At 71.7% G+C, this 56,612-nt stretch carries 55 protein-coding genes (1 of these 55 running past the window's edge); 20 read left to right on the top strand and 35 right to left on the bottom strand.

The annotated features are described in order from the left end of the window. Positions 1-268 carry the 3' end of a decaprenyl-phosphate phosphoribosyltransferase gene (locus tag IFY26_RS12955; protein WP_232549429.1) on the top strand. 626 nt of this gene lie to the left of the window's left edge, so 268 of the gene's 894 nt are visible here — the last part of the coding sequence; its start codon lies beyond the left edge, outside the window; it ends in the stop codon at positions 266-268. A 70-nt stretch (positions 269-338) separates the two neighbouring features. Beyond that, positions 339-2,114: an acetyl/propionyl/methylcrotonyl-CoA carboxylase subunit alpha gene (locus IFY26_RS12950; protein ID WP_232549428.1), complete on the top strand. Its 1,776-nt coding sequence runs from the start codon at positions 339-341 to the stop codon at positions 2,112-2,114. A 19-nt stretch (positions 2,115-2,133) separates the two neighbouring features. Here IFY26_RS12950 and IFY26_RS12945 read toward each other — a convergent pair whose 3' ends face one another. Further along, the gene (locus IFY26_RS12945) at positions 2,134-2,997 is read right to left on the bottom strand and encodes a phosphatase PAP2 family protein (RefSeq protein WP_232549427.1); all 864 of its coding nucleotides are present in this window, start codon (positions 2,995-2,997) and stop codon (positions 2,134-2,136) included. Between the two features lie 112 nt (positions 2,998-3,109). Between IFY26_RS12945 and IFY26_RS12940 the strand changes: the two genes are divergently transcribed. Continuing rightward, positions 3,110-3,910: a hypothetical protein gene (locus tag IFY26_RS12940; RefSeq protein WP_232549426.1), complete on the top strand. Its 801-nt coding sequence runs from the start codon at positions 3,110-3,112 to the stop codon at positions 3,908-3,910. 36 nt (positions 3,911-3,946) lie between these two features. Here IFY26_RS12940 and IFY26_RS12935 read toward each other — a convergent pair whose 3' ends face one another. Next, positions 3,947-4,261, bottom strand: a complete 315-nt coding sequence (locus IFY26_RS12935) for a hypothetical protein (RefSeq protein WP_232549425.1) — start codon at positions 4,259-4,261, stop codon at positions 3,947-3,949. 120 nt (positions 4,262-4,381) lie between these two features. Here IFY26_RS12935 and IFY26_RS12930 point away from each other — a divergent pair, with 120 nt between their 5' ends. Then, positions 4,382-5,452: a glycosyltransferase family 2 protein gene (locus tag IFY26_RS12930; RefSeq protein WP_232549424.1), complete on the top strand. Its 1,071-nt coding sequence runs from the start codon at positions 4,382-4,384 to the stop codon at positions 5,450-5,452. Here the strand turns inward: IFY26_RS12930 and IFY26_RS12925 are convergent. Both IFY26_RS12925 and IFY26_RS12920 read right to left on the bottom strand, forming a co-directional pair. Continuing rightward, positions 5,445-6,395, bottom strand: coding sequence for a DMT family protein (locus IFY26_RS12925; protein WP_232549423.1), 951 nt, complete (start codon positions 6,393-6,395; stop codon positions 5,445-5,447). The genes IFY26_RS12930 and IFY26_RS12925 overlap by 8 nt on opposite strands. 144 nt (positions 6,396-6,539) lie before the next feature. Then, entirely contained in the window at positions 6,540-7,955 is a 1,416-nt protein-coding gene (locus IFY26_RS12920) for an NAD(P)H-quinone dehydrogenase (RefSeq protein WP_232549422.1), read from the bottom strand. Between the two features lie 132 nt (positions 7,956-8,087). Here IFY26_RS12920 and IFY26_RS12915 point away from each other — a divergent pair, with 132 nt between their 5' ends. From IFY26_RS12915 to IFY26_RS12900, 4 genes are read left to right on the top strand one after another with little or no spacing between them, the layout of a single operon-like run. Beyond that, positions 8,088-8,894 carry a purine-nucleoside phosphorylase gene (locus tag IFY26_RS12915; RefSeq protein WP_232549421.1) on the top strand — a complete coding sequence of 269 codons (807 nt, stop codon included), beginning with the start codon at positions 8,088-8,090 and terminating at the stop codon, positions 8,892-8,894. Next, positions 8,894-10,585: a phospho-sugar mutase gene (locus tag IFY26_RS12910; protein WP_332836193.1), complete on the top strand. Its 1,692-nt coding sequence runs from the start codon at positions 8,894-8,896 to the stop codon at positions 10,583-10,585. The genes IFY26_RS12915 and IFY26_RS12910 overlap by 1 nt, the downstream gene beginning before the upstream one ends. Beyond that, the gene (locus IFY26_RS12905) at positions 10,582-11,154 is read left to right on the top strand and encodes a hypothetical protein (RefSeq protein ID WP_232549420.1); all 573 of its coding nucleotides are present in this window, start codon (positions 10,582-10,584) and stop codon (positions 11,152-11,154) included. Before IFY26_RS12910 ends, IFY26_RS12905 begins: the two co-directional genes overlap by 4 nt. Positions 11,155-11,192: 38 nt before the next feature. Beyond that, positions 11,193-12,179 carry an SDR family oxidoreductase gene (locus IFY26_RS12900; protein WP_232549419.1) on the top strand — a complete coding sequence of 329 codons (987 nt, stop codon included), beginning with the start codon at positions 11,193-11,195 and terminating at the stop codon, positions 12,177-12,179. 26 nt (positions 12,180-12,205) lie between these two features. On the opposite strand, the gene IFY26_RS12895 is transcribed toward IFY26_RS12900, so the two are convergent. The 5 genes from IFY26_RS12895 to fabG form a co-directional block, all read right to left on the bottom strand. Further along, a complete protein-coding gene (locus IFY26_RS12895) occupies positions 12,206-13,429 on the bottom strand; it encodes an SPFH domain-containing protein (protein ID WP_416046577.1) in 1,224 nt (407 codons plus the stop codon). An 805-nt stretch (positions 13,430-14,234) separates the two neighbouring features. Next, the gene (locus IFY26_RS12890; RefSeq protein WP_232549418.1) at positions 14,235-14,699 is read right to left on the bottom strand and encodes an NfeD family protein; all 465 of its coding nucleotides are present in this window, start codon (positions 14,697-14,699) and stop codon (positions 14,235-14,237) included. Positions 14,700-14,717: 18 nt separating this feature from the next. Beyond that, the gene (locus tag IFY26_RS12885) at positions 14,718-15,503 is read right to left on the bottom strand and encodes an ABC transporter ATP-binding protein (RefSeq protein WP_232549417.1); all 786 of its coding nucleotides are present in this window, start codon (positions 15,501-15,503) and stop codon (positions 14,718-14,720) included. A 23-nt stretch (positions 15,504-15,526) separates the two neighbouring features. Further along, a complete protein-coding gene (gene fabI / locus IFY26_RS12880) occupies positions 15,527-16,300 on the bottom strand; it encodes an enoyl-ACP reductase FabI (RefSeq protein WP_232549416.1) in 774 nt (257 codons plus the stop codon). 99 nt (positions 16,301-16,399) lie between these two features. Beyond that, entirely contained in the window at positions 16,400-17,116 is a 717-nt protein-coding gene (fabG, locus tag IFY26_RS12875; protein ID WP_232549415.1) for a 3-oxoacyl-ACP reductase FabG, read from the bottom strand. Positions 17,117-17,165: 49 nt separating this feature from the next. Between fabG and IFY26_RS12870 the strand changes: the two genes are divergently transcribed. From IFY26_RS12870 to IFY26_RS12860, 3 genes are read left to right on the top strand one after another with little or no spacing between them, the layout of a single operon-like run. Next, complete coding sequence (locus tag IFY26_RS12870; protein ID WP_232549414.1) at positions 17,166-17,582, top strand: DUF3099 domain-containing protein; 417 nt, start codon at positions 17,166-17,168, stop codon at positions 17,580-17,582. Next, positions 17,582-18,361, top strand: a complete 780-nt coding sequence (locus IFY26_RS12865) for an SURF1 family cytochrome oxidase biogenesis protein (protein ID WP_232549413.1) — start codon at positions 17,582-17,584, stop codon at positions 18,359-18,361. The genes IFY26_RS12870 and IFY26_RS12865 overlap by 1 nt, the downstream gene beginning before the upstream one ends. Before the next feature lie 4 nt (positions 18,362-18,365). Next, complete coding sequence (locus IFY26_RS12860; RefSeq protein WP_232549412.1) at positions 18,366-19,163, top strand: putative RNA methyltransferase; 798 nt, start codon at positions 18,366-18,368, stop codon at positions 19,161-19,163. Between the two features lie 7 nt (positions 19,164-19,170). On the opposite strand, the gene IFY26_RS12855 is transcribed toward IFY26_RS12860, so the two are convergent. The 6 genes from IFY26_RS12855 to IFY26_RS12830 form a co-directional block, all read right to left on the bottom strand. Next, positions 19,171-20,016 carry a PRD domain-containing protein gene (locus IFY26_RS12855; protein WP_232549411.1) on the bottom strand — a complete coding sequence of 282 codons (846 nt, stop codon included), beginning with the start codon at positions 20,014-20,016 and terminating at the stop codon, positions 19,171-19,173. Positions 20,017-20,045: 29 nt separating this feature from the next. Beyond that, a complete protein-coding gene (locus tag IFY26_RS12850) occupies positions 20,046-22,214 on the bottom strand; it encodes a glucose PTS transporter subunit IIA (RefSeq protein ID WP_232549410.1) in 2,169 nt (722 codons plus the stop codon). 199 nt (positions 22,215-22,413) lie between these two features. Beyond that, positions 22,414-23,094: an NAD(P)H-binding protein gene (locus IFY26_RS12845; protein WP_232549409.1), complete on the bottom strand. Its 681-nt coding sequence runs from the start codon at positions 23,092-23,094 to the stop codon at positions 22,414-22,416. Positions 23,095-23,122: 28 nt separating this feature from the next. After that, entirely contained in the window at positions 23,123-23,674 is a 552-nt protein-coding gene (locus IFY26_RS12840; RefSeq protein WP_232549408.1) for a cysteine hydrolase family protein, read from the bottom strand. Next, on the bottom strand, positions 23,671-25,176 hold the full coding sequence (locus tag IFY26_RS12835) for a purine-cytosine permease family protein (RefSeq protein ID WP_232549407.1): 1,506 nt from the start codon (positions 25,174-25,176) through the stop codon (positions 23,671-23,673). Before IFY26_RS12835 ends, IFY26_RS12840 begins: the two co-directional genes overlap by 4 nt. A gap of 34 nt (positions 25,177-25,210) precedes the next feature. Next, positions 25,211-26,173, bottom strand: a complete 963-nt coding sequence (locus tag IFY26_RS12830; protein ID WP_232549406.1) for a PfkB family carbohydrate kinase — start codon at positions 26,171-26,173, stop codon at positions 25,211-25,213. A gap of 107 nt (positions 26,174-26,280) precedes the next feature. Here IFY26_RS12830 and IFY26_RS12825 point away from each other — a divergent pair, with 107 nt between their 5' ends. Then, positions 26,281-26,895 carry a hypothetical protein gene (locus IFY26_RS12825; RefSeq protein ID WP_232549405.1) on the top strand — a complete coding sequence of 205 codons (615 nt, stop codon included), beginning with the start codon at positions 26,281-26,283 and terminating at the stop codon, positions 26,893-26,895. Next, complete coding sequence (locus IFY26_RS12820; RefSeq protein WP_232549404.1) at positions 26,895-27,116, top strand: helix-turn-helix domain-containing protein; 222 nt, start codon at positions 26,895-26,897, stop codon at positions 27,114-27,116. The genes IFY26_RS12825 and IFY26_RS12820 overlap by 1 nt, the downstream gene beginning before the upstream one ends. 146 nt (positions 27,117-27,262) lie before the next feature. On the opposite strand, the gene IFY26_RS12815 is transcribed toward IFY26_RS12820, so the two are convergent. From IFY26_RS12815 to IFY26_RS12805, 3 genes are read right to left on the bottom strand one after another with little or no spacing between them, the layout of a single operon-like run. Beyond that, complete coding sequence (locus IFY26_RS12815; protein WP_232549403.1) at positions 27,263-28,162, bottom strand: MaoC/PaaZ C-terminal domain-containing protein; 900 nt, start codon at positions 28,160-28,162, stop codon at positions 27,263-27,265. After that, positions 28,162-29,565 (bottom strand): 3-oxoacyl-ACP reductase, encoded by a 1,404-nt coding sequence (locus IFY26_RS12810; RefSeq protein WP_232549402.1) that lies wholly within the window; start codon positions 29,563-29,565, stop codon positions 28,162-28,164. Before IFY26_RS12810 ends, IFY26_RS12815 begins: the two co-directional genes overlap by 1 nt. After that, positions 29,565-30,809 carry an acetyl-CoA C-acetyltransferase gene (locus IFY26_RS12805; protein WP_232549401.1) on the bottom strand — a complete coding sequence of 415 codons (1,245 nt, stop codon included), beginning with the start codon at positions 30,807-30,809 and terminating at the stop codon, positions 29,565-29,567. Before IFY26_RS12805 ends, IFY26_RS12810 begins: the two co-directional genes overlap by 1 nt. A 98-nt stretch (positions 30,810-30,907) precedes the next feature. Between IFY26_RS12805 and IFY26_RS12800 the strand changes: the two genes are divergently transcribed. Genes IFY26_RS12800 through IFY26_RS12780 form a run of 5 tightly spaced genes read left to right on the top strand, consistent with a single transcriptional unit; the run spans position 30,908 to position 36,893 of the window. Then, positions 30,908-31,597, top strand: a complete 690-nt coding sequence (locus IFY26_RS12800; protein WP_232549400.1) for a TetR/AcrR family transcriptional regulator — start codon at positions 30,908-30,910, stop codon at positions 31,595-31,597. A gap of 10 nt (positions 31,598-31,607) precedes the next feature. Further along, positions 31,608-33,584, top strand: coding sequence for an acyl-CoA dehydrogenase family protein (locus tag IFY26_RS12795; RefSeq protein WP_232549399.1), 1,977 nt, complete (start codon positions 31,608-31,610; stop codon positions 33,582-33,584). Between the two features lie 38 nt (positions 33,585-33,622). Then, entirely contained in the window at positions 33,623-35,119 is a 1,497-nt protein-coding gene (locus IFY26_RS12790) for a bifunctional ADP-dependent NAD(P)H-hydrate dehydratase/NAD(P)H-hydrate epimerase (protein WP_232549398.1), read from the top strand. Continuing rightward, the gene (locus tag IFY26_RS12785) at positions 35,116-36,285 is read left to right on the top strand and encodes a M20 metallopeptidase family protein (protein WP_232549397.1); all 1,170 of its coding nucleotides are present in this window, start codon (positions 35,116-35,118) and stop codon (positions 36,283-36,285) included. Before IFY26_RS12790 ends, IFY26_RS12785 begins: the two co-directional genes overlap by 4 nt. Before the next feature lie 20 nt (positions 36,286-36,305). Beyond that, positions 36,306-36,893 carry a hypothetical protein gene (locus tag IFY26_RS12780; protein WP_232549396.1) on the top strand — a complete coding sequence of 196 codons (588 nt, stop codon included), beginning with the start codon at positions 36,306-36,308 and terminating at the stop codon, positions 36,891-36,893. Between the two features lie 25 nt (positions 36,894-36,918). Here IFY26_RS12780 and IFY26_RS12775 read toward each other — a convergent pair whose 3' ends face one another. From IFY26_RS12775 to IFY26_RS12735, 9 genes are all read right to left on the bottom strand, one after another. Further along, complete coding sequence (locus tag IFY26_RS12775) at positions 36,919-38,040, bottom strand: sodium ion-translocating decarboxylase subunit beta (RefSeq protein ID WP_232549395.1); 1,122 nt, start codon at positions 38,038-38,040, stop codon at positions 36,919-36,921. Then, entirely contained in the window at positions 38,040-38,594 is a 555-nt protein-coding gene (locus IFY26_RS12770) for an acyl-CoA carboxylase biotin carboxyl carrier protein subunit (RefSeq protein WP_232549394.1), read from the bottom strand. Before IFY26_RS12770 ends, IFY26_RS12775 begins: the two co-directional genes overlap by 1 nt. A gap of 3 nt (positions 38,595-38,597) precedes the next feature. Continuing rightward, positions 38,598-38,990, bottom strand: a complete 393-nt coding sequence (locus tag IFY26_RS12765; RefSeq protein ID WP_232549393.1) for an OadG family transporter subunit — start codon at positions 38,988-38,990, stop codon at positions 38,598-38,600. 10 nt (positions 38,991-39,000) lie between these two features. After that, a complete protein-coding gene (locus IFY26_RS12760; RefSeq protein WP_232549392.1) occupies positions 39,001-40,545 on the bottom strand; it encodes an acyl-CoA carboxylase subunit beta in 1,545 nt (514 codons plus the stop codon). 129 nt (positions 40,546-40,674) lie between these two features. Continuing rightward, complete coding sequence (locus IFY26_RS12755) at positions 40,675-41,172, bottom strand: DUF456 domain-containing protein (protein WP_232549391.1); 498 nt, start codon at positions 41,170-41,172, stop codon at positions 40,675-40,677. 28 nt (positions 41,173-41,200) lie between these two features. Next, a complete protein-coding gene (locus IFY26_RS12750) occupies positions 41,201-42,151 on the bottom strand; it encodes a carbohydrate ABC transporter permease (RefSeq protein ID WP_232549390.1) in 951 nt (316 codons plus the stop codon). Continuing rightward, entirely contained in the window at positions 42,148-43,068 is a 921-nt protein-coding gene (locus IFY26_RS12745) for a carbohydrate ABC transporter permease (RefSeq protein WP_232549389.1), read from the bottom strand. Before IFY26_RS12745 ends, IFY26_RS12750 begins: the two co-directional genes overlap by 4 nt. Continuing rightward, on the bottom strand, positions 43,065-44,408 hold the full coding sequence (locus IFY26_RS12740) for an extracellular solute-binding protein (protein WP_232549388.1): 1,344 nt from the start codon (positions 44,406-44,408) through the stop codon (positions 43,065-43,067). Before IFY26_RS12740 ends, IFY26_RS12745 begins: the two co-directional genes overlap by 4 nt. A 124-nt stretch (positions 44,409-44,532) precedes the next feature. After that, positions 44,533-46,134, bottom strand: a complete 1,602-nt coding sequence (locus IFY26_RS12735; protein WP_232549387.1) for an ABC-F family ATP-binding cassette domain-containing protein — start codon at positions 46,132-46,134, stop codon at positions 44,533-44,535. An 85-nt stretch (positions 46,135-46,219) separates the two neighbouring features. Here IFY26_RS12735 and IFY26_RS12730 point away from each other — a divergent pair, with 85 nt between their 5' ends. Then, positions 46,220-47,542: an AI-2E family transporter gene (locus IFY26_RS12730; protein ID WP_232549386.1), complete on the top strand. Its 1,323-nt coding sequence runs from the start codon at positions 46,220-46,222 to the stop codon at positions 47,540-47,542. Here the strand turns inward: IFY26_RS12730 and IFY26_RS12725 are convergent. From IFY26_RS12725 to IFY26_RS12690, 8 genes are read right to left on the bottom strand one after another with little or no spacing between them, the layout of a single operon-like run. Continuing rightward, positions 47,530-47,940 (bottom strand): metal-sulfur cluster assembly factor, encoded by a 411-nt coding sequence (locus IFY26_RS12725; RefSeq protein ID WP_232549385.1) that lies wholly within the window; start codon positions 47,938-47,940, stop codon positions 47,530-47,532. The genes IFY26_RS12730 and IFY26_RS12725 overlap by 13 nt on opposite strands. Next, complete coding sequence (sufU, locus tag IFY26_RS12720; protein ID WP_232549384.1) at positions 47,937-48,437, bottom strand: Fe-S cluster assembly sulfur transfer protein SufU; 501 nt, start codon at positions 48,435-48,437, stop codon at positions 47,937-47,939. The genes IFY26_RS12725 and sufU overlap by 4 nt, the downstream gene beginning before the upstream one ends. A 42-nt stretch (positions 48,438-48,479) precedes the next feature. Continuing rightward, positions 48,480-49,751 (bottom strand): cysteine desulfurase, encoded by a 1,272-nt coding sequence (locus IFY26_RS12715; RefSeq protein ID WP_232549383.1) that lies wholly within the window; start codon positions 49,749-49,751, stop codon positions 48,480-48,482. Then, positions 49,744-50,508 carry a Fe-S cluster assembly ATPase SufC gene (sufC, locus tag IFY26_RS12710; RefSeq protein WP_232549382.1) on the bottom strand — a complete coding sequence of 255 codons (765 nt, stop codon included), beginning with the start codon at positions 50,506-50,508 and terminating at the stop codon, positions 49,744-49,746. The genes IFY26_RS12715 and sufC overlap by 8 nt, the downstream gene beginning before the upstream one ends. A 27-nt stretch (positions 50,509-50,535) precedes the next feature. Continuing rightward, positions 50,536-50,856 carry a non-heme iron oxygenase ferredoxin subunit gene (locus IFY26_RS12705; RefSeq protein WP_232549381.1) on the bottom strand — a complete coding sequence of 107 codons (321 nt, stop codon included), beginning with the start codon at positions 50,854-50,856 and terminating at the stop codon, positions 50,536-50,538. After that, a complete protein-coding gene (gene sufD / locus IFY26_RS12700) occupies positions 50,853-52,019 on the bottom strand; it encodes a Fe-S cluster assembly protein SufD (protein ID WP_232549380.1) in 1,167 nt (388 codons plus the stop codon). The genes IFY26_RS12705 and sufD overlap by 4 nt, the downstream gene beginning before the upstream one ends. A 23-nt stretch (positions 52,020-52,042) precedes the next feature. After that, positions 52,043-53,479: a Fe-S cluster assembly protein SufB gene (sufB, locus tag IFY26_RS12695; RefSeq protein ID WP_232549379.1), complete on the bottom strand. Its 1,437-nt coding sequence runs from the start codon at positions 53,477-53,479 to the stop codon at positions 52,043-52,045. Then, positions 53,480-54,163, bottom strand: coding sequence for a helix-turn-helix transcriptional regulator (locus IFY26_RS12690; protein ID WP_232549378.1), 684 nt, complete (start codon positions 54,161-54,163; stop codon positions 53,480-53,482). A gap of 214 nt (positions 54,164-54,377) precedes the next feature. Between IFY26_RS12690 and IFY26_RS12685 the strand changes: the two genes are divergently transcribed. Continuing rightward, the coding region (locus IFY26_RS12685) for a sodium-translocating pyrophosphatase (RefSeq protein WP_332836192.1) at positions 54,378-56,612 on the top strand (2,235 nt) is incomplete at its 3' end.

Raw genomic sequence — 56,612 nt, 5'->3', positions numbered from 1 at the left:
GAGCTACCTGCGGTTCGTCTGGGCCCTGTCGTGCGCGGCCGTCATCATGTCCTACAGCCTGTGGGCCTTCGAGCAGGCCCCCGACGCGGGCGGCATCACCTGGCACGCCCTCTCGATCGCACCGTTCACGCTCGCTCTGCTGCGTTACGCCTACACCATCGACGCCGGCGGTGCCGGCGAGCCCGAGGACGTCGTGCTGGGTGATCGCGTCCTGCAGCTGCTCGCGGTGGTCTGGCTCATTCCGGTGGCCATCGGCGTGTTCGCCTGAGGCCTAGACTCCGGGCAGGAGTCGCGCACCCCACGGCGGACGCGGCGGACGCGCGGCGAAGGAGTCAGGCGTGGGCATCAGCAAGGTTCTCGTGGCCAACCGCGGCGAGATCGCGGTGCGGATCATCCGGGCCGCGCGCGACGCCGGACTGGCGAGCGTCGCTGTCCACGCCGACCCGGACGCCGACGCCCTGTTCGTGCGGCTCGCCGACGACGCCTTCGCGTTGGGCGGGGACACGCCCGCCGCGTCCTACCTGCGCATCGATGCGATCCTGGACGCCGCGCGCCGCAGCGGCTCCGACGCCGTCCACCCCGGCTACGGCTTCCTCGCCGAGAACGCCGACTTCGCGCGCGCCGTCACCGCCGCCGGCCTGACGTGGATCGGCCCACCCGCCGAGGCCATCGAGGCGCTCGGCGACAAGGTGCGCGCCCGCCACATCGCCCAGCGGGTGGGTGCGCCGCTCGTCGCGGGCACCGCCGAGCCGGTGCCGGACGCCGACGCGGCGGTCACCTTCGCCCGGGAGCACGGCCTGCCCATCGCGATCAAGGCGGCCCACGGCGGCGGTGGCCGGGGCCTGAAGGTGGCGCGGCGCCTCGACGAGGTTGCCGCGATGTTCGACGCGGCGACGCGCGAGTCCACGGTCGCGTTCGGCCGCGGGGAGTGTTTCGTCGAGCAGTACCTGGATCGCCCCCGTCACGTGGAGACGCAGTGCCTCGCCGACGCCCACGGCCACGTCGTCGTGGTCTCGACCCGGGACTGCTCGCTGCAGCGCCGCCACCAGAAGCTGGTCGAGGAGGCCCCCGCGCCGTTCCTCAGCGACGCCCAGGTGGCCACCCTCCACGACGCCTCGAAGGCGATCCTGCGGGAGGCCGGTTACGTCGGGGCGGGCACCTGCGAGTTCCTCGTCGCCACCGACGGCCGCATCTCCTTCCTCGAGGTCAACACACGGCTCCAGGTGGAGCACCCCGTCTCGGAGGAGGTCACCGGTCTCGACCTGGTCCGCGAGATGTTCCGCATCGCCGACGGCGAGGAGCTGGGCTACGACGACCCGGAGGTGCGCGGGCACGCGATCGAGTTCCGGATCAACGCCGAGGACCCGGCGCGGTCCTTCGTGCCCATGCCGGGCACGCTGACGCTGTGGAACCCACCGACCGGCCCCGGGGTCCGCGTGGACGAGGGCTACCACGCCGGGATGACGGTGCCCGGCGCCTTCGACTCGCTGGTGGCCAAGATCATCGTGACCGGCGCCGACCGCCCGCACGCGCTGGCCCGGGCGCGACGGGCCTTGGCGGAGACGTCGCTGGCGGGCATGCCGACGGTGCTGCCGTTCCACCGGGCCGTGGTCGACGACCCGGCCTTCACCGGTGTCGACGGCACCCTGGGCGTCCACACCCGCTGGATCGAGACCGAGTTCGCCACCCCGCTCGAGCCCCAGGACGCCCCCGCGGAGGTTCCCCCGCCCCCCGAGAAGGTGACCATCGCCGTCGAGGTGGACGGCCGCCGCGTCGAGGTGCGCGTGCCGGCGAGCCTGACGCGTGCCGCCACCGCGGGGTCGCTCGCCCGTCCGCCCCGGCCGGAGCGGGCCGGCGCGCGGGCGGCCGCCCCCGCCGCCACGGTGTCGACCGGCCCGGTGCTGGTTGCCCCCATGCAGGGCACGATCGTGACGGTGGCCGTCACCGAGGGCGACACGGTGGCCGAGGGCGACACGGTCGTGGTGCTGGAGGCCATGAAGATGGAACAGCCCGTGGGCGCCCACCGCGCCGGCGTGGTGCGGTCGCTCACCGCCGAGCCGGGCCGGATCGTCGCCGGCGGCGCATCGCTGTGCGAGATCGTCGACCCCGCCTGAGCGTGCTCCGGGGGCGGGTTCAGGCGGACCGCAGCCGCGCCAGCACCCCCAGCCCGGAGCAGGTCACCCCCGCCAGCGCCGCTGAGCCACCGACGTGGGCCACCAGCCGCTGGAGCCGGGTGGCGTCGTCCAGCCCGACGCCCCACATGAGCGCGACGGCCACCACCGCCACGCCGAGCGCGAGCCCTCCCGCGGCCACCAACCCCCACCCCGCCGAAGGCCCCGCCCCCGCGGGCCGTCGTGCCGGACGCCGCCGGGAGGTGGGCTGGGGGGGACGCGGCCCGGCCCGGAGCGCTGCCTCGCCCACGTAGCCCCACGCGCACGCCACGAGCACGGCGGCAACGACGTCGGAGGGGCGGTGCCACTGGTTGACCAGCGTGGCGTAGCCGAACGCGGTGACCACGGCCGCCCCCACGCCCGTCACCAGCGGCACCGCCCGGCGTCCGGCCACGAGCGCCAGCCCGACCACGATCGACGCCGCCACCGTCGTGTGGCCCGACGGCAGCGAGTTGGCTGTGTGGTCACCGGCGATCAGGTCGGGCCGGGTCACCAGGACGTTCTTCACAACCTGCGTGGTGACGTTGGCCGCGCCGATCACGGCGGCTCCCACGAGCGCCGCGCGGGGCCGGCCCGCAGCGAGCCCCACCACCACGACGACGGCGAGGGCCACCGCGACCGCGCCGACCGACACGGTCTGCAGCAGCGCTTCCGCCTGGGTGCTCCATCGCCACGTGCCGATCGTGGCGCCGCGGAGGGCGATTTCGTCCCCCACCTGGCCGCGGCGCGTGCCCACGAAGAACCACGCGCAGGCCGCCAGCAGCGCCACGGCCGCGAGGGCTGCGACGAGCGGGGCCGCGGGGGTGGGACGAGCCGGCGCGTTCACGGGTCCATCATGCGTGGGCGCTCCGCCAGACCGGCCGGGCACCGAAAGATCACAGGAGATTCACAGCGGCGGCCGGGCCCTGCTCCCGGGGCGCCCCTGCACACTGGACGACATGGAATACCTGCTCCTGTTGGCCGTCGTGGCGGTTGTCGTGGTGTTCGCCGTCCGCCTCGGACGGGGCACGAAGGAGGTCGAGCGGCAACGCGTCGCCGAGGTCGCGTCGCGGCTGGACGCCTCCCGCCGCGCCGCCGACGAGGACGTCACCCGTTTCGGCGAGGAGCTGCAGCGGTTGGACGCCGACGTGGCCGGGCACCCGCTGGACGAGGCCATGCGGCAGGACTACGAACGCGCCCTCGACGCCTACGAGCACGCCAAGGGCTCGCTGGCGGCCGTCACGGCGTCCCAGGAGATCCGCTACGTCACCGAGATCCTCGAGGAGGGCCGCTACGCCGTCGCCTGCGTGAAGGCCCGCGTCGCGGGCGCCCCGCTGCCCGCCAAGCGCCCGCCGTGTTTCTTCAACCCGGCCCACGGGCCGAGCAGCCAGAACGTCGACTGGGCGCCCGCCGGCGGCTCGGTCCGCTCCGTGCCGGCCTGCCCGGCGGACGCCGAACGCGTCCTCGCCGGCGCAGATCCCTACATCCGCACCGTGCAGGTCGGCCCGCGCCGCGTGCCGTACTGGCAGGGGGGCGAGGAGTACGCGCCGTGGGCGGAGGGGTACTACACGCACTGGCGTGGCAGCAGTCTCATCCGCGACATCGCCGTGGGCGCCCTGGTGTTCCAGGGCATCGCCGCCCTCCCCCATCTGGCCCACGGGCTGGGCGACGGCCTGGCCGGGCTGGGCGAAGGGATGGGCGAGGGCTTCGGCGACATCGGTGAGGGGCTGGGTGACCTGTTCGGAGACCTCTTCGACTGACACCCCGCCGGGAAGCCGGCGGGGGTCAGGCGGACGTCAGGCCCGGTCGGGCCGCGGCGGGACGATCGCCGACGCCGGGTCCGGCTCCTCCTGCTGGAGCCGGTCCTCGATGGTCTCGTCGGTCTCGGGGTCGAGGTCGCGGTGTTGATCGACCGGGACCACCCCCTCGAGCTCACCGTGGTCGGGGCCGACGTCGGCGGCGTCCGCGCCATCGGCCACCAGGTCGAGGGTCGAGAGGTCCTCGGCGGTCACCTCGCCGTAGGGGCGGTTGGCGTCCGCCTGGTCCTGGGGGTCGACGTCATCCAGACCGTCGTTGCTGCCGTCCTCGGCGTCCATGGAATCAATGCTCATGGCCCCAGCTTGGCCGGTTCGCGGCGTCCGGACAACACCCCGTCGGATGCCCGGGCCCCGGGCCGCCCGTTCGGCTAGTCTCGGAGCAAGCAAGCCCCGCAGTCGAACGGAAGAGTCAACGTGCCCGAGCCCACCGCGTCCGCCGCCACGCCCGAGAAGGCCGCGACGAAGGACATCACCTTCTGCGTCCCCTGCTACAACAGCAGCGACTACATGGACCACTGCATCGACTCGATCCTGCGGGGCAAGGGCAACATCGAGATCATCATCGTCAACGACGGCTCCACCAAGGACGACACGGCGGCGAAGGCGGACGCCTGGGCCGAGCGGCACCCCGACATCATCAAGGTCATCCACCAGGAGAACAAGGGCCACGGTGGCGCCGTCATGGCCGGCCTGCGGGCGGCGTCCGGGGTGTACTTCAAGGTGGTCGACTCCGACGACTGGCTCGACCCGGTCGCGCTGAACCTGCTGCTCAGCAAGGTGCGTCGCTTCATCACCTCCGGCAGCCCGGTGGATCTCATCGTGGCCAACTACGTCTACGAGCACACCAACTCCGGCACGCAGAAGGTCATCCGCTACCGCGGCTTCCTGCCGCAGAACCGCGTGTTCACGTGGAACGAGATCGGACCGTTCGGGCCGGGCCAGAACCTGCTGATGCACGCGACCGTCTACCGCACCCAGGTGCTCCGCGACTCCGGCGTCGAGTTGCCCGAGCACACCTTCTACGTGGACAACATCTTCGTCTACGTGCCCCTGCCGCACGTGCAGACCCTCTACTACCTGCCCGTGAACCTGTACCGGTACTTCATCGGACGCGAGGACCAGTCGGTCAACGAGAACGTCCAGATCAGCCGGCTCGACCAGCAGATGCGCATCACCCGCGTCATGGTGGAGGCCCACAAGCTGCCCGACGGCGTCGGCAACTGGAAGCTCGCGCACTACATGGCGTCGTTCCTGGGGTTGATCGTCACCGCATCGTCCATCTTCTGCCTGCTCGAAGGCACGGAGAAGGGCCTGCGGATGCGCCGGGAGATGTGGGAGCACATCGACTCGGTCGACCGCGACCTCAAGACGACGCTGGGCCTGCGCCAGTGGCTCGTGCTCGGCTCCAACCTGCCAGGGCCCCTCGGACGCCGCACCTCCGTTAGCCTCTACCGGCTGGCGCAGCGCCTCTACCGGTTCAGCTGAGCCGGCCCGTGGCGCCGGCGCCACTGCCGCTGCCGCGGGCGTCCACGGCGTCGCCGCGGGCGCCCCGCCCGCCGTCGGGGTGATAGCGCGCCAGCACGCCGACGCCGGTGACGGCCAACAGGCCGAGCAGCACCATCCACACCGCCGCCGAGGGGGTGATGTTGGCACCCTCACCGAGCACGGCGATGCCGAAGACCACCGCGACGATCGGGCTCGTCACCGTCATCGAACCCACGACCACCTCCGCGGGGCCGGTGGCGTACCCCTGCTGGATGAACCATCCCGCCGCGACCGCGCCGGCGACCAGAGCGGCGACGATGCCCCAGAACTCCGGTGAGCGCACCCAGTCGTTCGCCCGGGCGAACTCGATGAGCGCCTTCATCAGCGCCGCCTCGAGCCCGTAGAACAGGGCGCCGCCGGAACCCCAGAACATACAGCGCCAGCGGTAGGGGCCGCCGGAGCCCAGCAGCGCGAACGTGACGGCCACGGCGTAGACCACGCCGGCGCCCATCGCGACCCGGCTGACGACGAGGTCGGAGTGATCCACCGCGTGCAGGGCCGTCACGACGGTGAAGGCGAGGGTGACGCCCACGGTCCCCACGACCGCGGTGATCACACGCTTGGGCAGCCGGTGGTGCGTGGCCCGGGCGGCCAGGATGATGGACCACGGGAAGGCGAGCAGCCCGACCGGTTGCACGAGGGAGACGGGCGCCATCGTGAGCGCGACGGTCTGCAGCGCGAACGAGACGCCCATGAACGTGAGCCCCAGCATCCACCGCGGCGAGCGGATGGTCGACAGCAGGTCCTGCCACCGCATGCGCGTCTTGTGGAGATTGCCCTCCAGGTGCGAGTCGACCGCCCGGTGCTGCAGGTGGGCCGACATCGCGAAACAGAAGGAGCCAACCACCACGAGGGCGATCGCGAGGGGTAGGTTCTGCGTCACGGTCACCACGGTAGCCAAGAGGGCCCCCTTCGCGGCGCAACGCGCCCCGGTCGGCAGCGGCCGGCCCGGCCAGATTCAGCCCGGGGGTGGAGCCTCCGTCGACCCAGGTCGCAAGAACCTGAGCCGTTCGGCGACGCGTCCGGGCTAGTGGACGACCTGTTCGTTGCCCCCCTGGCCGTGGAGTCGGCGCGCCGCCTCACCGATCGACCCCGACAGGGAGGGATAGATGGTGAACGCCTGGGCGAGCTGGTCGACCGTCAGCTTCGCCTGCACGGCCACCGCCAGCACGTGGATCAGCTCGCTGGCGTGGGGAGCGACCACCACGCCGCCGATGACGATGCCGGTGGTCGGCAGGCAGAACACCTTGATGAAGCCCGCGCTGAGATCCTGCATCTTCGCCCGGGCGTTGGACCGCAGGGGCAGCATCACCGCCCGCGCCGGCGTCAGGCCGGCATCGATCTCGGCCTGACCCGCGCCGACGGTCGCGATCTGCGGCGCGGTGAACACGTTGGCCGAGACGCTCTTGAGGTCGAGCGGCCCGACGGCGTCACCCAGGGAGTGCCACATCGCGATGCGGCCCTGCATGGCCGCCACGGAGGCCAGCGCGAAGACGCCCGTGCAGTCGCCGGCGGCGTACACGCCGCGCGCCGTGGTGCGCGACACCTTGTCGACGCTGATGTGCCCGGACGCCGTCAGCTCCACCCCCGCCTCCACGAGCCCGATGCCGTCGGTGTTGGGCAGCGCACCCACGGCCATGAGGACGTGGCTGCCCTCGACGGTGCGGCCGTCGGCCAGCGTGACGACGACGCCATCCCCCTCGCGCCGCGCCGAGACGGCGCGGCTGCGGGAGAGGATCGTCATGCCGGAGTTCTCGAACACGGCCTGCAGCACGCGGGCGGCGTCGTCGTCCTCGCCCGGCAGCACTTGGTGCCGCGACGACACGAGCACCACGTCCACACCGAGCGCGTGGTAGGCGGACGCGAACTCCGCCCCGGTGACGCCGGAGCCGACGACGATGAGGCGCCGCGGCAGTTCGCGCAACGTGTACATCTGCGTCCAGTTGAGGATGCGCTCACCGTCCGGCAGCGCGTCCGGCAGCTCGCGCGGGCGGGCACCGGCGGCCACGAGGATGATGTCGGCGTGCAGCCGCTCCTCGCCCGCCTCCGTGGTGGCGATCACGCACTCCGTGCCGTCGAGGCGTCCGCTGCCGCGGATGATGCGAATGCCCTCGGAGCGCAGCCGGGTCGCGATGTCGACCGACTGCCGCCGCGCCAGCTCGACCACGCGGTCGTTGACGCGGCCCAGGTCCACCGTCACGGTCTGGGCCAGGGGGCGGCCGTCGCCGACGTCCGCGTGCAGGCCGAGGGCGTCCGCGCCACGGATCTCGGTCATCACCTCGGCCGTCGCGATCAACGTCTTGGACGGCACCACGTCCGTCAGCACCGCCGAGCCACCCAACCCGCGCCGCTCCACCAGCGTCACCGTGCCGCCGAGCTGTCGGGCGACGAGCGCCCCCTCGTACCCGCCCGGCCCGCCGCCGATGATCACCACGTCCGCCATGGGTCCGATTGTTCCATTCACGGGCCGCGGGGCGCACACCGGGCGGCTGCCCCGACAGGCGGCGGCGTCCGCGTCCCCTCGACGCGGCAACCGGGTCGCAGCCAGGAGGGGCCCGCCCACTATGCTCGTCCGGTGACTGTCACGACCGCACCGCACGACCTGGCCGCCGAGGCGGCATCCGCCCTGCTCACCCGCGCCGGCATCCCGGCCCTGGACACGGCCTTCGTCCTCGGCTCCGGGTGGGCGAGCGCCGCCGCCGGGCTGGGTGAGCTCATCGACGAGATCACGCTGGCCGAGCTGCCGGGCTTCAGCAAGCCGGTCGTCGAGGGCCACGGCGGGGCGATCCGCCTGCTGCGCACGCCGTCCGGCCGTGTCGCGGGTCTGTTCACCGGCCGCACCCACTACTACGAGGGCCGCGGCGTCGCACCCGTCGTGCACGGCGTCCGCACGGCTGCCGCAGCCGGGGCACGCACGCTGGTGCTGACCAACGGCTGCGGCGGGCTGAACCCGGAGTGGGGGCCGGGCACGCCGGTGCTGATCAGCGACCACATCAACCTCACCGGCACGACGCCGCTGGTGGGGGCCCGTTTCGTGGACATGACGGACGCCTACTCCCCCGACCTCCGCGCGCTGGCGCGCACGATCGACCCCGGCCTGCCGGAGGGCATCTACGTGCAGTTCCACGGGCCGGCCTACGAGACGCCGGCGGAGGTGCGCATGGCGGGGGTTCTGGGGGGCGACCTCGTGGGCATGTCGACCGCGCTGGAGACCATCGCTGCCCGCGAGGCAGGGCTGGGCGTGCTCGGCATCTCGCTGGTGACCAACGCCGCCGCAGGCATGACCGGCGAGGCGCTCAACCACGAGGAGGTCATCGAGGCCGGCCGCGACGCGCAGGACCGGCTGCGCACCCTGTTGTCCGGATTGTTGGAGGTGTTGTGATGCCGCTCGACCTGGCCGCCATGCAGGCGTGGCGCGACGCCGACCGCGACCCGGCCACCGCGACCGCCCTCGGCAACCTGCTCGAGAAGGCGGCCGCGGGGGACGCGGAGGCGTCCGCCGAGCTGGCCGACGCGTTCTCCGGACGCCTCGCGTTCGGCACCGCGGGGTTGCGCGCGCCGCTCGGGCCCGGCCCGAACCGCATGAATCGCGTGGTCGTGTCGCAGGCGGCCGCCGGCCTCGGTCGCTGGTTGCTGGACGCGGGGCACGCCGGCGAGCAGGTGCTCATCGGCTACGACGCCCGCTACAACTCCGACGTGTTCGCCCGCGACACCGCGGAGATCCTCGCCGGGCTCGGGCTGCGGCCCCTGCTCACCGAGACGGCCGTGCCGACGCCGGTGGTCGCGTTCGGCATCGGGCACCTCGGGTGCGTGGCCGGGGTGGTGGTCACCGCCTCCCACAACCCGCCGGCCGACAACGGCTACAAGGTGTACGTGGGCGGCTCGCAGATCGTGCCGCCGACCGACGTGGAGATCGCCGAGCGGATCGCGGCGGCGGCGTCCGTGCCGCTGGAGGCACACCCGCGCAGCGCGGCCTACGCCTTCGTGGGCGAAGAGTTGCTCGCCGCCTACGCCGAGCGCCTCGCCTCGCTGGTGCCCGCCGATGCGCCGCGCGACCTGGGGTGGGCCTACACCCCGCTGCACGGCGTGGGCGCCGAGGTGGTGGCCCGCGTGCTCGACCGCGCGGGTTTCCCCGCGCCCGCACTCGTGAGCGAGCAGGCGCTGCCCGACCCGGCGTTCCCGACCGTGGCCTTCCCCAACCCCGAGGAGCCCGGTGCGATGGATCTCGCCCTGGAGCTCGCTCGCGCGACGGACGCCGACGTGGCGATCGCGAACGACCCGGACGCCGACCGCTGCGCCGTGGCGGCGGTCGTCGACGGGCAGTGGCGCATGCTGACCGGCGACGAGCTCGGCTGGCTGCTCGCCGACGACGCCCTGCGTCGCGGGACGCCCGGCACCTACGCCTGCTCGGTGGTGAGCTCGACCCTGCTGGGTGACCTGGCCGCCGCGGCCGGCCAGCCGTTCGCGATGACGCTGACCGGTTTCAAGTGGATCGGCCGCGTGCCCGGCCTCGCCTTCGGGTACGAGGAGGCAATCGGCTACTGCACCGACCCGGCCGCGGTGGCCGACAAGGACGGCATCTCGACGCTGCTGCGCGTGCTCGCGCTGGTGGCGCGTCTGCGCGCCGACGGGCTGACCTTGGCCGACCGGCTGGACGAGATCGCCCGCACCCACGGCGTCCACCTCACCGCGCAGCTGTCGTTCCGGGTCGAGGACCTGGCGCTCATCGCCGACGCGATGGCCCGGCTCCGGGCCCGGACGCCGGACGCCCTGGTGGGCGAGCCCGTCACGGCCACCGACCTGCTGACCGGTTGGAACGGGCTGCCCGCCACCGACGGCGTCCTGCTCGAAACCGCCCGGTTCCGCGTGGTCGTGCGCCCCTCGGGCACCGAGCCGAAACTGAAGTGCTACCTGCAGGTGCGGCTGCCCAGGACGGCCGGGGAGGGCGAGGCGGAGGCTGTGGGCCAAGCGGCTGCGGTGGGCGAGGCGGCTGCGGTGGCGGTGGCCCGCGCGGAGGCCGCCGGGCTGATGGAGCAGCTGCGCGCCGAGATGGCCGGCGCGCTCGGGCTGTGACGCGGATCGTCCTGCTGGCCGGCCCGTCGGGCAGCGGGAAGTCGCGCCTGGCGCGGCTGCTCGGCGCCCACCCCTTCCGGTTGGACGACTTCTACCGCGACGCCGGGGGTGACCTGCCGCGCGCCCACGGCATCGTGGACTGGGACGACCCACGCACCTGGGACGGGGCCGGCGCGGTCGCTGCCTTGGCTGCCCTGGTGCGGGACGGCGTGGCCGAGGTGCCGGTGTACTCCATCGCCGAGAGCCGCCGCACCGGGATGCGTCGCGAGACGCTGGGTGAGTGCCGGATGGTCGTCGCCGAGGGCATCTTCGCGATCGAACTGCTCGGCCTGGCGCGCGCGGCCGGGCTGGTGGTGGATCCGGTGTACCTGGACCGGAACCGCACCCTGGTCGGCGTCCTGCGCCTGCGGCGCGACCTCGCCCGCAAGCGCAAGCCCCCGCTGGTGCTCCTGCGCCGCGGGTACGCGTTGTGGCGCGGCCAGCCGGCGTTGCGGCGACGCGCGCTGGCCGCCGGCTTTCGGCCGCTGCCGACGATGCGGGCGGCGATCCGGGAGCTGTCCGGAGACTGAGGTGCCGGGCGGGGCCGACCCGGTGCAAGACTGGGGCCATGCGCGTCCTCATCACCGGTGGCACCGGAACCATCAGCCGGGCGGTCGTCGCCCGCGTCCTCGCCGACGGCCACGACGTGGCGGTGCTCAACCGCGGCAACCGGGAGCCGTTGCCGGAGGGGGTCGACCACCTGGTGGGTGACGTGTCCGACGAGGCGGCGTACCGCGCGGCGCTCGGCTCGCGGGAGTTCGACGCGGTCGTGCAGTTCGTGGCGTTCGCCCCCGATCAGGTGGAGCGCGACCTGCGCGTGCTGGACGGCCGCGCGGGCCAGTACGTGCTCATCAGCTCGGCATCGACGTACACCAAGCCGTTGCCCCACCACGTCATCACCGAGGACACCCCGCAGGCCAACCCGTACAGCCAGTACGCCCGCGACAAGATCGCGTGCGAGGACGTGCTGCGGGGCCAGGATGGTGGGGTGCGCTGGACGATCGTGCGGCCCAGCCACACCTACGGCGAGCGGTCCCTCCCGGTCAACCTGCACTTCGGCAGCCCCTGGGCGGTCGTGCAGCGCATGCTCGACCACAAGCCCGTGATCGTGCACGGCGACGGCGAATCGCTGTGGACGCTGACGTGGAACGCCGACTTCGCCGTGGGCCTCGCGGGGCTCCTCGGCCATCCGGACGCCCTCGGCCGCGCCGTGCACATCACCTCGGACGAATCACTGACCTGGAACGCCGTGCTGCGCACCATCGGCGAGGTCGCCGGCGCCGAACCGGAGTTCACGCACGTCTCGACGCCCATGCTCACCGCGCTGCGGCCCGAGCTGGAGGCGGGGTTGACCGGCGACAAGGCGAGCACCGTGGTGTTCGACAACACGCTCGTGAAGTCGCTGGTGCCTGCGTTCCGCGCGGACACGTCCTGGCGGCAGGGCGTCGAGCGTGCCTGGGCCTGGCTGGCCGAGCACCCAGACGCGCGACGTCCCGATCCGGAGTTCGACGCGTTCTGCGACGACGTGGTGCGCCGCGTCCGCGCCTGGGCCTGACGGGGCCCAGGCGCCGGACCGTGCGCTCAGGCGTCCTCGGCCTGCTGCTGGGACGCGTCCTGGGACGCGGCCTCGGGCTGGGTGGCCACACTGGCGCCGCCCGCGTCCGGGAGGAGATCGGCGACGGGGTCGACCACCTCATCGGTGCCGGTGGTGAGCGCCGGGCTCGCCAGCCGAGCGGCCTTGCCCTGCTCGATCTTCTGCGCCTCGGCGATCGCCTGGTTGACGCTCTTGGCCGACTCGGCCTCCTCGGCCCGCTTGGACGCCTCGATCTCGGCGAACACGTCGACCTTCTCGGGGGCGGAGTACTTGGCCGGGTCCGCCTTCTGGCCGGCGAACCGGCTGACGGCCTCGCCGGCGGTCGAGCCGAGGCCCTTGAGGGCGTCGTTCAGCTCGGACGGGATGACCCAGACCTTGTTCGAGTCGCCCTTCGCGAGCTGCGGCAGCATCTGCAGGTACTGGTAGGCGAGCAGACCCTCGTCCGGCTCGGACGCGTGGATCGCACCGAACACGGTCGTGATGGCCTGCGCCTCGCCCTCGGCGCGCAGCATGGACGCCTGCCGATCGGCCTGCGCGCGGAGGACAGCGGACTCCCGCTCGCCCTGGGCGCGGAGAATGCTCGACTCGCGGTCACCGGACGCGCTGAGGATCTGGGACTGACGCTGGCCCTCGGCGAGCAAGATCTGGGCGCGCTTCTCGCGCTCGGCGCGGGCGCCCTTCTCCATGGCGTCGCGGATCGTGGCCGGCGGCTCGATCGAGCGCAGCTCGACACGGTTCACCTTGATGCCCCACTTGCCGGTCGCCTCGTCGAGCACCGAGCGGAGCTTCTGGTTGATCTCCTCGCGGCTGGTGAGGGTCTGCTCGAGGTCCATGCCGCCGATGATGTTGCGCAGCGTGGTCATGGTCAGCTGCTCGATGGCCTGGATGTAGTTCTGGGCCTCGTACGCGGCGCGGACCGGATCGACGATCTGGTAGTAGATGACCGAGTCGATGCCCACCATCAGGTTGTCCTCGGTGATGACGCCCTGCGGCGGGAACGGCACGACCGCCTCGCGCATGTCCATGGTGTAGCGGACCCGGTCGATGAACGGCACGATCAGGTGCAGCCCGGGCTCGATCGTCCGATGGAACTTGCCGAGCCGCTGCACGATGCCCACCTGCATCTGCTGCACGACCCGAATCGAGAGGGCCATCGCGACCACCGCCACCACGGCGAGAATCGCGAGGAGCGCGAACGTCACTTCTGGCATGGGGTGCCTCATCTCCTTTGGTGCTTTTCCCCCACCCTATCCACCGACGCCAGCACCCAGGGCGACGGCGCTCGGGCGGTCCGGGTTCGCGTCCCATCCACGTCGGCGGCGCTGCCCAGTCACCTGCCTCGGGGCGATCCCGCCGTGGCCAAGGTGTCGCCTGCCTGGCCTTGCGCGCCGCGTCCCTGGCTCAAGCGCCACCGCCCTGCCCGTGACATCACCACCCTGCCCGTCGCGGCACCGCCACCCTGCCCTTGGCATCACCACCCTGCCCGTCGCGCCGCCACCCTGCCCGTCGCGGCACCGCCACCCTGCCCTTGGCATCACCACCCTGCCCGTCGCGCCGCCACCCTGCCCGTCGCGGCACCGCCACCCTGCCCTTGGCATCACCACCCTGCCCGTCGCGCCGCCACCCTGCCCGTCGCGGCACCGCCACCCTGCCCTTGGCGTCACCACCCTGCCCGTCGCGCCGCCACCCTGCCCTTGGCATCACCACCCCATCGACAACCCACCACCCTGCCGTTGCAACGGCAGGGTGGTGGACGTCGGGCAGGGGGGCGATCGGATCGGCAGGGTGGCGGGCGTCGGGCAGGGAAGCGATCGGATCGGCAGGGTGGCGGGTCGTGCGGCAGGGAAGGCGATCACATCGATCGGGGCACGGCTTCTGAGTGCCGCCGCGGCGTCCGTGCCAGCTCAACCCACCCACACCCCACTCGGACGCCGACACGCTGCCATGTGCCCCAAACTCCGCCTCCGAACCTGGAGTTTGAGACACAAGCGAGCGTGTCGCGCCCCCTGACGGCAGTCAGCTGCCCAGGGGCTTGTGGCGGGGGTAGACGACGACCGTGACGCCGTCGATCTCGAACACCTCGACCTCGACCCCCGCCGCGATGGGGTCTCCGTCGTAGCTGCGCGCCGACCACGATTCACCCGCGATCTTCACCTCACCGCCGGCAGCCGTGATCTCGCGGGTGGCGAAGCCGGTGCTCCCCAACAGGTTGTCCACGGAGCTGCGGTACCCCGGCCCCCGGTGCAGGCGCTTGACCAGCTCGGGCCGCAGCACCCCCAACAGCGCCACGGCCACCACCAGCGCCACGATCACCTGCACCCAGATCAACCCCGGCAGCACCAGGGCCGTCGCGGCCCCGGCGAGGGCGCCGCCGGCCAGCATCAGCAGGGTCAGGTCAAGGGTCAGCATCTCCGAGACGGCCAAGCCGCCCGCCGCGATCAGCCAGATGGCCCACAGGTTCTGCTGGATCCACTCCGCCACGGCGTCCCCCTTCGTGCCCTAGCCCGCAGCCCGCGCGCTCCACCGGCCGTCGGTGCGCGTCACGTGCAGCGGCACCCCGAACGTAGCACTCAGGTGGTCGTCGGTCAGGGTCTCCTCGATGGGCCCAGCCGTCACGACGCGGCCGCCGCGCAGGAGCAGCGCATGCGTCATTCCCGGCGGAATCTCCTCGAGGTGGTGTGTCACCAGCACGGTTGCCGGAGCGGTCTCGTCCGCCACGATGTCGGTCAGCGTCGCGACCAACGACTCCCGGCCGGCCAGGTCGAGGCCGGCAGCCGGCTCGTCCAGCAGCAGCAACTCGGGGTCGGTCATCAGCGCGCGCGCGATCTGGACGCGCTTGCGCTCGCCCTCGCTCAGCGTGCCGAACGTGCGCCGCGACAGGTGGCTCACGCGCAGCTGGGCCATCAGCGCCGCCGCGCGACGCAGGTCGCTCACGTCGTAGTTCTCGCGCCAGCGGCCCATCATGGCGTACGACGCCGAGACCACCACGTTGCCCACCGACTCCCCGCGCGGAATCCGCTCCGCGAGCGCCGCCGACGTCACGCCGATGCGCGGCCTCAACTCGAACACATCGACGGCGCCCAGCACCTCGTCGAGGATCGACACCATGCCCGAGCTCGGGTGCAGCTGCGCCCCCACTACCTGCAGCAGGGTCGTCTTGCCCGCCCCGTTCGGCCCGATGACCACCCAGCGGTCGGACTCCGCCACGACCCACGACACCCCGTCCAGCAGCTTCGCACCGCCGCGCACGACCGAGACGTCGTCGAGCTCCACCACACCAGGCATGCGGCCCAACCTACCCCGACGCCTCAGGCGCCCGTGGAGTGCAACCCGCCGTCGACGTGGATCATCTCCCCCGACGTCATGGCGAACCAGTCCGACAGCAGCGCAACGACCACCTTCGCGGTGGCGGTGGCGTCCGAGGAGTCCCAGCCGAGCGGGGCGCGTCCGCCCCAGATGTCGTCGAACGACGTGGACCCGGGGATCGCCTTCTTCGCGATGGTGTCGATCGGCCCCGCGGCCACGATGTTGCAGCGGACGCCTTCCGGCCCGAGATAGCGCGCCACGTAGCGGGACGCCGACTCCAGCGCCGCCTTGGCCACGCCCATCCAGTCGTAGGTGGGCCACGAGATCCGCGCGTCGAACGTGAGGCCGACCACCGAGGCCGTCTCGGCGAACAGCGGCTTGCACGCCATCGTGAGGCTGACCAGGGAGTACGCCGACACGTGCATGGCCTGCGACACGTCCTCGAACGGCGTGGTGAGGAACTTGCCGCCCAGCGCCGTCTCGGGGTTCGCGTACGCCACCGAGTGGACGACCCCGTCGAGACGTTCGACACCGGCCTCGGCCAGCGCCTGGGGCAGCCGCGCGAGGTGGTCGGCGTCCGTCACGTCCAGTTCGAGGACGGCCGGGGCGGGGTCGAGGCGCTTCACGATCCGCTGCGTGAGCGACAGCGCCCGCCCGAAGTTAGACACGACCACGGTGGCGCCCTCCGCCGCGGCGATCTCGGCGACCTTGTACGCGATCGAGGTGTTCATCGTGACCCCGGTGACGAGGATCGTCTTGCCCTCGAGGATGCCCATGCGTTCTCCTAGATGTCTCGTTGCGGTGTCTCGCTGCGGTGTCTCGTTGCGGTGGGACGCCGCCGCGCGGCGCTGTGCCCAGCAGAAGTGGTGGGGCTCTCAGTGGCCCATGCCGAGCCCACCGTCCACGGGCAGCACCGCGCCCGAGATGTACCCGGCCTCCGGCGAGGCGAGAAACGCGACAGCGGACGCGACCTCGGCCGGCAGGCCGAGGCGTCCGGACGGAATGGCCGCCCGGTAGCCCGCCACCTGCTCCTCGCCCAGCACGGCGGTCATGTCGGTCTCGATGAATCCGGGCGCCACGACGTTGGCGGTGATGCCGCGGCCACCGAGCTCACGGGTGAGGGAGCGTGCCATGCCCACGAGGCCCGACTTGGTGGCGGCGTAGTTGACCTGCCCGGGCGAACCGTAGAGGCCGACCACCGAGCCGATGAAGATGAGGCGCCCGCGCCGCAGCCGCAGCATGCCCTTGCTGGCCCGCTTGGCGACGTGGAAGGCGCCCTTCAAGTTGACGTCCACCACCGCGTCGAAGTCGGCCTCGCTCATGCGCAGCACGAGGGTGTCCTTCGTGATGCCGGCGTTGGCGACGACGACCTCCACCGGGCCGTGCGCCTCCTCGGCGGCGGCGAACGCGGCGTCGACGCTGGCGGCGTCCGTCACGTCGCAGGCGATGCCCAGCGCGTCGCCCGGCGCCCGGCCGGACGTGCTGGCGCTGGCGACCTTGTCGCCCCGTGCCAGGAACTCCTCGACGATCGCGGCGCCGATGCCGCGCGCGCCTCCCGTGACCAGGACGCTGCGGGGGGTCTGTTCGCTCACCCGCTCACCGTAGCGTGAGCCGTCGGGAGTGGGAGCTAGGCTGGCCGACATGGTTTCGCGGATGCGGCCCACCATCATCACCGACGCGCGGTACGGCACAACGCTGTCCGCGGACGCCCGCGAGCGTCGGTACCTGTGGACCATGGCGTTCCGCGTCGTGGCGTTCCTGGCCGGGCTCTTCGCGCCCCTGCCGTACAACCTCTTGTGCTTCCTGGCCGCCGCCCTGCTCCCCGCCATCGCCGTGCTGCTCGGCAACGCCCGCGACAACCACCTCGAGCCCACCGCCCCCGACGCCCAGCAACCGCCCCCCCAACTCGCCCTGGGCGCGGGCGACGTCGTGCCCGGCGACGTGGTGCCGGGTGAGGTCGTGCCGGGTGAGGTCGTGCAGGGTGAGGTCGTGCCAGGTGAGGTCGCACAGAACGGCGTGGTGCCGGGTGAGGCCGGCCCGCACCCGGAGGCGGCGTGATGAAAGGACCCTGGCTGCGGTGGCTGCTGCTCACCGTCTTCGTCGTGGCGCTCGCCGTGACGTTCGTGAACCTCGGCCGCTGGCAGCTCGACCGGCTCGACCAGCGCCGGGACCGCAACGAGACCGTGCTCGAGCACGAGAGCGCGCCCGTCGTCGCCTTCGAGCAGGTGTTCACCGGGGAGATCGAGGAGCACGACCAGTGGCAGCGCGTCAGTGTCACGGGCACCTATGACGCGGAGCGCCAGGTGCAGGTGCGCTACCGCTCCGAGGGCGGGATGACCGGGTGGGAGCTGGTGACCCCGCTCACCACCGCCGACGGCACCACCGTGCTCATCGACCGCGGTTTCGTCGAACGCCCCCGCAACCAGGACTTCCCGAGCGCCCTGCCCGCCCCGCCGGCCGGTGAGGTCACCGTGGTGGGCTACGTGCGGCGCGACGAGCAGGGCCCCGAGAACGCCCTGACCCCGTCGCCCGACACCAACGACACGGTTCGGCTCATCAACGCGGCCGCCATCGGGAGCTGGCTCGGCCGCGACGTCGTGAGCGGCTACATCGGCCTCATCAGCTCCGATCCGCCGCAGGACGGCCCGTTCCTGGTCGTCGAGCCACCCCCGCAGGACGAGGGTCCGCACCTGTCGTACGCCCTGCAATGGTTCGCGTTCACCGCCATCGCGGGCATCGGCCTGGTGGTGCTGATCCGCAACGACCTGCGCGACCGCGCCCGGGTGAAGGCCCGCGCCGCGGGCGACACCGCAGGCGACGCCGCCGGGCACGCCTGACGTGGTGGACGCCGCCCGCGGGCTGCTCGCCTGCCCGGTGTGCGCCGCACCGCTCGACGTGGCGGCGCGGCCGGTGCGGTGCCCGGCCGGTCACAGCTTCGACGTCGCCAGGCAGCGCTACGTCAATCTCGCCGGCGCCGCTCCCCCGGCCAACGCCGACACCGCCCCGATGGTGGACGCCCGTGCCCGCGTGCTCGACTCCGGTGCGTTCGACGCGGTGGACGCCGCCCTGGCCCGGCGCCTGCGCGGCAGCCGGGTCGTGCTGGACGCCGGGGGCGGCACCGGCCACCACCTGGCCCGGCTGCTGGACGCGGCCCCCGACGCCCGTGGCGTCAATCTCGACGTGTCGGTGCCGGCGGCCCGGCGTGCCGCGAGGGCCCATGGGCGGCTGGCGTCCGTGGTGGCCGACACGTGGGGCACCCTGCCGCTGCTGTCGCGCCGCTTCGACGCCGTGCTGTGCGTGTTCGCGCCCCGCAACATGGCCGAGTTCGCCCGCGTCCTCGGCGACGGCGGGCTGCTCGTCGTGGTGACGCCCGATCCCGAGCACCTGGCCTCGGTCCGCGAGCGTTACGGCCTGCTCGGCATCGAGCCCGACAAGGACGACCGACTGCTGCGCGCCGCGTCGGCCCGGTTCACCCCCGTCGCTCGCGAGCGCGTCCGCGCGCCATTGGCCGCCTCGCCCGCGCTGGTGGCCGACCTGATCGGCATGGGCCCCAACGCCTTCCACGGGGCGCCGACAACGGTGGACGCCCTCGACACCGAGGTCGCCGTCAGCGTCTGGCTGTTCCGGCGCGCGGGGTGAACCCCGCTCAGGGCACCCGCTGCTCGCTCGCCACGCGCGCCACGTGGAGCGTCAGATAGGAGATCTCGTCCTCGGTGAGGGCCGCCCCCAGCCGCAGCTCCATGACCGCCGCCAGCCGCTCGGCGCACCGCAACGCCTCGGGATGGACGTCGCGGATCGCCTGCCCGATCGTGGAGTGGCCCTCGTCGAGCTGCTGGTGCTGGTGGATGCGCACGAAGAGGTAGCGCACGTGGGTGATGAAGCGGCCGAGCCCCACCGATCCCGGGTCGAGGGTGAAGCCGTAGGTCTGCTCGATGACGGCGACCATCTGCTGGATCACGCCGGTCATCGTGTAGGTGTGGCTGAGGTCGCCCGTGGTGAAGCCCGCGTTGACGAGGTGGAGCGTCAGGGCCACCGCCTCGCCGTCGGGCAACGGCTCGTCCATCCGGGCGTTCACCGCGGCGAGCAGGGCGGACGCCTCGCGGTACTCCTGGGCGTACAGGTGGGTCACCTCGCCGACCAGGGGGTAGTCGATCGCCAGTCCCAGCCGCTGGCGCCGGACGGCGAAACTGACGTGGTCGGCCAGCGCGATGACGAGGGTGGGGCTCTGCGCCGCCCGCCCCTCCAGCCCCGCGTCGGTCAGCGCCGCCACCACGAGCTGGACGTATTCGGGCGCGATGCCGGCGAGCAGTTCGCCGAGGTGGTCCGGGTCGCGTCCATCGTCAGGACGGAAGACCCGGACCACCTTGGCTGTGTCCACCGGTTGGCCCGGCCGGGCCTGGAACCCCAGGCCGCGGCCGGTGAGGATGACCTCGTCCCCCGCGTCGCCCCGTGCCAGGACGACGTTGTTGTTGAAGACGCGCAGGATCTCCATGGCGGGTTCGGGAGGCGAGGCCGGCTCGGTCAGTGGGTGATGTCGATCACGGGGTCGCCCGCACCGACCTCCTTGCCCACCAGCGGCGTCACCGCGCCGAGCTTCTTGGTGTTGGTGACGGCGACGATCGTGGTCGTCGGGTAGCCGGCCGCACGGACGGCGTCCAGGTCGACGTCGACCAGCGTGTCGCCGACGTGCACCCGGTCACCCTTCGCCACGTGGACGTCGAAGCCCTCGCCGTTCATCTGCACCGTGTCGATGCCGACGTGCACCAGCACCTCGACGCCGTCATCGCTCTTGATGCCGAACGCGTGGCCCGACTTCGGCACGGTGATGACCTTGCCGCTGATCGGGGCCACCACGTGGCCGGAGGTGGGCTCAATGCCCACCCCCTCGCCCAGGGCGCGGGACGAGAACACCTTGTCCTCCACGTCGTCCAGCGACACGACCCGCCCGGCCATCGGCGCGGCGATGCGATCGGTCGGCTCGGCCGGGGCCGAGGTGTCGTCGGCCGCGAACGTGGCCGGGGCGGACGATGCCGCCGTGGCGCCGGCCGAGCCGTCGGCCGCGGGGGCGTCCATGACCGCGGTCGCCGTGGCGGCGGACGCGACGGGGATGGCCCCACCGGCGACCGCGGAGCCACCGGTGCCGTCGGTGACGGCGCCCGGGGTGGCCGGACGGTCGGCGGCCAGCGGCGCACCCTGCTCGAGCTGCTCACGGGCGAGACGGGACTCCTCGCGCTGCTCGGGCGTGCGGTAGTCGGAGATGATCACCAGGATCATCGCGGTGAAGAACGCGACGGCGATGGCGATGATGTAGACGACCATCGGGGTGAACACCGGAATGGTGAGCAGCGACGTGAACGCGAAGGCGCTGGCGCGCAGGCCACCACCGATGCCCACGACGAGGCCACCCAGCAGACAGCCAACCAACATGCGCGGGTAGATGCGCTTGTACCGCAGGTGGATGCCGTAGAGCGACGGCTCCGAGATGCCGCCCAGCAGGCCGGCCGCCAGGGCGCCCGTGGCGGTCTGGCGCATCTGGATCTCCTTGTCGCGCATGGCGATGAACAGGACGCCGGCCGTCGCGCCGAAGCACGCGAAGTTCCAGGCACCCATCGGGCCTTGGATGAAGTCGTAGCCCAGGTTCTGGATGTTGAGCAGCATGATCGCGTTGATCGGCCAGTGCAGGCCGAGCGGCACCATGAAGGGGTAGGCGAGCGGGATCACGATGGCGAAGATGAACGGGTTGAAGGCGTTGATGGCCTGCAGGGCCCCGGCGAGCGCCGCGCCGGCGTAGATGCCGATCGGGCCGATCAGGAACGCGGTGAGGGGGATCATGATGACCATCGAGATGAACGGCACGAACACGAGCTGGACCTGCTCGGGGATGATCCGCTTCAGGAACTTCGTGAGCGGGCCGAGGACGCCGGCCATCAGCAGCGGCGGGAACACCTGGGAGCCGTAGTCACGCAGCGCCAGCGGGATGCCGAAGATGTCGACGACCTGGACGTCCTGCCCCGCGATCGTCATGTCCCGCGCGCTCTCGGCGAGGTTGTTGAAGCCGGGCAGCATCAGCACGGCCATGATGGCGAAGCCGACCCACGGGTCGGCCCCCACCTTCTTGCTCGCGTTGTAGGCCACCATCAGCGGCAGGAACACGAACACGCCCTGCCACATGAGGTTGACGAAGTTCCACGACGGCCCCAGGTCGACCGTCGGGTCGGACCAGTTGCCGATGACGCCGGTCGTCGCCATCAGCGACATGAACGTGATGATGAGCGACGCGCCGAGCAGGGCGCCCAGGATGGGGCGGAAGGAATCGGAGAGGAACTCGAAGAAGTTGTCCACCCACGCGTACTTGCCGCGCGCCGCGCGCGCCTGCGCCTTCACCTCGGCGTCGGTCAGGTCCCCGGTCGGGGCCGCCTTCTTGCCCGCGCCCGACATGACGGGCAGCGCCTGGATGTTCTCGTAGTAGGTCTGCACCGCACCACCGATGATGATCTGGTAGCGGTTGCCGGCCTGGGGCACCGAGCCCATGACGCCGGGGATCGCGTCGACGACGTTCGCGTCCACGACGGAGGCGTCGTTGAGTTCGAAGCGGAGCCGCGTCGCGCAATGGGTGAGGCTGGCGATGTTGCCGGGGCCGCCGACGGCCTCGACGATCTGCTCAGCCGCGCTGGTCTGAGTTGGGGACACCTGTGCACTTCCTTGTCTTGAACAGCACCCATCAGGCAACAAAAAAGACCTGAGAAAGCGCCCCACCAACAGGGCGTCTCAGGTCTTGCCCCAGACGGGTAACAATCCGAGTGAGCTGGTTGCTCGTGCAGAAAGCTAGCACACCACGATCCCCGGCGGGCGCCGCCGCCGGGGATCGGGAATCACGTGTCGCGCCGGCTCAACCTGCCGTCGCGGCCGCCACCGCCTCGTCGATGGGCGTGGCGCCATCGGTGAACGCGATCGTCGTGCGCGCCGGGCCACCCGCCGCGACGACCGCCGCGATCACCCGCGCGACGTTGCCGCGCGACGCCGGACCGGGCTCCGACGAGTCGCCCTGCGGTCCCGGGCCGGCGACGGCGTCGATGCGGCCGGTCGGCTCGTCGCTGGACAGCGTGCTCGGGCCGAGGATCGTCCAGCCCAGCTCCGTGCCGCGCAGGTGCTCGTCCGCGGTGGCCTTGGCCTCGGCGTAGGCGAAGAAGCCCTCGCCCTCGGGCACTCCGTGGTCGGGGCGCGCGCCGTAGTACGACACCATCACGTACTGCGGGACGCCCACCGCCACCGCGGCGTCGATCGAGCGGATCGCCGCGTCGGCGTCCACCGCCTTCGTGCGCTCGGGACTGCCGCCGCCGGCGCCGGCCGACCACACGACGACGTCCGCACCGCGCAGCACGCGGGCGAAGCCGTCGGCGTCCAGCGTCTCGATGTCTTCCACCAGCGGGGTCGCACCCGTGGCGGCGACCTCCTGCGCCTGCTCCTGCTTGCGGATGACCGAGGTCACCTCATGCCCGGCCTCAGCCAGCAGCGGGGCCGCCAGCAGCGCGACCTTGCCGTGTCCTCCGATGATCACGATGTTCGCCATGCGTCCTCAACGCCGCGCCCGGCGGCGTTCATTCCGGCGGGACGGCCGGCGGCAGCTCGGCCGAGGTGCACACGGTGATCTGGGGTGGGTAGAGCCCCAGGACCTGCAGCGCCGCGGCGTGGTTCTCCGGGGTCGAGCCCGCGCAGGCGTCGGTGAGCACCGTCAGCGTGGCGCCAGCGTCGGCCGCGGGCAGCGCGGTCGAGATCACGCAGCAGTCGGTCGCCACGCCGGTGAGCACGAGCTCGGGGGTCTCCCCCACCACCGGGCGCAGGGCGTCCCACTTGCCGAACGTCGGGGCGTCGACGACGACGGCGTCGACGCCAACCAGGGCGTCCACGAGCGCGAAGGCCGGGTCGGTCGGCGGCCGGCCGGCGAACGGCCAGGCTGCCATGTAGGCCTCCCACGAGCCCGGACGCCGCCGCGGCGGCACCCAGCGCGTCACGACGGTCCGCCCCGCGTAGCGCGGCAGCAGGTCGACGATCACGGCTGCGGCGTCCGGCCACATCGGGGAGCCCCAGTCGCTGGCGGGGTCGGCGAAGATCCGCTGCGGGTCGATGACGACCAACCACGGACGCGTCACGCCCGGCCCTCCTGCCATCGAACCGTGCCGCGCCGGGCCAGCAGGGTCACGACGAAGCCGAACAGCAGGGCGAACAGGACGCCGAGGTTGGCCCAGGGCCAGGTGCCGTCCCAGCTCTCGACGCCGTCCACCACGCTGCGGGCGCCCAGGCCCAGCGGCTCAAGCAGGTAGCCCTGCCAGTTGTTCCAGGCGGCGTCCGCGGCGAACTGGTTGATGACCAGCCCCCAGCCGATGACCGTGGCGACGACCATGGTGCCGATGGACACCCAGTCGAACGCGCCGTAGCGGCCCGCCGGGTCGAACAGGGCGGTCTCGTCGTAGTCGCGGCGGCGGAGCAGGATGTCGGCGATGAGAATGCCCGCCCACGCGGCCATGGGCACGCCCAGGGTGATGAGGAAGCTCTGGAACGGGCCGAGGAAGTCACCGGCCACGAACACCACGAAGATGGTGCCCGCGGTGAGGATGACGCCGTCGATCGCGGCCGCGGCCGGGCGCGGGATGGCGATGCCCAGGCTCAGCAGCGTCAGCCCCGAGGAGTAGATGCCGAGCACCGCCCCGGAGACGAGCGCCAGCAGCGCGGTCAACCAGAACGGGATGAGCAGCCACGGCGGCAGCAGGGCGGCCAGCGCCCCGACGGGGTCGCTCGCGATGGCGTCGGACAGGGCGGCGTCCGACCCGGCGAGCAGCAGGCCGTAGACCACCAGCACCACGGGGGCGACCGAGCCGCCGATCGTGTTCCACGCGATGATGGCGCCATTGGACGCCGTGCGCTTCTGGTAGCGCGACCAGTCGGCGGCGATGTTGATCCAGCCCAGCCCGAAGCCGGTCATGACCATGGTGAGCGCGCCGACGACGTTGCCCACCGAGCCGGCGGGGACGGCCCCCACGGCCGCGGCGTCGATGTGGCCCAGCGTGACGAGGATGTAGACGATCGTGACCGCGCCGGTCAGCCAGGTGAGGACGGACTGGAGCCGCATGATGGTGTGGTACCCCAGCACGGACGTCGCGACGATGAGCGCGGCCACGGCGATGGTGGCGCCGATCTGGACGCCGACCCCACCGCCCCACCCGAGGATCTCGAACACCGTCGAGGTGGCCAGCACCGCCATGATCGCGAGGAACGTCTCCCACCCGATCGACAGCAGCCAGCTCACGATGCCCGGCACCTTCTGCCCGTGCACGCCGAACGCCGCCCGCGACAGCACCATGGTGGGCACCGAGCCCCGCTTGCCGGCCGTGGCGATGACGCCACACAGCGCGAAGCTGATCACGATGCCGACGACCGCGACGACCGCCGCCTGGGCGAAGCTGACGCCGAAGCCGTACACGAAGGCGGCGTAGCTCATGCCGAACACGCTGACGTTCGCCGCGAACCACGGCCAGAAGAGATCCCGGGGCCGGGCGGTGCGCTCGGACTCGGCGATGATGTCGATGCCGTTGGTCTCGATCAGGCGGGCGGGTGCCGGATCGGCCGCCGCGGTGCGGACGGGATCAGTCGTCATGGCGGCATTCAACCACCTGCCCCCGACCATGCCGTCAGGGACGCGGCCAGGCCGCCCAGAACGCGTCGATCTCGGCCCCGGTGGGCGCGGTCGCCGGCCCGGATCGGGTCACCTTGATCGCACCACCCACGTTGGCGCGGCGGCAGGCCACCACCCAGCCCGTGCCGCGCGCGAGCTCGGCAAGCAGGACGCCGGTGTGCGCGTCGCCGGCACCGTTGGTGTCCACGGCCTCCTGGGGAAACCCCGGCACGAGGGTCGTCTGGCCGCCGGCGTGGACTGCGCAGCCGGCCGGGCCATCCCGGACGATCGCGACGCCGCCCGGTGCCAGCAGCCGGCTGACGGCCGCCGCCGTGGCCGCCATGCCCCGCGCCCCGGTTCCGGTTCCGGTTTCGGTTTCGGTTCCGGCCAGGATCGCCTCGGCCTCGGCGAGGTTGGAGGTCCACACGGTGGTGCGGCCCAGCATGGCCGCGCGGGTGGCGTCCGACAGGCCGGCGAAGACGGCGCCCGGGTCGAGCACGACCGCCACCCCGGCGGGGAGATCCGCCAGCCACGCCTCGAGCGGGGCGCGCGTGGCCTCGACGGCCAGGCTGTAGCCGGTCACGCAGACGAGGTCCCCGGGACGCGGTGCGCTGCGGTCCAGTGCGGCGACGCTGAGGCGCCGCTCGGCGCCCAGCGTGGTGACGAACGTCCGCTCGCCGTCGGGCTCGACGAGGACGAGACAGAGCCCGGTGTCGGCGTCCGGGATCGCCTCGGCCGACCAGGTGATGCCCTCGGCGGCCAGCGCCGCACGGACGAGGTCGCCGTTGCGTCCGGTGCCGACGACGCCGGCCTGCACGCAGGTGGCGCCCGACCGGGCCGCGGCCACGAGGATGTTCACCGACCCGGCAGCCGCCAGCTCCCAGCTGGACGCCATGACGTTCTGCCCGCGCGCGGGCAGGGCCGGGACGCGGGCGACGGCGTCCACCAGCGCCTGGCCGGTGTGGATGATGCGGGGCACGCCGAGGAGCCTAGCGACCCCGTCCGCGTTGGTGCTTCGCCGCCCTTGACAGGGCAGGCATAGCGAGTATCGTTATTAACGAAATTCGTTATGGAAGGCGAGGAACGATGACCCTCACAGACGCGCACCCCACCGCTCGACACAACCTGCCCCCCCTGGCGTGGCTGACGCTGCTGGGCGCCACCGCCACCGGCCTCTACGGGCTGGTCAACGCGTGGGCCACGGTCACCTCCGGGGTGGTCGTGGTGGCGCTCGCCGGCAACGGCCCCAGGCGTCCGGACACCACCGGCTGGCCGGTCGCTCCGGGTGCTGAACTCACCTGGCCCTACCGCGCCATGGTGCCCGTCAACGACGTGCCCGTCGGTGCCCGATGGTTCATCCACGCCGGGCAGGCGCTCACCCCGCTGCTGTGGGCGGCGAGCCTGGCCGCGCTGGGCCTCCTGTTGCTGCGGGCCGCGTCCGCGCAGAGCATCTTCGAGCCGCGCGTGCGGCGGGCGCTCAACCTCCTCAGCCTGGCCGTGCTGCTCCTGGCCTTGGTGCCGGGGGGCCTGCTCCTGCTGGGCACCAACTGGGCCGTCGGGAGCCTCGGCTGGGAGTCCCACACGGCCACCGATTCCACCGCCTTCCTGTTCCCGCTGTTCGTCTACTACCTGTGCGTAGTCTTCTCGGTCACGCTGCGCCACGGCGCCCGGCTTGCGGACGAACTGGACCACGTGATCTGATGCCGCCCCAGGATTCCCGGATCACCTGCAGGATCGACGTACTGCTGAGCGAACGAGGCATGACCCTGACCGAGCTGGCGGATCGGATCGGCCTCAGCGTGATTAACCTGTCGATCCTCAAGAACAACCGCGCCAAGGCGATCCGGTTCACGACGCTGACCGCGCTGTGCGACGCCCTCGCCTGCAGCCCGGGTGATCTCTTCGCCCTCCGGGAGGAGTGAGCGGCGGGGACGACGACCGTCTGATGGCTCTGGTGGTGGGGCATTTGACCCGAGGAAGTGGCGCCATGGCGCCACTTCCTCGGGTCCAAATGCCAGGCACGCGACGCGCTGACCCCACGTCAGCACCCGGGTGAGTGCCAGGTCGGTCAGCGACGCACCGCACCCACCAGGTGCGGTTTCTCCTCGCGGCCCAGCACCGCGAAGCGGACGCCCGCGTCGGACTCCGCCGCCGCGAACGAGACCCGGCCGGGCAGCAGGATCGGGCGGGTGAACGCCACGTCGACGGTGTAGGTCTCCGGGAGGCGCCCCGACAGGGCAGCCAGGCACCGCGCGTGCGTCCACATGCCGTGGACGATGGCCCGCCTGAACCCGAACAGCTTCGCGGTCGCGGCGCTGAGGTGGATCGGGTTCACGTCGCCGGAAACCTTCGCGTACTGGCGGCCGAGATCGGCCGGCAGTCGCCACCGCTGCGCCGTCCTGGGCTGTTCGCCCGCCGCTTCGCTACGCAGTGGATGGGCGGGGTCGTCGGTCACCCCGGTGGCGCCGGCGGCGTCCGCACCGGCCGGCGCGCTCGCGCCGCGGGCGAGGTAGCTGCTGCGCCCGCTCCAGGCCAGCTCGCTGCCCACCCGCACCTCCCCGACGAGGTCGAACAGCGCTCCCTTGGCGTGCGGCCGCAGCGCCTCGGCGCGGACGAGGACGTCCAGGTGGTCGCCCACCGCCACCGGCCGGTGGAGCGTCATCGTGTTGGCCGTGTGGACGAGGCCGGCGGGCGTGAACGGGAAGTCCGGCCCCGCCAGCAACGCCGCCTGGAGGGGGAAGGTCAGCACGTGCAGCCACGTGGGTGGCACGGCGTCCCGCAGCCCGAAGCCGCACACGCGGTTGTACGCGGCCAGCCGGCCCAGGTCCTGCCGCAGGCGGGCCACGCGCACCACGGTGGTGGGCAGGACGGCCTCCGCGCGGGGGCGGCGTCCGACGTGGTTGGCCGTCGCGCGCACGAGCAGCGGTGCGACGGCGGGGAGGTCCGCGTAGGCGAGGGTCGTGTGCATCAGGCGCCGATCAGGTTGTGGCCGCAGACCCGGACGACCTGGCCGTCCACCCCCCCGGAGGCCGGATCGGCGAGGTAGGCGATGGTCTCGGCCACGTCCACCGGCCGCCCGCCCTGACCCAGCGCATTGGTGCGGCGGAAGACCTCGCGCTGCACGAACGGGATCGCCGCGGTCATCTCCGTCTCGATGAACCCGGGCGCCACGGCGTTCGCCGTCACTGGGCGGTCGGGCAGCTCGGCCGACTCGGCCCACGTGAGCCCCATGACGCCGGCCTTGGACGCCGCGTAGTTCGTCTGACCCTTGTTGCCGGCCCAGCCCGAGGTGGAGGCGATGCCGACGATGCGGGCCTGCTCGCCCAGCCCGCCGGGCAGGTCGGGGTCGAGCAGCGTGGGGTTCATCCGCATCTCCGCGGCCAGGTTGACCTCCAACACGGACGCCCATCGGCCCTCGTCCAGGTTGGCTAGCAGCTTGTCGCGGGTGATGCCGGCATTGTGGATGACGGCCCAGATCTTCGCCTGCGGGCCGTGCACGGTGGCCACGTGCGCCGCGATCCGCTCGGCGGCGTCCGGCACGGTGATGTCGAGCTGCAGGGCGGAGCCGCGCACCGCGTTGGCGACGCCGGCCAGCGCGTCGCCGGCGGCCGGCACGTCGACGGCCACCACGGCCGCCCCGTCCCGCGCGAAGGTACGCGCTATCTCGGCCCCGATGCCGCGAGCCGCACCGGTGACCACCACGATGCGCCCGGTGAAGGGCCGGGCCGGGTCGTACTCCGCACCCGCGGCGTCCCCGGCCTTGGCCGGGCCGACGCGCCACGTCTGGCCGGCGACGAATGCCGAGCGGCCCTCGAGCAGGAACGACAGCGTGGAGCACAGGTCGGACGCCGGCGTCCCGGCCCGCACGAACACCAGGTTGGCGGTCGACCCGCCGCGCAACTCCTTGCTCACGGTGCGGTTGATGCCGTCGAACGCCTGCGCGACGGCCTTGGCCTCCACGTCGGAGACGTCGGCCGCGTCGGTGGCGAGCAGGATCACGCGCCCGGAGGCCTCCAGCCCCTTCATGGCCGGGCGCAGCACCTGGCGCAGCCCCTCGAGCTGAGCGATCTCGCGGACGCCGGTGGCGTCGATCACGACCGCACCGGGGCGGCGCTCGTAGCGCGGCGGCTGCGGCCGGCCGCGGTCATCGGTCGTCCGGCGCTCGGGCAGGTCGAGCAACGGGTCGATCGGGCTGAGGCCGAGCAGGGCCAGCGCCTCGGCTGCCACCCCACCCCCGGGAAGCGTGGCGAGCACGATCTCCCCGCGCGGCAGTTCGCGGCCGCGCCGCAACACCGGGGGTTCGGCCAGACCCAGGCGGGCCGCCGCCTTCTTGCCGAGCGGCGTGCCGTACAGCGATTCGAGGACGTTCATCACACCGCCTCCAGGATCGCGGTGACGGCCTGGCCGCCCGCCGCACAGATCGAGATGAGACCCCGCGAACCCGGCCCCCGCTCGGCGAGCAGCTTGGCCAGCGTGGCGACGATGCGTCCGCCGGTCGCGGCGAAGGGGTGCCCGGCGGCCAGCGAGCTGCCGTTCACGTTGAGGCGGGCCCGGTCCACGGTGCCGTGGCCGTCGGCCTCGAGCTGGGCCAGCGTGGCCAGCACGGTCGAGGCGAACGCCTCGTGGATCTCGACCAGGTCGAAGTCGGCCAGCGTGAGGCCGTTGCGCTCGAGCAGCACCGGGATGGCCCGGGCACCCGCGATGAGCAGACCCTCGTTGCCGGTCACGTAGTCGGTGGCGGCCACCTGGGCGTCCACCACGCGGGCCAGCACCGGCCAGTGCCGTTCCCGCGCCCACTCCTCCTCGGCGAGCAGCACCACGGCCGCCCCGTCGGTGAGGGCGGTCGAGTTGCCGGCCGTCATCGTGCCGTTCTCGCCGCCGAAGACGGGCTTGAGCTTGGCCAGCGCCTCGGCGGAGGTGTCCGGCCGCAGCAAGGTGTCGCGCGTCACGCCCAGGTACGGGGTGACGAGGTCGTCGAAGAAGCCCGCGTCCCAGGCACGCGCCAGGTTCCGGTGGGATGCCAGCGCCAGCTCGTCGGCCGCCTCCCGGGTGAGCCCGTACTCGGCGGTGGTCAGCGCCTGGCTCTCCCCCATCGAGAGGCCGGTCCGGGGCTCGACGACCCCCGGCGGCACCGGCGCGAGATCGGTCGGGTGCAGCGAGGCGAAGGACTTCAGCCGCTCGAGCAGCGTCTTGGAGCGCGAGGCCCGCAGCAGCGCCCGGCGCAACCCCTCGCTGACGACGATCGGGGCGTCCGACGCGGAGTCGACGCCGCCCGCGATGCCGGTGTCGGCCTGCCCCAGGCGGATCTTGTTGGCGACGTAGATGACCGTCTCCAGGCCGGTGCCGCACGCCTGCTGCAGGTCACACGCCGGGGTGTGCGGGTCGAGTGCCGAACCCAGCACCGCCTCGCGGGTGAGGTTGAAGTCGCGCGTGTGCTTCAGCACGGCGCCGGCCGCGACCTCGCCCACCTGCTGCCCGGCCAGCCCGAAGCGGGCGACCAGGCCGTCCAGCGCCGCGGTGAGCATGTCCCCGCTCGACGCCGCCGCGTACTTCGTGCCCGCCTTGGCGAACGGGATCCGGTTGCCGCCGACGACGACGGCGCTGCGCTCTGGCATGTGCTCTCCTGTGAACTCGGACGCCGGACCCGGGCCACGGCGCGATGTATCCGGCACCGATGGTAGCAGGTACCGAGAGTTTCGGGTACTGTGGCGTCATGACCACCACGGACGGCCGCGCGACCCGCTGGGCACAGCACAATGCCGACCGTCGCCAGGAACTGGTGGAGGCGACGCTGCGGGCGATCCGCAAGCACGGCAGCGCGGTGGGGATGGACGACATCGCGGCGTCAGCCAGCACGTCGAAGACCGTGTTCTACCGCCACTTCGGCGACCGCAACGGCCTTTACGAAGCCGTGGTCGAGAGCGTCCACGCGTTCATCCGCGGCAACCTGGACTCCCCGCTGAGCTCCGGGCTGGCCCCCGGGGAGTTGGTCGCCGCGCTCGCGGACGCCTACCTGAGCGTCGTCGAGGCCGACGTCGAGATCTACCGGTTCGTGACAACCCGGCCCGGCGACTCCCCCGACCCCGTGCTGGGCATCACCAACCGGATCGGCGACGAGGTCGCCGCCGCGTTCGCCGGCTGGCTCACCGACGCCGGGCTCGACCCGTCGCCGGCCAACACCTGGGGCCACGGGGTCACCGGTTTCGTCTGGGCCGTGGCCGACCGCTGGATCCTCACCGAACTGCGCCGCCCCCGCGCCGACATCGTCGCGTTCGTCGCGCAGCTCTTCGAGCCCGCCTTCGCCGCGCAGACGCCCACGGCCTCCCCTGCCCCCGCAGCCCCCGCAGCCCCCGCACCACCCTCCGCCCCCACGACCACCACACACCCAGCACCCACCGCATGAGGAGTCACCGATGACCATCAGCCCGACCGGAGCCGCCCTGCGCACCGCGCTCGACGGACCGTTCCACACCACGAAGCAGCGCTGGCGCGACGAGGTGAGCGCCGACGACGTCGTGCGCGACCCGTCGATGAGCATGGCCGAGGCCCGGGACTGGACGCTGGACCGCCTGGTCAAGATCGCCCACCGCGGCTTCGCCATCGCCGGCTTCCCCGAGTCGGTCGGCGGCACCGGGCCCCAGTCGGAGTCGGTCGCCCAGTTCGAGATGCTGGCCATGGGCGATCTGAGCCTGACCATCAAGTCCGGCGTCCAGCACGGCCTGTTCGGCGGCGCGATCGTGAACCTGGGCAGCCAGTGGCACCACGAGACCTTCCTGCCCGACACGATCACGTGCGAGCGCACCGGTGCCTTCGCGATGACCGAGCTCGGCCACGGCTCCGACGTGTCGTCGCTGGAGACGACCATCACCTACGTGCCGGAGACCGACGAGCTCGAGATCAACTCCCCCACCCCGAGTTCGACCAAGGCCTACCTCGGCAACGCCGGCGAACACGGCAAGTGGGCCGCCGTGTTCGGCCAGCTCACCGTCGGCGGGGAGAACCAGGGCGTCCACGTGGCGCTCGTCCCGATTCGCGACGAGGAACTCAACGACCTGCCGGGCGTGACGACCGGCGACCACGGCCACAAGGGGGGCCTGCTCGGCGTCGACAACGGCACGATGCGGTTCGACCACGTGCGCGTCCCCCGCACCCACCTGCTCGACCGGTACGGCAGCATCGATGCCGACGGGGTCTACCACTCCCCCATCAAGTCCAAGAACGCGCGCTTCTTCACGATGCTGGGCACGCTGGTCCGCGGCCGCATCTGCGTGGGCGGTGGTGCGGCGTCCGCCACGCGGCGCGCGCTGACCATCGCGACGCGCTATGCCCTGCAGCGCTCGCAGTTCCGGCTGCCGGGTCTCGGGGAGGAGATCCTGCTGCTGGACTACCAGACGCACCAGCGCAAGCTGCTGCCGAACATCGCCCGGGCCTACGCGTACGGCTTCGCGCAGACCGAGCTGGCCCTGGCGCTGCAGCGGGTGCTGGACGCGGGCGGTGAGGATCCGCGGGCCGCGCGCGAGCTGGAGACCCGCGCCGCCGGCATGAAGGCGCTGCTGACGCGGTGGGCCAACGACACCATCCAGCTGTGTCGCGAGGCGTGCGGCGGGGCGGGTTACCTCAGTGAGAACGGCCTGACCCTGGCGCGTCAGGACGCCGACGTGTTCGCCACCTTCGAGGGCGACAACACGGTGCTGATGCAGCTCGTGGCCAAGGCCCTGTTGCTGGACTACAAGCAGTCCTGGGGTGACATGGATCTGCGCGGCACCGCCCAGGCGACGGCGCGCATGGTCGGCGGCTCGTTCCTCGAGCGCACCACCGCCCGCGCGGTCATCGACCGCCTGGTGTTGGCGGCCCGGCGCGTCGGCGGCGATCCGGTGCGTCACCGCGGCTGGCACGTCCAGCTGTTCACCGACCGGGAGGCGCACATCGTCGAGGGTCTCGCCAAGCGGATGCGCGCGGCGAGCAGGGCACCGGCCGAGGAGGCGTTCGCGGCGACCAACGCGTGCCAGGAGCACATGGTCACCGCCGCCCGCGCCCACACCGACCGGGTGGTGCTGGAGGCGTTCATCGGCGCGATCGAAGAGGTGGCCGATCCCTACGTCCGCTCGCTGCTGAACCAGGTGTGCGACCTGTACGCGCTCGCCACCATCGAGGAGCACCGCGCCTGGTACATGGAGCACGAGCGTTTCGACGGCCAGCGCAGCCGGGCGATCTCCCAGACGGTGGACGAGCTGTGCGCCCAGCTGCGGCCGGTGGCGCTGGAGCTGGTCGAGGGTCTGGGCGTGCCGGAGGGCTGGCTCAACTCGGCCATGCTCACCAACGCGGGCGGACAGCGCCCGTCCGACGAGCTGCCGCCGCGCACCGTGGCCGAGCCCGCGCTGGCGAGCTGACCGAACGGGGCACCATGCACCGCACTAGGCTGCCGTGCATGTTGCCCGTTGTGAGCGCGCAGGACATCCGGGACGCCGAGCAGGCGTGGTTCGACGCCCACCCCGGCGGCGATCTCATGGCCGTCGCGGCGGACGCCGTGGCCCGCGCCGCCGCTGAGCTGCTGTCGATGTTGGCGTGGTACTCCGAGCCCCCCACCCCGCGCGGCGGCGCCGACTCCGCGGACGGGCCGACGGTGGTGCTCGTGGTGGCCGGCCCCGGCAACAACGCGGGCGACGCACTGTTCGCCCTTGCCGGCCTGCCCGGCCTGCTGCCCGACACCGAGCTCGACCTGGTGGTGTGGCCGTGCGCCGGTGCCACGCACGACGTCGGCCTCGCCGCGGCGCAGGACGCGGGCGCCCGCACGGTGGACGCCGACGCCGCGCTCGGTCTGGTGCCCGGGGCGGCGCTGGTCATCGACGGCGTCTCTGGGCTGGGCGGGCGTCCGGGGCTCGAGCCCGCGGTGCTGGCCGTGGCGGACGCCTGCCGGGCGCACGGGACGCCCGTGCTGGCGGTCGACCTGCCGAGCGGCCTGGTGGCCGACAGCCACGAGGCCCACGCTTGCTTCACCGCCGACCTCACGGTGACGTTCATCGCGCACAAGCCCGCCCACGTGCTGGCGCCGGCGTCCGGCCACTGCGGGGAGGTCCGTCTCGTCGACATCGGGGTGGCCGCACCCGCGAGTGACCTCCACCTGGTGGAGGAGTCCGACTGCGCCGCCTGGTACCCCACCCCCGACGCATCCTCGGACAAGTATTCCCGCGGCGTCGTCGGCATCGACACCGGCACCGACGACTACCCCGGCGCGGCCGTCCTCGGCGTGGCCGGGGCGCTGTGGTCGGGGGCCGGCATGGTGCGCTACGCGGGCCCGTCGCGTCCGGCCGACTTCGTGCTCGCCGCCCATCCGAGCGTGGTGGTCCCCGTCGATCCGGCCGATCCCGGCCGCGTCCAGGCCTGGGTGTGCGGCTCGGGCTGGCCCGGGCCCGACGCCGAGCGCCTGGCCCGCCGCGTCGCCGACGACGTGCCCGTGGTGGTGGACGCCGGCGCCCTCGGCGCCCTGCCCACGGCCGCCCCCGACGGACTGCCGGTTCACAGCGTCCTCACCCCGCACGCCGGCGAGCTGGCCCGCCTGCTGGAGGTGGAGCGCGCCGAGGTGGAGGCCGACCCGCTGACCCACGCCCGCCGCGCCGCCCGGCAGACGGGCGCGACCGTGCTGCTCAAGGGCGCCAACCAGTTCGCCGTCGAGCCCGACGGCACCGCCCTGCTGGCGCTGCCCGGCACGCCCTGGACGGCGACCGCCGGCTCCGGCGACGTGCTCGCCGGCATCGTCGGCACCTGCGTGGCCGCCGGCTTGCCCGCCGCCCGCGCCGCCGTGCTGGGCGCCTCGCTGCAGGCGGCGACCGCGCGCGCGGAGCGGGCCGCCCCGATCCCACCCGACCGGCTGGCCGAGCATCTCGGCGTGAGCATCGAGCGGTGGTGCGATAGCCTCCGGCCATGAACTCCGAGCTCCTCGAGGCGCTGGTCGCCGGCATCGACACCGTGCTGCCCGACGCCACGTCCCTGCGGCGGGCGATTCACGCCGACCCCCACCTGGGCGGCGACGAGGGTGACACCCGGGACGCCTTCACCGAGGCCACCGGCTGGCTCGACTGGACGCCCGTCGCCGAGACGGGCGCGTACACGCGCACCGGCCCGGACGGCCCGGCCGTCGGCCTGCGGGCGGAGCTCGACGCGCTGCCGCTCACGGAGGCGACCGGGGTCGAATGGGCTTCCCAGCGGCGCGGGATCATGCACGCCTGCGGCCACGACGTGCACCTGGCCGCACTCTGGGCCGTGCTGACCGCGGCGCGCGACCTCGACCTGCCCGCCGCGATGGTGCCGGTGCTCCAGCCGCGCGAGGAGGAGAACCCGCCCGGGGCCGGCGACGTGGTCGCCTCGGGGGCCCTGGAGGACGCCGACGTGGCGGCCATGGTCGGGGTGCACGTGCAACCCCAGGTCGAGCGCGGCGTCGTGTCGACCGGGTCCGGAGCCGTGAACGCCGCGTTCGACTCCTTCGAGATCACGGTGCGCGGACGCGGTGGGCACGGGGCCTACCCCCACACGGCGCTCGACCCGATCACCGTGCTGTCCGCCATCGTCACCGGGCTGGGTGAGCTGCCCATGCGCGTGATCAACCCGATCCACCCGTCGGTGGTGTCGGTGGGGACCTTCCATGCGGGGACCGCCGCGAACGTGATCGCCGAGACCGCGGCGTGCACCGGTTCGATCCGGACCTTCCACGAGAAGGACCGTGCCGCCCTCCACGAGGCCATCGCCCGGCTCGCGGAGGGCACGGCCATGGCGCGGGGGGCGACCGCGACGGCGACCTTCGTCCGGGGCGGCCCCGCGTTGGTCAATGACGCGGACCTGGCGCAGCGGGCGGACGCCCTGCTGGCCGGGCTGAACGTGCCGGTGGCGCCCGTGCCCTTCCGGTCCTGCGGGTCCGACGACTTCTCCGAGTACGGTCAGGTCGTGCCGTCCCTGATGAGCTTCATCGGGGTCGGCTCGGACGGCGGCGTCGGGCTGCACCACCCCGAGTTCCTCCCCGGACGCAGCGCGCTCCGCCTCGCGGCCATCGCGCTCGCGGCGAACTACGCGGCGGCCGCCGACCTGCTCACCGCCTGACCACCGAAGGAGGGCCACGCGTGGACCCGAGAGTACCCAGCACGTCGCAACCCGGCGTCCGCCGACTGGCGGACCCCCGGGTGTGGGGCACGTTCGTCGGCGCCGTCGGTGGCTCGGTGTTCGTCCACGACAACCGCCACCTGCTGACCGACCCGTGGCCGGTGGCCGCGCTGGTGGCATGGGTCCTGGCCCTCGCGCTCTACCTGTGGGCGACCCTGCTGATGCCGCGGCATTTCCCCCGCCCGGAGCAGGTCAGGGCGTCGGCCGGCCTGGTCTACCTGGCCAGCGTCGTGGCGATGATCGTCGTGATCCAGCTCGGCCGGTTCGCACTCATCCAGATCGACCGCGAGGCCCTGGTGCCCGCGCTGACGGTCTTCGCGGTCGGCGTCCACTTCTTCCCGTTCGCCAGTGCGTTCAGGGCGCCGTTCTTCACCCGACTCGCCTGGATCATGAGCTGTCTCGGCCTGCTTGCGCTCGTCCTCGGGCTGGTCTGGGGCACCCAGGCCGCAACGGCCCTGGTCGTCCTCAACGGTCTGGTGATGCTCGTGATGATGGCGTGGTACGCGATGGCCATGCGGCCCGGCCCCGCGCCCTCGGCCGGCTCCTGAGCTGCTGCCGGGTCCGGGGTGAGGCCTAGCTGGCACCCATCAGCGCCAGCAGGACGCCGCCGGCCACCACCGACGCGACCTGGCCGGCCGCGTTGGCGCCCATGGCGTGCATGAGGAGGAAGTTGTCGAAGTTCTCCCGCTGCGCCTCGCGCTGCACGACGCGGGCGGCCATGGGGAACGCCGAGATGCCGGCCGCACCGATCAGCGGGTTGAACCGACCGCCCGAGAAGACGTTCATCAGCTTGCCGAAGAGCACGCCCATCACCGTGTCGAGGCAGAACGCGATCAACCCCAGCACCAGGATCAGGCCGGTGGAGAGGTTGAGGAAGCTCGGCCCCACCATCGTCGAGCCGATGGCCAGGCCGAGGAACAAGGTGACGACGTTGGCGAGCTCGTTGGACGACGCGCCCGTCAGCCGCTCGACGACCTTCGACTCGCGCATCAGGTTGCCCAGCATCAGCATGCCGATGAGCGGTGTCGCGAACGGCACCAGGGTGCCGACCACGAGGGTGACGACGACCGGGAACAGTATGCGCGTGCGTTGCGAGATCTCGCGGCTCGTGTAGGGCATGACGATTGCGCGCTCCTTCGCGCTCGTCAGGGCCCGCATGATCGGGGGCATGATGATCGGCACCAGGCTCATGTAGCTGTACGCGGCCACCGTGATGGGGGCCAGCAGCTCGGGCGCGAGCTGGTTGCTCACGTAGATGGACGTCGGCCCGTCGATCGCGCCGATGATGCCGATGGACGCCGCCTGCGGCTGGGTGAAGCCCAGCAGCAGGGCCAGCATCAGCGTCAGGAAGATGCCGAACTGGCCGGCCGCACCGAGCAGCACCATCTTCGGGTTCTCCAGCAGGGGCCCGAAGTCGGTCATCGCACCGATGCCGATGAAGATCAACAACGGGAACAGCTCGTTGCCGACACCCATGTCGTACAACGTCTGCAGCATGCCGTGCTCACCCACCAGCGGTGAGAGCGGCAGGTTCGCCAGGACGGCGCCTGCGCCGATGGGCAACAGCAGCAGCGGCTCGTACTCCTTGGTGACCGCCAACCAGATCAGCAGCAGGCCGATCGCGATCATCACCACCGACTGCCAGGTGATGCTCTGCACCCCCTGCAGCAGGTAGTGAAGGGTGTCGGGGCTCATCAGGACTCGAACCTCACCAGCGTCTCGCCGAACTTCACCTGGTGCCCTGCGGTGACGTAGATCTCGGCCACGACCCCGTCCTTGGGTGCCTTCAGCTCGTTCTTCATCTTCATGGCCTCCAACACCATCAGGGTGTCGCCGCGGCGCACGCTCGCGCCCACCGCGACATCGACGGTGAGGATCACCCCCGGCATCGGGGCCGTCATCTTGTCCCGACCCCCGCCCCCGCCCGGGGCGGGCGACCCGGACGCCGCGGGCGCCCCCGTCGCCCTCGGCGGCTCTCCGGGGGCCGGGGTGGCGGCCGCGCGCGCGGGCTCGCGCCCGACGGCCGTGGCCCCACGGTCGGCCCCGGGACCCGCCGTGGCTGACCCGCCGGCGCCGAGCGGACGCGGCGTCACGGCCGGCGTCACCGCGGAGTGGGCCAGGTCGCGGTGGTCGTCCAGCGTGACGTCGATGAGGCGCCCATCGAGTTGCACGCGGAACACGTCGGCGCCCACGGCCTCGACGTCGATGACCCTGGTGGTGTCGTTGACGGTGATGGTGTAGCGGCGCATGGCCTACCTCCGGGTGAAGGACGAGTGGGACTGGGCGCGCCCGACGGCGAGCCAGCGGCTGGCGAACAGCTGGCTGCCCGGGGCGTGGCGGCGGGTCTCGGGGCCGGCGAGGCGGCGGCGGTTCTCCGCGTGGGTCATCACCGCCACGGCGATGGCGGCCACGTCGTCCTCGCTCAGCCCGTCCGCGACGATCCGCACGGTGGGTGCAGCCGGGGCGGGGGCGGCCTGGGCGGAGGGAACCGGGGCGGGAGCCGGCGCCGCGTCCTCACCCGGCTCGCGCAGCGGACGGTCGAGGCGTCCGATGAGCATGAGGACGCCCATGAGCACCGCCAGCAGGGCGAACACGACGCCCATGCCGACGACCATCATCATGACGCCCCAGCCGAGATTCTCCATGATGCTGCTCCTAGACGGGGAAGAGCCCGTGCTTCTTGGGGATGGTGTGCGTCACCTTGGTGCGCAACACCTCCAGCGCCCTGATGAGGCGGGGCCGCGTCTCGCGGGGCTCGATCACCTCGTCGATCTGGCCGACGTCGGCCGCCTGGTACGGGTTGAAGAATTTCTCCTTGTACTCGGCGATGAACCGGGCCTCCTCGGCCCTGGGGTCGTCGGCCGCCTCGATGGCCCGCCGGTTGAGCAGCCGCGCCGCGCCCTCGGCACCCATGACGGCGATCTGGGCGCTGGGCCACGCGAACGCGACGTCGTTGTTCATCTGCTTCGAGCTGAGCGCCACGTACGAGCCGCCCATGGCCTTGCGGGTCACCAGCGAGATCTTCGGCACGGTCGCCTGACAGTAGGCGTAGATGATCTTGGCGCCGTGGCGGATCACGCCGTTGTACTCCTGCTCGACGCCCGGCAGGTAGCCCGGGCAGTCGACGAACGTCACCAGCGGGATGTTGAACTGGTCGCACAGCGTGATGTGCCGCGCGATCTTGTCGGACGCGTTGATGTCGAGGCAGCCGGACATCACCAGGGGCTGGTTGGCGATGAAGCCGACGCTCATGCCGTCCAGCCGCGCGAACCCGACCAGCGCGTTGGCCGCCCACTCCTTGTGCAACTCGAAACCCGAGTCGTGGTCGAAGACGCGGGCCAGCACGTCGCGCATGTCGTAGGCCAGGTTGTCCTCGGCCGGCACGAGGGCGTTGAGGGCCTCGTCCATCCGGTCGGCCGGGTCGTAGGGCTCGAGCGCGGGCGGATCCTCGGTGTTGTTCTGCGGCAGGTAGCTCAGCAACGACTTGGTGAGGCTGAGCGCGTGCTGCTCGTTGTCGGCGATCACCTGGGCGACGCCGGAGGTGGCGTTGTGCACCCACGCGCCGCCGAGTTCCTCGGCGCTGACGTCCTCGCCGGTGACGGTCTTGATGATGTCGGGGCCGGTCAGGAACATGTTGGAGGTCTCGTTCACCATGATGGTGACGTCCATGAGCGCCGGGCTGTAGACCGCGCCGCCGGCACACGGCCCCATGATCAACGAGATCTGCGGGATGACGCCGGACGCCTTCACGTTGCGCACGAACACCTCGCCGTAGGCCGCCAGCGAGCGGACGCCCTCCTGCACTCGCGCGCCGCCGGAGTCGTTGAGCCCGATGAGCGGGATGCCCGCCTCGATCGCCAGGTCCTGGATGCGGGAGATCTTGTTGGACTGCACCTCGGAGAACGACCCACCCAGCACGGTGAAGTCCTGGGCGTAGACGGCCACGCGGCGTCCCTGCACCTTGCCGAACCCCGTGATGATGCCGTCGCCCGGGTAGCGGTGGGCATCCATCCCGAAGTCGGTGGTGTGGTGGGTCGCGAGCGCGCCCAGCTCCTGGAAGGACGCCTCGTCCAGCAGGATCGACAGGCGCTCGCGCGCCGTCAGCTTGCCGCGGGCGTGCTGCGCCTCGATGCGCGCCCTGCCGCCGCCCAGCAGCGCCTGCTCCCGCTTCTGGCGGAGGGTGGAGAGTCGTTCCGGCATGGGCATCCTCGTCTCTGCGGACCGGTCTGCGGTGGTCGCCCGGGGCCATTCCCGGGGACTACTACGGACCGTAGCACCAGCGCCGGTGGCGCAGGCGCACCCGGGCGAATTCGCCCGAACGCCTCCGCCTCAGACGAAGAAGTGCACCAGGATCCCGACCAGCAGGGTGGTCGCGGCGGCGAGCGCGCAGGCGAGCTCCACCACCATGCCGAGACCCACCGACGTCAGCGCCGCCCAGCTCGTCGACAGCGCCGTGCGCAGCTCGCGGACGCGGGCCCACTCCATGGCGAGCAATCCGACGACGAAACCCACCGGCAACCCGACGAAGGGGATCACGAAGAGCCCGACCACCCCACACACCAACCCCACCGCCACCGAGCGGTTCGGGATCGCCCGCTGCCGCAGCCGGCGTCCGGTGATGAGCAGCTGCGCGGACGCCCCCGCCGCGAGGAGCAGCGTGCCCACTGCGAACACCACCCAGCCGGTGGTACCCGCGCCGCCGAACAGGGCCCAGACGAGCAGGCCGGCCAGGGCGGTGATGCTGCCGGGGAGGACGGGCACGACGATGCCACACACGCCGACGACGGTGAGGACGACGGCGATCGCCGCGACGAGTTGCTCGGTCACCCGCGCCAGCGTAGCCGGGGCGTCCGCCTCACTTCACCGAGCCCTCGGTGAGCCCGCCGCGCCAGAAGCGCTGCAGCACGATCATGGCGATGGCCAGCGGAATGACGCTGAGCAGGACGCCCGCGGTGGTCAGCTGGTAGAACTCGGGCAGCCGATCGGTCTGGGAGCGCCAGTTCACCAGGCCCAACGTGATCGGGTAGAGCCGCTGGTCCGACAGCATCACGAGGGGCAGGAAGTAGTTGTTCCAGATGCCGACGAGCTGGAACAGGAACACCGTCACCAGGGCCGGGGTGAGCACCCGCAACCCCACGGAGTGGAAGATGCGCAGCTCGGACGCCCCGTCCAGCCGGGCGGCCTCCAGCAGCGACGGGCTCACCGAGGCGTCCGCGTAGATCCGGCACAGGAACAGCCCGTAGGGCGAGACCAGCGACGGGATGAGCACCGCCCAGTAGGTGTTGGCGAGGCCCAGTTGGCTGAACAGCAGGAACAGCGGCAGGGCCGTGGCGGTGCCCGGCACCAGCACGCCACCGAGGATGGTGCCGAAGACGAGGTTGCTGCCCCGGAACCGGTAGGCCGAGAGCGCGTAGCCGCCCGCCGCGGCGAAGTAGGTGGCGAGCACGGCGCCGACGCCGGCATACAGCAACGAGTTGGCGAACCACCGCACGAAGATCCCGTTGTCGTACGTGAGCACCTGCTGGAGGTTGCTGAACAGCGCGAACGTGTCGGCGAACCAGAACCCGTTGGTGGCGAACAGGTCGTCGGTGGTCTTCGTGGCGGCGACGATGACCCAATACACCGGCACGAGGAAGTAGATCGCGACGAGCACCAAGATACCCGTGACGAGGATCGTGCTGGCCGGGCTGCGTCCGGCGGAGTGGTCGGCGCCGCCCGCGGACGCGGTGCGCCGCAGCTTCTGCACCTCCCCGGTGGACGTGGCTCCGGCGGCGGCACCCGTGGCGGTGCTGGCGGCGGTGGTCATGAGGAGCTCCTGTTCGTCAGGCGCAGGAACGTGAAGGACAGCGCGAACGCCACGAGCGCGATCAGGACGGCCTGGGCCGCCGCCACGTTGTAGTCGTTGTACGCGAACGCGGTGGTGTAGGCGCTCAGGTTGGGCGTGTACTCCGAGTCGATGCTGGGCGCGACGGTGGCGAGCACCTGTGGCTCGGCGAACAGCTGCAGCGTGCCGATGATCGAGAAGACGACGGTGAGCACCAGAGCGGGCCGGATGAGCGGGAGCTGGATCGCGAAGGCCATGCGGAGCGGCCCCGCCCCGTCGACCCGCGCCGCCTCGTAGACCTCACCGGGGATCGCCTTCAACTGGGCCACGATGATGAGCATGTTGTAGCCGGCGTAGGTCCACGTCACGATGTTGGCGATGGACCACAGCACGGAGCCCGCGCCGAGGAAGTCGACGTCCCACCCGACCCAGGCGGCGACGTCGATGATGGGGCTGAGCCCGGGCACGTACAGGAATGACCACAGGATCGTCGCCACCACCCCGGGGATGCCGTAGGGCAGGAAGTAGATTGCCCGGAAGACCCCCGGCCAACGCGCGGACGCGGACTCCAGCAGCAGCGCCAACACGGTCGACAGGGTGATCATCACCGTCACCTGCACCACGCCGAACAGCAGCATGCGGCCGATGGAGGCGATGAAGTTGCCGTTCTCCAACGCCTGGGCGTAGTTCGCGAACCAGGCGAACTCGGTGATGACACCCTCCTCCCCGAACACACCCAGCCGCGTCACGCGGGTGAAGCTGTTGCCCACCGCGACGATGATCGGCAGCACGAACGTGAACGCGAACACGGCCAGGAACGGCGCGAGCAGCAGCCACGGCGCCGCGCCGGGTGAGCTGACGCTGCGCTTGCGGCGCCGAACGGTGGTGGGGTCGCTCATGCCGTCTCCTCCCGGATGGTCAGGCCCTTGTTGCGGAACGTGCGCACGATGGTGCCCTGGGCCGCGACGACGGCGTCCACCAGGGTGCCGCCGGCCGCCTTGGCGCGGAAGCCGTCGGCGAGGATGTTGAACGACTGCTGGGTGATCGGCCACCACGACCACTCGAGGTTCTGCGCCGCAGGTGCGGCCGCCGGCTCGAACACCTCGGTGTTGTACGGCTGGCCCCCGAAGAACTCGCTGCCGCCCTCCCGCGCGGAGCCGATGTAGTCGGACGCCGGCGACCAGCCGATGCCGCAGTGCTCGATCATGGCGTTGATGCCCTCGGGTCTCGTCGTCATCCAGACGGCGAACTCCATGGCCTCCTTCGGGTGGCGGCTGTTGGCCATGACGGCCGCGCTCGAGCCGCCGAGGAACGACGAGGCGTACCCCGTCTCCCAACGCGGCATCGGCGCCACCCGCCACAACCCGGACGCCCCCGACACGCCCTGCAGCAGCGCGTCGCCCCAGCTCGCGGAGATCAGGCCGGCGATGTCGTTGTTCGCCGCGGCGGCGAACCAGGGGGTGCTGAACTGCCCGTAGGCCGTGGTGAGGAGCCCCTCGTCGATCGCCGCGTCGAAGAACCGGGCGACCTCCAGCGTCGTCTCGTCGGCCAGCGCGATCACCCAGCTGTCGTCCTCCACCCGCAGCCACCGTGCGCCGGCCTGCTGGGCCATCGCGGCGAACCACGAGGCGTCGGCGTAGTTGAAGCAGTCGAGATGGGCACCGGTGTCCCGCACCGCCCGCGCCACGTCGGCCCACTGCGCCCACGTCTGCGGCGGGGCGGCGCCGACGGCGTCCAGCAGGTCGGGGCGGTAGTAGAGCGCCATCGGGCCCGAGTCCTGGGGGATGCCGTAGACGCCGTCCACGTAGGAGACCTGCTGCCACAGCGCCTCGTTGTAGCGGTCCGCGTAGTCGTCGACGCCGTAGCGCCGCAGGTCGACCAGGCCGTTGACCAGCATGAACTCGGGGAGCGAGCGCAGCTCGACCTGCCCGAGATCGGGGCCACCGCCGGCCGCGAGCGCCGAATAGAGCTTCTGGTACCCGCCGGCGTTGCCGCCCTGGATCCAGCTCGCCTGCACCTGGATGTGGGGGTTCTGGGCGTTCCAGACGTCGCACACCTTCTGGAGGTCCTTCAGCCACGCCCAGTACGTGAGGGTGATGGTCTCCCCCGCGGGCGCCGCCGGCACGGTCGGCTCGGCGTTGACCGAGGTCGTCCCGGGGGTGGCACAGCCTGCGGTCACCGCGCCGGCGCCGGCCAGGGCGCCCAGCCGCAGCAGGTTGCGTCGCGTCATCGTCGTCATGCGCACCTCGCTTCGTCGGGGGTAACGAATGTGCTCGTCAACCTAACACCGCGGGGGGCGACGGGTGCGGATTTGCGAGGTAACGATTTCCCTACGGCGGGCCCGGGACGGCCCCGTCGAATCCTCAGGCGAGGGAGATCAGCTCCACGTACTCGGGGTTCCAGAGGTCCTCGTCACCGTCGGGCAACAGCAGCACCCGGTCGGGCTGCAGGGCCTCGACGGCGCCCTCGTCGTGCGTCACGAGGATCACCGCGCCCGCGTACGTCCGGATCGCCTCCAGCACCTCGCGCCGCGACGCCGGGTCGAGGTTGTTGGTCGGCTCGTCGAGCAGCAGCACGTTGGCGGCACTGACCACCAGCATGGCGAGCGCCAGGCGCGTCTTCTCCCCGCCCGACAGCACGCGCGCCGGCTTGTCGACGTCGTCGCCCGTGAACAGGAACGACCCGAGGATCTTGCGCACCTGCGTGTCGTCCAGCCCCGGCGACGCCGACACCATGTTCTCCAGCACGGAGCGGTGCACGTCGATGGTCTCGTGCTCCTGGGCGTAGTAGCCCAGGCGCAGCCCGTGCCCGGGAGTGACCTCCCCGGTGTCGGACTCCTCGACACCGGCCAGCAGGCGCAGCAGCGTGGTCTTGCCCGCCCCGTTCAGGCCGAGGACCACCACGTTGGCGCCGCGGTCGATCGCCAGGTCGACCCCGGTGAACACCTCCAGCGACCCGTAGCTCTTCGAGAGGTCGGACGCCGTGAGCGGCACCTTGCCGCACGGCGCCGGATCGGGGAAACGGATCTTCGCCACCCTGTCGGCCACCCGCTCACCCTCGGTGGCGGCCAGCAGCTTCTCCGCGCGGCGCGCCATGTTCTGCGCGGCGACCGCCTTGGTGGCCTTGGCGCCCATCTTCTCGGCCTGCTCGAACAGCCGGCCCGCCTTGCGTTCGGCGTTGGCCCGCTCGCGCCGCCGTCGCTTCTCGTCCACCTCGCGCTGCACGAGGTACTTCTTCCACGTCAACGCGTACTGGTCGAGCTCGGCGCGGTTCGCGTCCAGGTGGAACACCTTGGTGACGACGGCGTCCAACAGGCCCGTGTCGTGGCTGATCACCAGGACGCCACCCGGGTAGTTGGCGAGAAAGCTGCGCAACCAGACGACCGAGTCGGCGTCGAGGTGGTTGGTGGGCTCGTCCAGCAGGAGCACGTCGGCACCGGAGAACAGGATGCGCGCCAGCTCGACGCGCCGCCGCTGACCGCCCGACAGGGTGCGGATCGGCTGGGTGAGCACGCGCTCGGGCAGGCCCAGGTTGGCCGCGATGCGCGCGGCCTCGGACTCGGCGCCGTAACCGCCGGCGGACGCCAGCTCGGCCTCGGCGCGGGCGTACTTCGCCATCGCCGCGTCGCGCGCGTCATCGTCGGTGGCCGACGCCATGGCACCGGAGTGCGTCTCGAGGCGCGTCAGGATGGTGTCGAGCCCACGGGCGGAGAGGATGCGGTCACGCGCCCACACGTCGAGGTCGCCGGTGCGGGGATCCTGCGGCAGGTAGCCGACGAGCCCGGTGCTCTGCACGGCTCCGCCGGAGGCCTGCCCCTCGCCGGCCAGGATGCGCGTCAGCGTGGTCTTGCCCGCCCCGTTGCGGCCGACGAGGCCGACACGGTCGCCCGCGGCGATCTGGAAGGACGTGGGTTCCAACAGGGTGCGCGCGCCCACGGACACGGCGAGCTCCCGGGCGACAATCACGAGGATCCACTCTACCGGCTCAGGGCACCGGCGGCTCACCCCGGGGGCGGACGGAAACGTCGGCCGCCGGCACTAGGCTGCCGCCATGGCGGAACGCACCCACAAGGTCACCCCGGGAATCCAGGGCCCCTCGGCGATGTCGACGGTGGTCACGATGGCCGGTCTGGTCGTCCTGCTGGTCGGGATGCGGGAGTTCAACGACATCGTCGGCCCGTTCTTCCTGACGGTGAGCCTGTTCATCGCCGCCTACCCCATCCAACCGAAGCTCATCGAGGCGGGGATGCCGCGCGTGGTGGCCTCCGTCGTGCTGGGGCTGCTGGTCTTCACCATCCTCGGCGCGTTCTTCTACATGCTGACGTGGGCGATCACCTCGCTGATCGCCGAGCTGCCGAGCTACCAGGGTCAGTTCTGGACGATGTACCGCCAGACCGTCGACTGGCTGGGCAGCTGGGGCGTCTCGGAGGCCGAGGTCAGCCGCCAGCTGCAGCAGATCAACCCCGTCAACTTCGCGGGCCTCCTCCAGGGCCTGCTGCGCGAGGTGACCTCGGTCGTCACGTTGCTCGTGGTGCTCGTCACGATGATCTTCATGATGACGATCGACTCGAGCACGTTCGGGGCCCGCAACCGGGCGCTCAACGCCCACCAGCCCCGCGTGTGGCTGTCGGTGATGGACTACACGCTCGGCGTCCGCCGCTACTGGGTGGTCACGTCGGTGTTCGGCCTCATCGTCGCGGTCATCGACGTCATCGCGCTGATGTGGCTGGGCGTGCCGCTCGCGCTCGTGTGGGGCATCCTGAGCTTCCTCACCAACTACATCCCCAACATCGGCTTCGTCATCGGCCTGGTGCCGCCGGCCATCATGGCCCTGCTGGCCAACGACCCCCTCACCGCCCTGCTCGTGGTGATCATCTACAGCGTGGCGAACTTCGTCATCCAGTCGATCGTCCAGCCCAAGTTCAACGGGGACGCCGTGGGCGTCACCGCCACGGTCGCCCTGCTGTCGCTGCTGCTGTGGAGCTGGGTGCTCGGGGCCCTGGGCGCCCTGCTCGCCCTGCCGATGACCCTGTTGGCCAAGGCCCTGTTCGTCGACCACGACCCCCGCCTGCGCTGGCTCAACGCGTTCATCTCCAACGACCCCTCCACCGCGAATCCCGACGTGTTGGCCGCGGTGAGCGAGCCCGGCAACGTCCGCGAGGCCGACACGGGCAGGGCCGTGTCCGCTGTGGCCGCCCAGGACGCCCACGCGGACGACGCCCGCGCCGGGGGCGCCCACCCACAGGGACCGCGGGGTGGGGCGCCCCGGGGCGGGGGCGGTTCCTCGGCGGCGGACCCGGCAAGGGAAAAACCCGCCCCGGAGGCGTCCGAGGCGGGTTCAGGGCCGGCTGGCGAGCCTGATCAGAGGTTGTAGCCGATCGCGCGCAGCTGCTCGCGGCCGTCGTCGGTGATGTTGTCCAGCGTCCACGGCGGCAGCCAGACCCAGTTGATCGTCGCGGAGTTCACCAGCGGGGCCAGGGCCACCTGGGTGTCGTACTCGAGCCGGTCGGTCAACGGGCACGTCGGCGAGGTGAGCGTCATGTCGATCGTGCAGTTCAGGTCGTCGTCGAGGTGAATGCCGTAGACGAGGCCGAGATCGACGACGTTGACCATCAGCTCGGGGTCGACCACGTCACGCATGGCCTCCTCGAGATCGTCCTGGCTGGGCCGGTCGGACGCCACGGGTGCGGCGGCCGCATCGGTGCCGTCGACGCCGGGAGCGTCGGGGAACTGGTCCTTGACCAGGTCGGACGGGCGGAGAGCGTCGGTCATGAATCCTCCTTGTCGGTCGTGTCGGTCGGGTCGGTCGTGTCCGTGGACTGGGGCGTGGGGGTGGACGCGAGGGCCTGGGTGGTCGCGTCCTTCCAGGCCGACCAGCCCAGCAGCGCGCACTTGACGCGGGCGGGGAACTGGGCGACTCCGGCGAAGGCGATGCCGTCCTCGAGGACGTCCTCATCGCCGGCCACCCTGCCCTGGCCGTGCATCATCTCGGCGAACGCGGCGGCGATCGCCATCGCCTCGGTGATCCGGCGACCGATGACCAGGTCGGTCATCACCGAGGTCGCGGCCTGCGAGATCGAGCAGCCCACCGCGTCGTAGCTCACGTCGGCGACCGTGTCGCCGTCGAGGTGGACGCGGAGCAGCACCTCGTCCCCACAGCTCGGGTTGACGTGGTTCACCTCGGCCTCGAACGGGTTCCGCAGGCCGGCGTGGTGCTTCTCCTTGTAGTGGTCCAGGATGATCTCCTGGTACATCTGCTCGACGCTCACGCGCGCCTCCCTCGTGTGTCCCGGCCGCTGCCGGGGGTGTGCTCAACGGACACGGGCCACCCCCGAGAAGAAGTCCCGCGTGTAGACGAGCGCCTCGGCGAGCCGATCGATCTCGTCCGGGGTGGTGTAGAGATAGCCCGACGCCCGGGTGGACGCCACGCGCCCCAGCCGCTTGTGCAGCGGACGGGCGCAGTGGTGACCGCCGCGCACGGCGATGCCGCGGGCGTCCAGGAACTGCATGAGGTCGTGCGGGTGGACGTCGGTGCCGTCGGCCGCGGCGAGCGTGAACGAGATCGCTCCCCCGCGGTCGACCAGCTCGGTCGGCCCCAGGATGGTCAGGCCCTCGACGGACGCCAGCCGCTCCAACGCGTACGCGGTGATCGCGGCCTCGTGGTCCCGGACCCGTTCCATCCCGACCCCGGTGAGGTAGTCCACCGCCGCGCCCAGACCGACGGCCTGGATGATGGGCGGCGTCCCCGCCTCGAAGCGGGCGGGCGGCGGCGCGTAGGTGGAACGCTCGAGCGTGACGATCTCGATCATCTCGCCCCCGCCGAGGAACGGCGGCAACTGCTCCAGCAGGTCGTACCGGCCCCAGAGCACGCCGATGCCCGTCGGGCCGAGCAGCTTGTGCCCGGTGAAGGCCACCAGGTCGGCGCCGGACGCCGCGACGTCCACCCCGAGCTGCGGCACGGCCTGCGCCGCGTCCAGCACCACGGTGGCGCCGACCGCGTGGGCGCGGGCGGCCAGCTCGACGACGGGGTTCACCGTGCCGAGTACGTTGCTGACCCACGCCAGCGAGACGATCCTGGTGCGCTCATTGAACAGGCCCTCGGCCTCGGCACGCGCCAGATCGAGCCGGCCGTCGTCGGTGATGTCGAACCAGCGCAGCGTGGCGCCGGTGCGCTCGCAGAGCAGCTGCCAGGGCACGATGTTCGAGTGGTGCTCCATCACGGAGATCACCACCTCGTCCCCCGGCCCCAACCGCAGGTGCTGCCCGAGGGTGTGCGCGGCGAGGTTGAGGGCCTCGGAGGCGTTCTTGGTGAAGACGATCTCCTCGGGCCGCCCGCCGACGAAGGCCGCGACCTTGGCGCGTCCACCCTCGAAGCCGGCGGTGGCCTCGCCACCCAGGGTGTGCATCGCCCGCGCCACGTTGGCGTTGTGCAGCGCGGTGAACTCGCTCATCGCGTCGATCACCGCGCGCGGCTTCTGCGACGTGTTCGCCGAGTCCAGGTAGGCCAACGGGTGCCCCCCGACCTCCCGGCTCAGCACCGGGAAGTCGGGACGCACCGCGTCCGCCAGGGAGAAATCAGGCATTCGCCCGCGCCTGCGCGATGTACGCGTCGTAGCCGGTCTCCTCAAGCTTGGCCGCCAGCTCGGGCCCGCCCTCTGTGACGACCCGGCCGTCCACGTACACGTGGACGAAGTCGGGCTTGATGTAGTTCAGGATGCGCGTGTAGTGCGTGATGAGCAGCACACCGCGGTCCCCCTGGGCGGTGTAGCGGTTCACGCCGTCGGCGACGACGCGCAGGGCGTCGATGTCGAGACCCGAGTCGGTCTCGTCGAGGATGGCGTACTTCGGGTTGAGCAGCTGGAGCTGGACGATCTCCGCGCGCTTCTTCTCACCGCCGGAGAAGCCCTCGTTGAGGGACCGGCCGGAGAACGAGGAGTCGAGCCCCAGCTCGTCCATGGCCTGGTTGACCTCCTTGACCCACGTGCGCACCTTGGGTGCCTCGCCGTCGATCGCGGTCTTGGCCGTGCGGAGGAAGTTGGCCACGGACACGCCGGGCACCTCCACCGGGTACTGCATCGCGAGGAACAGGCCGGCGCGGGCGCGCTCGTCGACGGAGAGCTCGGTGAGCTCCGTGTCGTCGAGGGTCACCGAGCCCGAGGTGATCTCGTACTTGGGGTGGCCGGCGAGGCTGTAGGCCAGCGTCGACTTGCCCGAGCCGTTGGGGCCCATGATGGCGTGCACCTCACCGGGGTTGATGGTGAGGTTGACGCCCTTGAGAATCTGCTTCGGGCCGTCCTCGGTGAGGACGTCGACATGCAGGTCGTTGATGACGAGAGACACGTGCGGAACTCCTGGTTCGGGTTGCGATCAGTTGAGGGGGTTGTCGAGGTCGACGAGCACGTCGCCGCCCTCGAGGGTGACGGGGTAGATGGGGACGGGTTGCGTGGCCGGCAGGTCGAGCGGCTCGCCGGTGCGCAGGTCGAAGCGGCTGCCGTGGGCGAAGCACTCCAGGGTGCAGCCGTCCACGTCACCGTGGCTGAGCATGACGCGGGCGTGGCTGCACTCGTCGCGGATGGCGAAGACCTCCCCCTCCGTCTGCACCAGCGCGACGAGCGTGTCACCGACCTCCACGCTCAACGGCTGGCCGTCGGCGAGCTCGGCCACGGCGGCCGCGCGCGTCCAGCTCATGCGTGGCCCAGCTCGCGCTCGACCTCGGCCACGAGCCGCTCCTCCACGTCGGTGACGCCGATGCGGCGGATGATGTCGACGAAGAAGCCCATGACGACCAGGCGGCGGGCCTCGACGGGGTCGATGCCGCGGCTCGTCAGGTAGAACAGGTGCTCGTCGTCGAAGCGGCCGGTCGTGGAGCTGTGACCCGCCCCTGCGATCTCGCCGGTCTCGATCTCGAGGTTCGGCACGGAGTCCGCGCGCGCGCCCTCGGTGAGCACGAGGTTGCGGTTGGTCTCGTAGGTCTCGATACCCTCGGCGACCTTGCGGATCAGCACGTCGCCGACCCACACCGAGTGGGCGTCGTCACCCTGCAACGCGCCGCGGTAGTCGACATTGCTCTTCGTCTGCGGAGCGTTGTGGTCGACGAACAGCCGGTGCTCGATGTGCTGGCCGGCGTCGGCGAAGTACACGCCGTACAGCTCGGCCTGCCCGCCGGGGCCCTCGTAGCTCACGTTCGTGTGCAGGCGGACGAGGTCGCCGCCGAAGCTCACGTTGACGTGCCGGAAGAAGGCGTCCTTGGCGACCCGCGCCTCGTGCTGGCCGGCGTGCACCGTGTCGTCGGCCCAGTCCTGGATCGACACGAACGTCAGCCGCGCGCCCTCGCGGACGTCGATCTCGACGTTCTCGAGCTGCTGGGCCGAGCCGGTGTGGTCGAACACCACGGTGGCGGAGCTGTTGGGCTCGGCCACGATGACGTGCACGGCGTTGCTCCGCCGGGTCGCGTCGCGGCCCTCGACGGCGAGCCGGATGGGCTCGGCGATCTCGGTGCCGGCGGGGATGCGGAGGTACCGGGCGTCGTCGCAGCCGCTGTCGGCCAGGGCGGCCGGCCGGTCGCCCGGCACCAGCACGGTGCCGCGCGGGGCCTGGCCCGCCGCCAGGGTGCCGGACTCGACGCCCTCGGGGGCCCGCAGGGTGAACGCGACGGCGGGGTCGCCGTCACGGTCCTCGGTCCCCCGCTCCTCGAGCAGCGGCCGGACGCGCTGCAGCGGGGTGAACCGCCACACCTCCTCGCGGCCGGTCGGAACCGGATGGTCCGCGAGGTCGAAGCTGGGCTTCGGGTGGAGGTGGGACTCGACGGTCTCGACGGCAGCCGAGACGTTGGGAGCTTCGGTGATGGTCACGTGTTCGTCCTTCTCCGCGGGCGTCAGCCCACGGCTCCTTCCATCTGCAGTTCGATCAGGCGGTTCAGCTCGAGGGCGTACTCCATCGGCAGCTCGCGCGCGATGGGCTCGACGAAGCCGCGCACGATCATCGCCATCGCCTCGTCCTCGCCCATCCCGCGCTGCATCAGGTAGAACAACTGGTCGTCGGAGACCTTCGACACGGTCGCCTCGTGGGCCATCGACACGTCGTCGACCTGAACGTCGACGTACGGGTAGGTGTCGGACCGGCTGATCGTGTCGACCAGCAGGGCGTCACACTTCACGCTGGACGCCGCGTGGTGCGCCTGCGGCTGCACCTCGACGAGGCCGCGGTAGGACGCCCGTCCGCCGCCGCGCGCGACCGACTTGGAGATGATCGAGCTCGACGTGTGGGGCGCGGCGTGCACCATCTTCGACCCGGTGTCCTGGTGCTGGCCCTCGCCGGCGAACGCGATCGACAGGGTCTCGCCCTTCGCGTGCTCGCCGAGCAGCCAGACGGCCGGGTACTTCATGGTGACCTTGGAGCCGATGTTGCCGTCGATCCACTCCATCGTCGCGCCCGCCTCGCACGTGGCCCGCTTGGTGACGAGGTTGTAGACGTTGTTCGACCAGTTCTGGATGGTCGTGTACCGGACGCGGGCGCCCTTCTTCACGACGATCTCGACGACCGCGGAGTGCAGCGAGTCCGACTTGTAGATCGGCGCGGTGCAGCCCTCGACGTAGTGGACGTAGGAGTCCTCGTCGGCGATGATCAGCGTCCGCTCGAACTGCCCCATGTTCTCGGTGTTGATGCGGAAGTAGGCCTGCAGCGGGATCGTCACGTGGACGCCCTTAGGCACATAGATGAACGAGCCACCCGACCACACCGCGGTGTTGAGGGCGCTGAACTTGTTGTCCCCGGTCGGGATCACGGTGCCGAAGTACTCCTCGAAGAGCTCGGGGTGCTCCTTGAGGCCCGTGTCGGTGTCGAGGAAGATGACGCCCTGGCGCTCCAGCTCCTCGTTGATCTTGTGGTAGACGACCTCCGACTCGTACTGCGCGGCCACGCCGGCCACGAGCCGCTGCTTCTCGGCCTCGGGGATGCCGAGGCGGTCGTAGGTGTTCTTGATGTCCTCGGGCAGGTCCTCCCACGTGGCGGCCTGCTTCTCGGTGGACTTCACGAAGTACTTGATGTTGTCGAAGTCGATGTCCGACAGCTCCGCACCCCACTGGGGCATGGGCTTGCGGTCGAACAGCGTGAGCCCGCGGAGGCGACGCTGCAGCATCCACTCCGGCTCCCCCTTGCGGGCGCTGATGTCGCGCACCACGTCCTGGTTGAGGCCGCGGCGGGCGGAGGCACCCGCGGAGTCCGCGTCGTGCCAGCCGAACCGGTACTTGCCGAGCGCCTCGAGGTGCTCGTCCTGCGTCGCACCGAGGCCTGGCGCCTGGGTCTGGGTCATCTACTCGGACCTTTCTGGGTGAACCGGGCGCGGGACGTGCGTGGTGCACACCCCGTCGCCATGGGCGATCGTGGCGAGCCGCTGGACGTGACTGCCCAGCAACTCCGAAAACATCCGCGTCTCCGCCACGCAGAGTTCGGGGAACTCGCGGGCGACGTGCGCGACCGGGCAGTGGTACTGGCACAGCTGCGTCCCGGACGCGACCGGCTGCAGCGAGGCGACGAACCCCTGCTCGTTCAGCACCTCGGTCAACGCCTCGACGGGCGAGGCGTATTCCCGGTCGTCATCGGCGAACCGGTGCGCGACCTCCTGCATCGTCTGCTCGGCGAACGCGACGACGGCCTGCTCGCCGCCGCGGTCGCGCAGGAACTCCAGCGCACGGATCGCGAGCTGGTCGTAGGACTGGTAGAACTCGGCACGGCCGGTGTCGGTGAGGTAGAACACCTTGGCCGGACGCCCACGCCCCCGCTGGCCGTAGACGCGCTGGTCGCGAGAGCCCAGGTGGCCCACCTCGATCAGCACCGCCAGGTGCCGGCGGATCGCGGCCGGGGTGAGCTGGAGGCGTTCGGCGAGCTCCGCCGCGGTGGACGGCCCGTGCTCGAGGATCGAGCGGGCCACCCGGTCGCGCGTCGAGGCGTCCTCGAGCACGGGGTCCGGCGCGGTCGTGCGCTGCTGGTCCGCCATCACCCCTCCTCCGGCCGTTTTTTGCAACACCATTCTTGCAAATATCCACGCGTGTGCAAACCCGGCGGTCACGGGGCGGGACGGGCGCGCGGCGTCCCACCGCGCGGGCTGCGAATCGGACGATCTGGTGGAAGTGACCACCACGTCAACTACGCGGCGTAGTGTGCGCAGTGACGACCAACGACGCCGTCCGCTGCGATTCAAAGGATCACCCGTGTCAACCCGCCGGCCCTCTGCCCTGCTCCTCGTCACCACCTCCTGCCTCGCCGCCGCCCTCACCGGGTGCGCCGCGACCGCACCGCCCGCGTCCGGCCACGCCGGGGGTGGGGAGGCGAACCTGCGGCTGCCGGATCTGGGGGCCGCCACGTTCCTCGGCGGCGCGGTGAACGGCACCGTCCTGCTGCTCCTCGGCCTGCTCGTGTGCCTGGGCGGCCTGCTCTTCGGGTTGTCGAGCTACGTGACGCTGCGCCGGCTGCCGGTGCACGCCGCGATGGCGGAGATCTCCGAGCTCATCTACGCGACCTGCAAGGCCTACCTGCGGCAGCAGGGCAAGTTCCTGCTGATCCTGTGGGCCTTCATCGCGGCGGTCATCTTCGTGTACTTCCGGTTCCTGGTCGGCTCCGGCTGGGGGCAGGTCGGCATCATCCTCGCGTTCAGCCTCGTCGGCATGGCGGGCAGCTACGCCATCGCCTGGTACGGCATCCGCGTCAACACGTTCGCGAACGGGCGGACGGCCTACGCCTCGCTCGGTGGCCGCCCCTACCCCCTGCACACCATCCCGCTGCGCGCCGGCATGAGCGTCGGCATGGTGCTCATCTCGGTCGAGCTCTCCATGATGCTGGTGATCCTGCTGTTCCTGCCCGCCGAGATCGCCGGCTCGTGCTTCATCGGGTTCGCGATCGGCGAATCGCTCGGCGCCTCGGCGCTGCGCATCGCCGGCGGCATCTTCACCAAGATCGCCGACGTGGGGTCGGACCTGATGAAGATCGTGTTCAAGATCAAGGAGGACGACGCCCGCAACCCCGGCGTCATCGCCGACTGCACGGGCGACAACGCCGGCGACTCCGTGGGCCCGTCCGCCGACGGTTTCGAGACCTACGGTGTGACCGGCGTGGCCCTGGTCACGTTCATCATGCTCGCCGTCCCGCCCACCGAGGCCGTGCTGCAGGCCACGCTGCTCGTGTGGCTGTTCTTCATCCGGGCCGTCATGGTGATCGCGTCCGGAGTGTCGTACGCCGTCAACGCCGCTCGGACGCGGGCCCGCTACGCCGGCGCGACCACGATGGACTTCGAAGAGCCCCTCACCTGGCTGGTCTGGATCACGTCGGGGTGCTCCATCGCGCTGACCTTCCTCACCTCCTGGCTGCTGATACCCGGTCTCGGTGACGGCACCACGTGGTGGAAGCTCTCGCTGATCATCTCGTGCGGCACCCTCGCGGGCGCGCTGATCCCCGAACTCGTCAAGGTGTTCACCTCCGTGAAGAGCCGCCACACCCAGGAGGTCGTGAAGTCGGCCCGCACCGGCGGTGCGTCGCTCGACATCCTCTCCGGCCTCGTGGCGGGCAACTTCTCCGGCTACTGGCTGGGCATCGCCATCCTCGGGTTGATGGGCGTCGGCTACGGCGTCTCGTTGACGCTCGGCTTCGGTGCGTCCATGGCCGCCCCGGCGGTGTTCGCCTTCGGCCTGGTCGCCTTCGGCTTCCTCGGCATGGGGCCGGTGACCATCGCGGTCGACTCCTACGGGCCCGTCACCGACAACGCCCAGTCCGTCTACGAGCTCTCCACCATCGAGGACGTGCCCGGGGTCGCGGACGCCTATGCGCGCGAGCACGGCGTCCGACCCGACTGGGAGCGCGCCAAGCACCTCTTGGAGGACAACGACGGAGCCGGCAACACCTTCAAGGCCACCGCCAAGCCCGTCCTCATCGGCACCGCCGTCGTCGGCGCCACCACGATGATCTTCTCGATCATCATGGGCCTCACCGACGGCATGACCACCAACGTCGAGAACCTGTCGCTGCTCCACGCCCCGTTCCTGCTCGGCCTCATCGCCGGCGGAGCGGTGATCTACTGGTTCACCGGCGCCTCGATCCAGGCCGTCACCACCGGGGCGTTCCGGGCGGTGGAGTTCATCAAGGACACCATCCGCCTCGACGAGAACGCCACGCGCGCGTCGGTCGAGGACTCGCGCAAGGTCGTCGAGATCTGCACGCTCTACGCCCAGCGGGGCATGCTCAACATCTTCCTGGGCGTGTTCTTCGCCACGCTGGCGTTCGCCTTCGTCGAGCCGTACTTCTTCATCGGCTACCTCGTCTCGATCGCGCTGTTCGGCCTCTACCAGGCCGTGTTCATGGCCAACGCCGGCGGGGCGTGGGACAACGCGAAGAAGATCGTCGAGGTCGACCTGGCGGCCAAGGGCACCGACCTGCACGACGCGTCCATCGTCGGC

Origin of the sequence: Propioniciclava soli, from assembly GCF_014858005.1 — a bacterium.
GTDB classification, from domain to species: domain Bacteria; phylum Actinomycetota; class Actinomycetes; order Propionibacteriales; family Propionibacteriaceae; genus Propioniciclava; species Propioniciclava soli.
This window is presented reverse-complemented; position numbering and strand designations above follow the sequence as displayed.

Excerpts from the sequence above, each read along its gene's own strand:
- IFY26_RS12940 (WP_232549426.1), top strand. The coding sequence starts at position 3,110 with ATGGAATACCTGCTCCTGTTGGCCGTCGTGGCGGTTGTCGTGGTGTTC.
- IFY26_RS12935 (WP_232549425.1), bottom strand. The coding sequence starts at position 4,261 with ATGAGCATTGATTCCATGGACGCCGAGGACGGCAGCAACGACGGTCTG.
- IFY26_RS12920 (WP_232549422.1), bottom strand. The coding sequence starts at position 7,955 with ATGGCGGACGTGGTGATCATCGGCGGCGGGCCGGGCGGGTACGAGGGG.
- IFY26_RS12910 (WP_332836193.1), top strand. The coding sequence starts at position 8,894 with ATGCCGCTCGACCTGGCCGCCATGCAGGCGTGGCGCGACGCCGACCGC.
- IFY26_RS12900 (WP_232549419.1), top strand. The coding sequence starts at position 11,193 with ATGCGCGTCCTCATCACCGGTGGCACCGGAACCATCAGCCGGGCGGTC.
- IFY26_RS12895 (WP_416046577.1), bottom strand. The coding sequence starts at position 13,429 with ATGCCAGAAGTGACGTTCGCGCTCCTCGCGATTCTCGCCGTGGTGGCG.
- IFY26_RS12885 (WP_232549417.1), bottom strand. The coding sequence starts at position 15,503 with ATGCCTGGTGTGGTGGAGCTCGACGACGTCTCGGTCGTGCGCGGCGGT.
- fabI (WP_232549416.1), bottom strand. The coding sequence starts at position 16,300 with ATGGGCATCCTCGAGGGCAAGACGATCCTCGTCACCGGGGTCACGATG.
- IFY26_RS12870 (WP_232549414.1), top strand. The coding sequence starts at position 17,166 with ATGGTTTCGCGGATGCGGCCCACCATCATCACCGACGCGCGGTACGGC.
- IFY26_RS12865 (WP_232549413.1), top strand. The coding sequence starts at position 17,582 with ATGAAAGGACCCTGGCTGCGGTGGCTGCTGCTCACCGTCTTCGTCGTG.
- IFY26_RS12855 (WP_232549411.1), bottom strand. The coding sequence starts at position 20,016 with ATGGAGATCCTGCGCGTCTTCAACAACAACGTCGTCCTGGCACGGGGC.
- IFY26_RS12845 (WP_232549409.1), bottom strand. The coding sequence starts at position 23,094 with ATGGCGAACATCGTGATCATCGGAGGACACGGCAAGGTCGCGCTGCTG.
- IFY26_RS12835 (WP_232549407.1), bottom strand. The coding sequence starts at position 25,176 with ATGACGACTGATCCCGTCCGCACCGCGGCGGCCGATCCGGCACCCGCC.
- IFY26_RS12825 (WP_232549405.1), top strand. The coding sequence starts at position 26,281 with ATGACCCTCACAGACGCGCACCCCACCGCTCGACACAACCTGCCCCCC.
- IFY26_RS12820 (WP_232549404.1), top strand. The coding sequence starts at position 26,895 with ATGCCGCCCCAGGATTCCCGGATCACCTGCAGGATCGACGTACTGCTG.
- IFY26_RS12815 (WP_232549403.1), bottom strand. The coding sequence starts at position 28,162 with ATGCACACGACCCTCGCCTACGCGGACCTCCCCGCCGTCGCACCGCTG.
- IFY26_RS12810 (WP_232549402.1), bottom strand. The coding sequence starts at position 29,565 with ATGAACGTCCTCGAATCGCTGTACGGCACGCCGCTCGGCAAGAAGGCG.
- IFY26_RS12805 (WP_232549401.1), bottom strand. The coding sequence starts at position 30,809 with ATGCCAGAGCGCAGCGCCGTCGTCGTCGGCGGCAACCGGATCCCGTTC.
- IFY26_RS12800 (WP_232549400.1), top strand. The coding sequence starts at position 30,908 with ATGACCACCACGGACGGCCGCGCGACCCGCTGGGCACAGCACAATGCC.
- IFY26_RS12795 (WP_232549399.1), top strand. The coding sequence starts at position 31,608 with ATGACCATCAGCCCGACCGGAGCCGCCCTGCGCACCGCGCTCGACGGA.
- IFY26_RS12790 (WP_232549398.1), top strand. The coding sequence starts at position 33,623 with ATGTTGCCCGTTGTGAGCGCGCAGGACATCCGGGACGCCGAGCAGGCG.
- IFY26_RS12785 (WP_232549397.1), top strand. The coding sequence starts at position 35,116 with ATGAACTCCGAGCTCCTCGAGGCGCTGGTCGCCGGCATCGACACCGTG.
- IFY26_RS12775 (WP_232549395.1), bottom strand. The coding sequence starts at position 38,040 with ATGAGCCCCGACACCCTTCACTACCTGCTGCAGGGGGTGCAGAGCATC.
- IFY26_RS12770 (WP_232549394.1), bottom strand. The coding sequence starts at position 38,594 with ATGCGCCGCTACACCATCACCGTCAACGACACCACCAGGGTCATCGAC.
- IFY26_RS12765 (WP_232549393.1), bottom strand. The coding sequence starts at position 38,990 with ATGGAGAATCTCGGCTGGGGCGTCATGATGATGGTCGTCGGCATGGGC.
- IFY26_RS12760 (WP_232549392.1), bottom strand. The coding sequence starts at position 40,545 with ATGCCGGAACGACTCTCCACCCTCCGCCAGAAGCGGGAGCAGGCGCTG.
- IFY26_RS12750 (WP_232549390.1), bottom strand. The coding sequence starts at position 42,151 with ATGACCACCGCCGCCAGCACCGCCACGGGTGCCGCCGCCGGAGCCACG.
- IFY26_RS12745 (WP_232549389.1), bottom strand. The coding sequence starts at position 43,068 with ATGAGCGACCCCACCACCGTTCGGCGCCGCAAGCGCAGCGTCAGCTCA.
- IFY26_RS12740 (WP_232549388.1), bottom strand. The coding sequence starts at position 44,408 with ATGACGACGATGACGCGACGCAACCTGCTGCGGCTGGGCGCCCTGGCC.
- IFY26_RS12730 (WP_232549386.1), top strand. The coding sequence starts at position 46,220 with ATGGCGGAACGCACCCACAAGGTCACCCCGGGAATCCAGGGCCCCTCG.
- IFY26_RS12725 (WP_232549385.1), bottom strand. The coding sequence starts at position 47,940 with ATGACCGACGCTCTCCGCCCGTCCGACCTGGTCAAGGACCAGTTCCCC.
- IFY26_RS12715 (WP_232549383.1), bottom strand. The coding sequence starts at position 49,751 with ATGCCTGATTTCTCCCTGGCGGACGCGGTGCGTCCCGACTTCCCGGTG.
- IFY26_RS12705 (WP_232549381.1), bottom strand. The coding sequence starts at position 50,856 with ATGAGCTGGACGCGCGCGGCCGCCGTGGCCGAGCTCGCCGACGGCCAG.
- sufB (WP_232549379.1), bottom strand. The coding sequence starts at position 53,479 with ATGACCCAGACCCAGGCGCCAGGCCTCGGTGCGACGCAGGACGAGCAC.
- IFY26_RS12690 (WP_232549378.1), bottom strand. The coding sequence starts at position 54,163 with ATGGCGGACCAGCAGCGCACGACCGCGCCGGACCCCGTGCTCGAGGAC.